The 56,953-nt window shown below is 57.1% G+C and carries 55 protein-coding genes and 2 pseudogenes (1 of these 57 cut by a window edge); 39 read left to right on the forward strand and 18 right to left on the reverse strand.

The genetic code is table 11. From position 1 onward, the window contains the following. Positions 1 to 252: 252 nt before the first annotated feature. Entirely contained in the window at positions 253 to 498 is a 246-nt protein-coding gene (locus Q0X47_RS04375; protein WP_297723286.1) for a hypothetical protein, read from the reverse strand. A gap of 331 nt (positions 499 to 829) precedes the next feature. Between Q0X47_RS04375 and clpX the strand changes: the two genes are divergently transcribed. From clpX to Q0X47_RS04445, 14 genes are all read left to right on the forward strand, one after another. Next, positions 830 to 2,092, forward strand: coding sequence for an ATP-dependent Clp protease ATP-binding subunit ClpX (clpX, locus tag Q0X47_RS04380; RefSeq protein ID WP_297723288.1), 1,263 nt, complete (start codon positions 830 to 832; stop codon positions 2,090 to 2,092). 144 nt (positions 2,093 to 2,236) lie between these two features. Further along, a complete protein-coding gene (locus Q0X47_RS04385) occupies positions 2,237 to 2,572 on the forward strand; it encodes a chorismate mutase (protein WP_297723290.1) in 336 nt (111 codons plus the stop codon). Between the two features lie 124 nt (positions 2,573 to 2,696). After that, on the forward strand, positions 2,697 to 3,224 hold the full coding sequence (locus Q0X47_RS04390) for a DUF4418 family protein (protein WP_297723292.1): 528 nt from the start codon (positions 2,697 to 2,699) through the stop codon (positions 3,222 to 3,224). A 90-nt stretch (positions 3,225 to 3,314) separates the two neighbouring features. After that, positions 3,315 to 4,451 (forward strand): ABC transporter permease, encoded by a 1,137-nt coding sequence (locus Q0X47_RS04395; RefSeq protein ID WP_297723437.1) that lies wholly within the window; start codon positions 3,315 to 3,317, stop codon positions 4,449 to 4,451. After that, a complete protein-coding gene (locus Q0X47_RS04400) occupies positions 4,452 to 5,156 on the forward strand; it encodes an ABC transporter ATP-binding protein (protein ID WP_297723293.1) in 705 nt (234 codons plus the stop codon). A 137-nt stretch (positions 5,157 to 5,293) separates the two neighbouring features. Next, positions 5,294 to 7,003 (forward strand): FTR1 family protein, encoded by a 1,710-nt coding sequence (locus Q0X47_RS04405; RefSeq protein ID WP_297723295.1) that lies wholly within the window; start codon positions 5,294 to 5,296, stop codon positions 7,001 to 7,003. Continuing rightward, on the forward strand, positions 7,003 to 7,647 hold the full coding sequence (locus Q0X47_RS04410) for an iron transporter (RefSeq protein WP_297723297.1): 645 nt from the start codon (positions 7,003 to 7,005) through the stop codon (positions 7,645 to 7,647). Before Q0X47_RS04405 ends, Q0X47_RS04410 begins: the two co-directional genes overlap by 1 nt. 10 nt (positions 7,648 to 7,657) lie before the next feature. Continuing rightward, the gene (locus tag Q0X47_RS04415; protein WP_297723299.1) at positions 7,658 to 8,932 is read left to right on the forward strand and encodes a DUF2318 domain-containing protein; all 1,275 of its coding nucleotides are present in this window, start codon (positions 7,658 to 7,660) and stop codon (positions 8,930 to 8,932) included. Positions 8,933 to 8,953: 21 nt separating this feature from the next. Continuing rightward, entirely contained in the window at positions 8,954 to 10,255 is a 1,302-nt protein-coding gene (locus Q0X47_RS04420; protein ID WP_297723301.1) for an ABC transporter permease, read from the forward strand. A 6-nt stretch (positions 10,256 to 10,261) separates the two neighbouring features. After that, positions 10,262 to 11,425, forward strand: coding sequence for an ABC transporter permease (locus tag Q0X47_RS04425; RefSeq protein WP_297723302.1), 1,164 nt, complete (start codon positions 10,262 to 10,264; stop codon positions 11,423 to 11,425). Between the two features lie 7 nt (positions 11,426 to 11,432). Next, positions 11,433 to 12,173, forward strand: coding sequence for an ABC transporter ATP-binding protein (locus Q0X47_RS04430; RefSeq protein ID WP_297723304.1), 741 nt, complete (start codon positions 11,433 to 11,435; stop codon positions 12,171 to 12,173). Next, complete coding sequence (locus Q0X47_RS04435; RefSeq protein WP_297723306.1) at positions 12,166 to 12,594, forward strand: FMN-binding protein; 429 nt, start codon at positions 12,166 to 12,168, stop codon at positions 12,592 to 12,594. Before Q0X47_RS04430 ends, Q0X47_RS04435 begins: the two co-directional genes overlap by 8 nt. Positions 12,595 to 12,599: 5 nt before the next feature. Next, on the forward strand, positions 12,600 to 13,496 hold the full coding sequence (locus tag Q0X47_RS04440) for an FAD:protein FMN transferase (protein WP_297723308.1): 897 nt from the start codon (positions 12,600 to 12,602) through the stop codon (positions 13,494 to 13,496). Between the two features lie 134 nt (positions 13,497 to 13,630). After that, positions 13,631 to 14,266 carry a molybdenum cofactor guanylyltransferase gene (locus Q0X47_RS04445; protein ID WP_297723310.1) on the forward strand — a complete coding sequence of 212 codons (636 nt, stop codon included), beginning with the start codon at positions 13,631 to 13,633 and terminating at the stop codon, positions 14,264 to 14,266. Here the strand turns inward: Q0X47_RS04445 and Q0X47_RS04450 are convergent. Continuing rightward, entirely contained in the window at positions 14,228 to 15,466 is a 1,239-nt protein-coding gene (locus Q0X47_RS04450) for an ATP-binding protein (protein ID WP_297723312.1), read from the reverse strand. The two genes, Q0X47_RS04445 and Q0X47_RS04450, sit on opposite strands and share 39 nt — an antisense overlap. Positions 15,467 to 15,562: 96 nt before the next feature. On the opposite strand from Q0X47_RS04450, the pseudogene Q0X47_RS04455 reads away from it, so the two are divergent. The 5 genes and pseudogenes from Q0X47_RS04455 to Q0X47_RS04475 form a co-directional block, all read left to right on the forward strand. Beyond that, a pseudogene (locus Q0X47_RS04455) lies at positions 15,563 to 15,883 on the forward strand (respiratory nitrate reductase subunit gamma); the annotation flags it as partial. 64 nt (positions 15,884 to 15,947) lie between these two features. Further along, positions 15,948 to 16,244, forward strand: a complete 297-nt coding sequence (locus Q0X47_RS04460; RefSeq protein WP_297723314.1) for a hypothetical protein — start codon at positions 15,948 to 15,950, stop codon at positions 16,242 to 16,244. 57 nt (positions 16,245 to 16,301) lie between these two features. Continuing rightward, positions 16,302 to 16,628 (forward strand): annotated as a pseudogene (locus Q0X47_RS04465) (type IIL restriction-modification enzyme MmeI); the annotation flags it as partial. A gap of 85 nt (positions 16,629 to 16,713) precedes the next feature. Further along, positions 16,714 to 17,724 carry a serine protease gene (locus tag Q0X47_RS04470; protein WP_297723319.1) on the forward strand — a complete coding sequence of 337 codons (1,011 nt, stop codon included), beginning with the start codon at positions 16,714 to 16,716 and terminating at the stop codon, positions 17,722 to 17,724. A gap of 565 nt (positions 17,725 to 18,289) precedes the next feature. After that, positions 18,290 to 19,105 (forward strand): type IIL restriction-modification enzyme MmeI, encoded by an 816-nt coding sequence (locus Q0X47_RS04475; RefSeq protein WP_297723321.1) that lies wholly within the window; start codon positions 18,290 to 18,292, stop codon positions 19,103 to 19,105. A 76-nt stretch (positions 19,106 to 19,181) separates the two neighbouring features. Here Q0X47_RS04475 and Q0X47_RS04480 read toward each other — a convergent pair whose 3' ends face one another. The 3 genes from Q0X47_RS04480 to proC all read right to left on the reverse strand — a co-directional run bounded on the left by Q0X47_RS04480 (position 19,182) and on the right by proC (position 24,753). Continuing rightward, positions 19,182 to 21,137, reverse strand: coding sequence for a long-chain fatty acid--CoA ligase (locus Q0X47_RS04480; protein ID WP_297723323.1), 1,956 nt, complete (start codon positions 21,135 to 21,137; stop codon positions 19,182 to 19,184). A gap of 51 nt (positions 21,138 to 21,188) precedes the next feature. Beyond that, positions 21,189 to 23,855: a valine--tRNA ligase gene (valS, locus tag Q0X47_RS04485; RefSeq protein WP_297723324.1), complete on the reverse strand. Its 2,667-nt coding sequence runs from the start codon at positions 23,853 to 23,855 to the stop codon at positions 21,189 to 21,191. An 85-nt stretch (positions 23,856 to 23,940) separates the two neighbouring features. Then, entirely contained in the window at positions 23,941 to 24,753 is an 813-nt protein-coding gene (proC, locus tag Q0X47_RS04490) for a pyrroline-5-carboxylate reductase (RefSeq protein WP_297723326.1), read from the reverse strand. Between the two features lie 126 nt (positions 24,754 to 24,879). Between proC and Q0X47_RS04495 the strand changes: the two genes are divergently transcribed. Continuing rightward, on the forward strand, positions 24,880 to 25,731 hold the full coding sequence (locus Q0X47_RS04495; protein ID WP_297723328.1) for an SDR family oxidoreductase: 852 nt from the start codon (positions 24,880 to 24,882) through the stop codon (positions 25,729 to 25,731). Between the two features lie 151 nt (positions 25,732 to 25,882). After that, positions 25,883 to 27,313, forward strand: coding sequence for an FAD-dependent oxidoreductase (locus Q0X47_RS04500; RefSeq protein WP_297723330.1), 1,431 nt, complete (start codon positions 25,883 to 25,885; stop codon positions 27,311 to 27,313). A 4-nt stretch (positions 27,314 to 27,317) separates the two neighbouring features. On the opposite strand, the gene Q0X47_RS04505 is transcribed toward Q0X47_RS04500, so the two are convergent. After that, on the reverse strand, positions 27,318 to 27,836 hold the full coding sequence (locus Q0X47_RS04505; RefSeq protein WP_297723332.1) for a YbjN domain-containing protein: 519 nt from the start codon (positions 27,834 to 27,836) through the stop codon (positions 27,318 to 27,320). Between the two features lie 144 nt (positions 27,837 to 27,980). Here Q0X47_RS04505 and Q0X47_RS04510 point away from each other — a divergent pair, with 144 nt between their 5' ends. Beyond that, positions 27,981 to 29,276: a site-specific DNA-methyltransferase gene (locus tag Q0X47_RS04510; protein ID WP_297723334.1), complete on the forward strand. Its 1,296-nt coding sequence runs from the start codon at positions 27,981 to 27,983 to the stop codon at positions 29,274 to 29,276. Continuing rightward, complete coding sequence (locus Q0X47_RS04515) at positions 29,273 to 30,163, forward strand: HNH endonuclease family protein (RefSeq protein WP_297723336.1); 891 nt, start codon at positions 29,273 to 29,275, stop codon at positions 30,161 to 30,163. Before Q0X47_RS04510 ends, Q0X47_RS04515 begins: the two co-directional genes overlap by 4 nt. A 104-nt stretch (positions 30,164 to 30,267) precedes the next feature. Here the strand turns inward: Q0X47_RS04515 and Q0X47_RS04520 are convergent, their stop codons facing one another. From Q0X47_RS04520 to Q0X47_RS04540, 5 genes are all read right to left on the reverse strand, one after another. Further along, positions 30,268 to 31,410 (reverse strand): sulfate/molybdate ABC transporter ATP-binding protein, encoded by a 1,143-nt coding sequence (locus tag Q0X47_RS04520; RefSeq protein ID WP_297723337.1) that lies wholly within the window; start codon positions 31,408 to 31,410, stop codon positions 30,268 to 30,270. Then, complete coding sequence (locus tag Q0X47_RS04525) at positions 31,407 to 32,234, reverse strand: ABC transporter permease (RefSeq protein WP_297723339.1); 828 nt, start codon at positions 32,232 to 32,234, stop codon at positions 31,407 to 31,409. Before Q0X47_RS04525 ends, Q0X47_RS04520 begins: the two co-directional genes overlap by 4 nt. Before the next feature lie 9 nt (positions 32,235 to 32,243). Beyond that, the gene (gene modA, locus Q0X47_RS04530) at positions 32,244 to 33,053 is read right to left on the reverse strand and encodes a molybdate ABC transporter substrate-binding protein (RefSeq protein ID WP_297723341.1); all 810 of its coding nucleotides are present in this window, start codon (positions 33,051 to 33,053) and stop codon (positions 32,244 to 32,246) included. Between the two features lie 87 nt (positions 33,054 to 33,140). Then, a complete protein-coding gene (locus Q0X47_RS04535; protein ID WP_297723343.1) occupies positions 33,141 to 33,536 on the reverse strand; it encodes a molybdopterin-binding protein in 396 nt (131 codons plus the stop codon). 96 nt (positions 33,537 to 33,632) lie between these two features. Continuing rightward, positions 33,633 to 33,911: a DUF6457 domain-containing protein gene (locus Q0X47_RS04540; RefSeq protein WP_297723345.1), complete on the reverse strand. Its 279-nt coding sequence runs from the start codon at positions 33,909 to 33,911 to the stop codon at positions 33,633 to 33,635. Between the two features lie 175 nt (positions 33,912 to 34,086). Between Q0X47_RS04540 and moaA the strand changes: the two genes are divergently transcribed. Genes moaA through glp form a run of 4 tightly spaced genes read left to right on the forward strand, consistent with a single transcriptional unit; the run spans position 34,087 to position 37,987 of the window. Beyond that, entirely contained in the window at positions 34,087 to 35,175 is a 1,089-nt protein-coding gene (moaA, locus tag Q0X47_RS04545) for a GTP 3',8-cyclase MoaA (protein WP_297723347.1), read from the forward strand. Positions 35,176 to 35,177: 2 nt separating this feature from the next. Further along, on the forward strand, positions 35,178 to 35,462 hold the full coding sequence (locus tag Q0X47_RS04550) for a MoaD/ThiS family protein (protein WP_297723350.1): 285 nt from the start codon (positions 35,178 to 35,180) through the stop codon (positions 35,460 to 35,462). A 42-nt stretch (positions 35,463 to 35,504) separates the two neighbouring features. Next, positions 35,505 to 36,734: a ThiF family adenylyltransferase gene (locus tag Q0X47_RS04555; protein WP_297723352.1), complete on the forward strand. Its 1,230-nt coding sequence runs from the start codon at positions 35,505 to 35,507 to the stop codon at positions 36,732 to 36,734. Then, a complete protein-coding gene (glp, locus tag Q0X47_RS04560; RefSeq protein WP_297723354.1) occupies positions 36,731 to 37,987 on the forward strand; it encodes a gephyrin-like molybdotransferase Glp in 1,257 nt (418 codons plus the stop codon). The genes Q0X47_RS04555 and glp overlap by 4 nt, the downstream gene beginning before the upstream one ends. Before the next feature lie 26 nt (positions 37,988 to 38,013). Here the strand turns inward: glp and tatC are convergent, their stop codons facing one another. From tatC to Q0X47_RS04575, 3 genes are read right to left on the reverse strand one after another with little or no spacing between them, the layout of a single operon-like run. Then, positions 38,014 to 38,781, reverse strand: a complete 768-nt coding sequence (tatC, locus tag Q0X47_RS04565; RefSeq protein ID WP_308535284.1) for a twin-arginine translocase subunit TatC — start codon at positions 38,779 to 38,781, stop codon at positions 38,014 to 38,016. 8 nt (positions 38,782 to 38,789) lie between these two features. Next, a complete protein-coding gene (locus tag Q0X47_RS04570; protein ID WP_297723358.1) occupies positions 38,790 to 39,056 on the reverse strand; it encodes a twin-arginine translocase TatA/TatE family subunit in 267 nt (88 codons plus the stop codon). A 45-nt stretch (positions 39,057 to 39,101) separates the two neighbouring features. Continuing rightward, positions 39,102 to 39,539, reverse strand: a complete 438-nt coding sequence (locus tag Q0X47_RS04575; RefSeq protein WP_297723360.1) for a translocase — start codon at positions 39,537 to 39,539, stop codon at positions 39,102 to 39,104. 98 nt (positions 39,540 to 39,637) lie between these two features. Here Q0X47_RS04575 and moaC point away from each other — a divergent pair, with 98 nt between their 5' ends. The 5 genes from moaC (at position 39,638) to Q0X47_RS04600 (ending at position 44,317) form a co-directional block, all read left to right on the forward strand. Further along, positions 39,638 to 40,120 carry a cyclic pyranopterin monophosphate synthase MoaC gene (gene moaC / locus Q0X47_RS04580; protein ID WP_297723439.1) on the forward strand — a complete coding sequence of 161 codons (483 nt, stop codon included), beginning with the start codon at positions 39,638 to 39,640 and terminating at the stop codon, positions 40,118 to 40,120. Continuing rightward, complete coding sequence (locus Q0X47_RS04585; RefSeq protein ID WP_297723362.1) at positions 40,117 to 40,644, forward strand: MogA/MoaB family molybdenum cofactor biosynthesis protein; 528 nt, start codon at positions 40,117 to 40,119, stop codon at positions 40,642 to 40,644. The genes moaC and Q0X47_RS04585 overlap by 4 nt, the downstream gene beginning before the upstream one ends. A 123-nt stretch (positions 40,645 to 40,767) precedes the next feature. Next, positions 40,768 to 41,649: a transporter substrate-binding domain-containing protein gene (locus Q0X47_RS04590; RefSeq protein WP_297723364.1), complete on the forward strand. Its 882-nt coding sequence runs from the start codon at positions 40,768 to 40,770 to the stop codon at positions 41,647 to 41,649. A gap of 89 nt (positions 41,650 to 41,738) precedes the next feature. Beyond that, positions 41,739 to 42,635, forward strand: coding sequence for a transporter substrate-binding domain-containing protein (locus Q0X47_RS04595; RefSeq protein ID WP_297723366.1), 897 nt, complete (start codon positions 41,739 to 41,741; stop codon positions 42,633 to 42,635). Between the two features lie 38 nt (positions 42,636 to 42,673). After that, entirely contained in the window at positions 42,674 to 44,317 is a 1,644-nt protein-coding gene (locus Q0X47_RS04600) for a methyl-accepting chemotaxis protein (RefSeq protein ID WP_297723368.1), read from the forward strand. Positions 44,318 to 44,333: 16 nt separating this feature from the next. Here Q0X47_RS04600 and Q0X47_RS04605 read toward each other — a convergent pair whose 3' ends face one another. Then, positions 44,334 to 45,917: an aspartate:alanine exchanger family transporter gene (locus Q0X47_RS04605; RefSeq protein ID WP_297723370.1), complete on the reverse strand. Its 1,584-nt coding sequence runs from the start codon at positions 45,915 to 45,917 to the stop codon at positions 44,334 to 44,336. Positions 45,918 to 45,982: 65 nt separating this feature from the next. Then, entirely contained in the window at positions 45,983 to 47,461 is a 1,479-nt protein-coding gene (locus Q0X47_RS04610) for a threonine/serine exporter ThrE family protein (protein ID WP_297723372.1), read from the reverse strand. Between the two features lie 276 nt (positions 47,462 to 47,737). Here Q0X47_RS04610 and Q0X47_RS04615 point away from each other — a divergent pair, with 276 nt between their 5' ends. The 7 genes from Q0X47_RS04615 to Q0X47_RS04645 all read left to right on the forward strand — a co-directional run bounded on the left by Q0X47_RS04615 (position 47,738) and on the right by Q0X47_RS04645 (position 55,305). Beyond that, positions 47,738 to 49,579, forward strand: a complete 1,842-nt coding sequence (locus tag Q0X47_RS04615) for an acetolactate synthase large subunit (RefSeq protein ID WP_297723374.1) — start codon at positions 47,738 to 47,740, stop codon at positions 49,577 to 49,579. Between the two features lie 2 nt (positions 49,580 to 49,581). Further along, positions 49,582 to 50,085 carry an acetolactate synthase small subunit gene (gene ilvN, locus Q0X47_RS04620; RefSeq protein ID WP_297723376.1) on the forward strand — a complete coding sequence of 168 codons (504 nt, stop codon included), beginning with the start codon at positions 49,582 to 49,584 and terminating at the stop codon, positions 50,083 to 50,085. A gap of 96 nt (positions 50,086 to 50,181) precedes the next feature. Next, on the forward strand, positions 50,182 to 51,210 hold the full coding sequence (gene ilvC, locus Q0X47_RS04625; RefSeq protein WP_297723379.1) for a ketol-acid reductoisomerase: 1,029 nt from the start codon (positions 50,182 to 50,184) through the stop codon (positions 51,208 to 51,210). Positions 51,211 to 51,240: 30 nt separating this feature from the next. Then, positions 51,241 to 52,206 carry a DMT family transporter gene (locus Q0X47_RS04630; protein WP_297723441.1) on the forward strand — a complete coding sequence of 322 codons (966 nt, stop codon included), beginning with the start codon at positions 51,241 to 51,243 and terminating at the stop codon, positions 52,204 to 52,206. After that, positions 52,203 to 53,255: a 3-isopropylmalate dehydrogenase gene (locus tag Q0X47_RS04635; RefSeq protein WP_297723381.1), complete on the forward strand. Its 1,053-nt coding sequence runs from the start codon at positions 52,203 to 52,205 to the stop codon at positions 53,253 to 53,255. The genes Q0X47_RS04630 and Q0X47_RS04635 overlap by 4 nt, the downstream gene beginning before the upstream one ends. Positions 53,256 to 53,353: 98 nt before the next feature. Then, on the forward strand, positions 53,354 to 54,481 hold the full coding sequence (locus Q0X47_RS04640; RefSeq protein WP_297723383.1) for a branched-chain amino acid aminotransferase: 1,128 nt from the start codon (positions 53,354 to 53,356) through the stop codon (positions 54,479 to 54,481). Positions 54,482 to 54,495: 14 nt separating this feature from the next. Continuing rightward, entirely contained in the window at positions 54,496 to 55,305 is an 810-nt protein-coding gene (locus tag Q0X47_RS04645) for a hypothetical protein (RefSeq protein ID WP_297723385.1), read from the forward strand. Positions 55,306 to 55,402: 97 nt separating this feature from the next. Here the strand turns inward: Q0X47_RS04645 and Q0X47_RS04650 are convergent, their stop codons facing one another. Next, positions 55,403 to 55,759, reverse strand: coding sequence for a DUF4870 domain-containing protein (locus tag Q0X47_RS04650; RefSeq protein ID WP_297723387.1), 357 nt, complete (start codon positions 55,757 to 55,759; stop codon positions 55,403 to 55,405). 155 nt (positions 55,760 to 55,914) lie between these two features. Further along, on the reverse strand, positions 55,915 to 56,953 hold the 3' portion of the coding sequence (locus Q0X47_RS04655; RefSeq protein ID WP_297723389.1) for an acyltransferase family protein. Its footprint extends 971 nt past the window's final position; only the last 1,039 of its 2,010 coding nucleotides appear in the window; the start codon falls outside the window, past its right edge; it ends in the stop codon at positions 55,915 to 55,917.

The raw sequence follows: 56,953 nt of genomic DNA on the forward strand, positions 1-56,953 counted from the left end.
CTGATTGACCAGGTGCTGGAGCCGCGTAAAGGCAGCTCGAGCTGATTGTGACTTGCCAGAAACGTGGCTTCACGCTTTGATAGCGTGGAGCCACGTGATTTTTTGGCTGTGGTTAGCCTTGGTTGGACTTGGTTAGTTTTGTTTGTACTGATGTGCCTTGAGGTGCCCACTGTTCAGAAGCGCGGGGCGGGCGTTGCTAATCGGTCGCTCGACTCGCCGCTAGGTCGGGTTCGCCGCCGCGCCACGGGTCTATCAGTTTGATGATTTCCTAGAGAAGACACTGACCACTGCCCCCAGGCTGATGCAGATTATGGCCACGTTGCTGATAGGAGGCAGAACTTGCATGACATTCAAGATTGCCAAGGCAATGATTATTACCCCGGCTAGCAGAACCGTCCAAGTCTGGGCGGTACCGTTGACTTTGTTGCGAAAAACTACCATGGACAGGCCGGACAGCACTCCCAGACCAATGAATAAGTAAGCAATTACGTCAGGCATCGCGCCCCCCTCATATTTATGACTTTCTGATGTCCCGGAAAGTTAATCCCGGAAACTGCTTAATACTAATAAGGCAGCCAGCACAAATATACCTACAAATGTGGGTATTTAACTACCGGCAATGGTAGGTGCGGCGCTACCCGTCCGGCACCAGAAGCCTCGCGCGGAGCCGACGCAAATTCCTTGCCCGAAACACTTTACAGAACACCATAAACCCGCCGAGCTGCACCGCGAAGTCGACGGATTGGCCCTCAAAGGCGTGTTAACGAGAATAAAAACCTCTAAAACCATAGAATCGTAATCAGCCTGAACTCGTCTATGAGAGGAACTCATGTCACGCACTGCCGAATCGGTCGACCTGCTGAAGTGTTCTTTCTGTGGAAAGTCCCAGCGTCAGGTTCGTAAGCTCATCGCCGGTCCTGGCGTGTACATCTGCGATGAGTGCATCGAGCTGTGCAACGACATTATCGCCGAGGAACTCGATGGCAGCCCCGCGGGTGGGCTGGACGTCCTGCCGACGCCCCATGAAATCTTTGATTTCCTGCAGGAATACGTGATTGGTCAGGAAAACGCGAAACGCGCCCTGTCCGTAGCGGTCTATAACCACTACAAGCGGGTGCGCGCCCAACGCCACGGCGAAGACACCGGCATGGAGCTGACGAAGTCGAATATCCTGCTACTTGGCCCCACCGGAACCGGAAAGACACACCTGGCGAGATCTTTGGCGCGATTGTTGAAAGTTCCGTTCTGTATCGTGGACGCCACCGCCCTGACCGAAGCCGGCTACGTGGGCGAGGACGTGGAAAACATCTTGTTGCGCTTGATTCAAGCCGCCGATGGGGACGTGAAAAAGGCGGAACGCGGCATTATCTATATTGACGAAATCGACAAGATTTCCCGCAAGGGCGAAAACGCCTCCATTACTCGTGACGTGTCCGGCGAGGGCGTGCAGCAGGCTCTGCTAAAGATTATCGAGGGCACCACCGCCTCCGTGCCGCCGCAGGGCGGGCGAAAACACCCGCATCAGGAATTTATCGAGATTGATACCTCCTCGATCCTGTTCATTGCCGCCGGGGCGTTTGCCGGTCTCGACGAAATTGTGAAAGCTCGGTTGGGGCAGCGCTCCACCGGGTTTGGCTCGGATCTCAAGTCCGTAAAGGAACACGGTGACCTGTTCGCCAAAGTGACCCCCGACGACCTGCACAAGTTCGGTTTGATTCCGGAGTTCATCGGCCGTTTGCCGGTCATTACCAATGTGTCGGCCCTGGACGTTGACGATTTGTCCCGCGTTTTGACCGAGCCCAAGAACGCCATCTTAAAGCAATACCAGCATCTGTTTGAGCTCGACGGGGTGAAACTGACTTTCACCGATGCGGCGATTCACGCGGTGGCCGAGCTGGCTGAGAAGCGCGGTACCGGGGCGCGTTCGCTGTCGACCCTGATGGAAAACACCCTCTCTCAAATCATGTTTGACCTGCCCTCACGCGACGATGTCGCAGAAGTCATCATCGAGGCGGAGTGCGTTTTTGAGGGCGCCGAGCCCACCTACGTGCTGCAGGACATCCACGGCGGTTCGGTCGCTAAGACCGCCTAACATTTACGTCACAAGGTTCCCCGAGCGGGTTCACGCCGAGGTTGCCATTTTTCTGGGGGCGGCTCCGTTTCACGTTTCGAGAAACTCTCCGCCGCGGCGCGGTGACCCGGTAAAGTGAGAGGGGAACCTAGTGAAGGGGCAACAATGAACACTGCGCACGCCGAAGAAGCTATCGCCGCGAACCCGCCGCAAACCCCTGCGGAACTCAAGGAATACCGCGCCACCATCGACAACATCGACGCCGCGCTGGTGCATCTGCTGGCGGAGCGGTTTCGTTGCACCCAAAAAGTCGGTCAGCTAAAGGCGCGCCTGGATTTGCCGCCGGCTGATCCCGAGCGTGAGGCGCAGCAGGTGGCGCGCCTCCAGGCTTTGGCTGTCTCATCAGGGCTCGACCCCGAGTTCGCCAAGAAGTTCCTGCGTTTCATCGTGGACGAGGTCATCCGCCACCACGAAGCGGTGCGCGAAACGCCCTGTCATTAACATTTGCGCGTTATTTTTCGCAGATGAAAGCAGATTTCTCGCTAATTAGGTAAGGCAAGCCTTGCCAATTGTTTTGCATTATGTCATGATTGGCAGCGTCGTTAAATCTTAAGGAGAAATTCGCATGAAAGATAGAATCATCGGTTCGCTGCCTACCATCGTGTTGGGCCTGCTCATTGCCATCGCGCCCCGGACTTTTGCGCCGGTTTGCGAGTTCGCTGCCAAACACAGCTCCGGCATGGAACATATGTCCGGGATGAAAGGCTCCGGCGGCATGGAAAATATGGATCATATGGATCATATGGGTCAGGCTGGTAAAGCGATGGGTGAAGCTCATCAGCACATGGCGTGCTACTGGACTGCTCAAGCCAGCTTGGGGATTGGAATCCTCCTGTTGGTCATCGGATTGATTGCGTTTTTCGTGAACGCTCAGATTCGTACCGGTTTGAACATCAGTGCAGCGCTCATTTATGTGCTGGAAATCTTGATTGTCACCGTGCTGATTGGCGTGTGCAAAAACGAGGAAATGTCTTGCAACGTGTATGCCATGCCCACGCTGTTAGCGCTGAGCTGTATAGGAATCCTGGCAGTCGGCGCGGCGATATTCCTGGATCAAAAGAAGCGCCCGGTGGCTCAGAAAGCGACGGCCTAATCCGTCATGCAAAGCAGCCAAATCACCTGGGGCAAACTCCCTTTTCGCAATCTTAAATATTACCGTTATCGCAGCTTAGGACTGTTCTTGGTGGCAGTCTTGCTCAGCGGGATAACGTTTGCGGCGGGGATGGTCTCGTTGAACCTCAGTCAGGGGCTGTCATCGGTCAAAGAACGCCTGGGGGCGGACATAATGGTCGTGCCCTCTCAGTTTGAGCAATCCGCAAAGGATATTTACCTTTGCGGGGGCAAGCCAAGCGGGTTCCTGCTGCAAGATGATGTGGCTGATTTGGTTGCTAACGTTGCCGGGGTGGAACGGGTCACCACGCAGACCTATATTGCTTCTCTGATGGCGAGTTGCTGCGAAGTGAGGCTGCAAATTATCGGCATCGATCCGGACACAGACTTCGTGATTAAGCCCTGGATTCAAGCCACTTATTCTCGTGGTTTGCAGGACGGGGAACTGGTCGCGGGGTCGAAAGTCCAAATCAACGCCCAGGGCAAGATTCGCCTGTTTAACTATGAGTTCCCCGTGAGTGCGCGACTGGCTCCGACCGGTACGAACCTGGATTCTTCCGTGTTTGCCAATCTGGCGACCACAAAGATTTTGGCACGCCAAGCTGAAAAGGTGGGACATCCGGTCTTGTCCGCAAATGAGATTGGACATCGGGTTTCCGCAGTAATGGTAAAGGTCAAGCCCGGTTACGCCCCGGAGGACGTGGCGCAGTATATTTCCAAATCTCCCCAGCTGGAGGGCTTGGGCTTTGTGTCCGCGAACGGGATTAGCTCCCGGCTCAAAGAGGGAGTTGGACATATTGTGAGCGCGCTGCAGATTTTTCTGATTATCTTTTGGGCAGTTTCCCTAGCTGTGCTGGTGACTGTCAACTGGGTTAGCGTCATGTCTCGGAGCAAAGAGTTGGGCTCGTTGCGGATAATGGGCGCCACCAAGCGGATGCTCACCACGATGTTGCTAAAGGAAAATCTGTTGATTAGCGTGGGCGGGAGCATACTGGGGTTGGGCTTCAGCGCAGTGCTGATGCACCCCTTCGGTAACGCTATCCAAAAGGCTTTGAAACAGCCCTATCTGCAAAGTGACCTGTGGAGCCAGTGTTCCCTGGCTGTCCTCATCCTGGTGACGGTGTGCCTGGGGGCGGTCCTGGCTAGCGCAGTTTCAGCGATTCGCATCTTGCAAAAAGAAACCTACAAGGCTGTGCGGGAGGGTCAATAGATGCTGCTGGAACTGTGTGAGGTGACGAAGAAGTTTTCACGGCGGGGCCGCTACTTTAACGCGGTAGACCAGGTCAGTCTGGAGATAGACGCCAATCAGTTTGTAGTAATTTCAGGTAAATCGGGTAACGGGAAAACAACCTTGCTGAACCTGATGATGGGTCTGCTGCGGCCCAGTTCAGGAACGGTTCAAGTGGCAGGGCAAGACTTGTCCCGCCTCTCGGATCGGGAGCTGTCCCAACTACGCCGGTTTCGTCTGGGAATGATTACGCAGCAGCAAACCCTGGTCAGTTCCCTCAATGTGTTGGATAACGTGGTGCTGCCCGCGACTTTGCCGGCACAAGGGCGTTCTTCGGGGCAATCGTCCCCGGCGGCGGTAGAGTCTTTGCCCGTTAATCGCGCGCTAGATTTGCTGGAAAAGCTCGACATTGTAGACCTAACACACGCTTGGCCCGCAGAGTTGTCCGGGGGAGAGATGCGTCGAGTCGCTATCGCCCGCGCGCTTATGACCCAACCGGAGGTTCTATTGGCAGACGAACCTACCGGGGATTTGGATGAGGCTTCCACCGCGGCGGTGCTGGGGTTATTCCGCGAACTGACGCAGCAGGGCTGTGCGGTCGTCATGGTCACGCACGACGTGGCCGCTTATGAATACTGCAACCGCAGATTCGACATGCTGAACGGTCGCTTGGAAGAGCTGCAGTAAGTCGAGTTTCTCCAAATTTGCGATGAACTCGGGCCGGAACAGCCCAAGGAAGCTATATTAATTAGGTGAGGCTTGCCTTAATAACTATTTTTCTGTAGCCTTATCGTGTTTTGATTTGGAAAGAAGTTGATGGAATCGTGAACGCAACCAGGAATCTGTTTTCCCTCGGGGCGCGAGGACTGCGGTTTATTGTAGGTTTTTCTGCGGTGGTGTTGGCTCTGGTCTTCGGGGGAGTGGTCTGGCCCAGCGCGGCCGCAACCCAAAACTCCGACCTTGGTGAATGGTCTGATGTTGTGGCAGTGATGCAGGAAAAGCTGAACGCGGTTCCCGAAGCTGGCGACCCGAGCGCGGTCCAGACTCTGATTCGTCAAGCCTACTATGAGAACTACCAGACGAGCGGCCTGGAGGACCAGGTCAAACACACTTTGGGGCGTGACGTTGACGATAAGTTTGTCACCGAACTATTGAACTTACGCAATCTCAGCCGTGACGGTGCGAGCCCGGAGGCACTTCGGGAAGCTTGTGACCAAGTCATGACTATGCTTACGGAAACGGTAACTCAGCTGGTCAAAGCCCCTAAGGTGGCGGATCAATGGAGCAGAGTTGCTGATACGATTGCGCAAAACATTACCGAGGCACAAAGCGCTTACGTTAAGGGGCAGGCCGACCGGGCGTTCACCCTGGCTACCGAAGCGTATCTGGGGCATTACGAAGCCGACGGGTTTGAAAATAACACCATTGTGCACAAAGGTTTCAGCCGGGTAACCGAGATTGAGGGTATGTTCAGCGACTTGCGCCAGGGCTACAAAGATGGTCGTGACCAGGCTCAACAGGAGAAACTTGGCAAGGACCTGATTGCAAAGCTCGTTGAGGACGCACAGTTCCTGGACTCGAAAACGCAGGATACCGGACCGTTAGGGATTTCCGGTTTCTTTGCCGCGTTGCTGATTCTGTTGCGTGAAGGCGCGGAGGCTCTGCTGGTGGTAGCGGCTCTGGTGACTTACGCGCTGAAAGCGGGACGGCGCGACCAGCTGCGGGGAATCCTGGTGGGCGTGGTTATCGCCGTGGTCATTTCCATCGGTCTGGCTATTCTGTTTGGCCAGCTCAGCGCCAGTGTCCAGAGCGGAATGGGTCAAGAACTGCTGGAGGGCATCACCGGTCTGGCGGCCGCCCTGATGCTGATTTATGTATCCAACTGGATCCTGAGCAAGTCCAGTGGCAAGCGTTGGGAAGAATACATTAAGGCCACCGCGGGCGAAAGAACCGCCTCGGGAGGTGTTTTTGCCCTGGCATTTGTGTCATTCCTCACCGTGGCTCGGGAAGGTGCCGAAACAATCCTGTTCTTTTATCCGATTGTTGCCGGGGCGAAAATCCGCAGCGATTATTGGTTTATCGTTGCGGGTGGCGTGACGGCGGCGGTTATCCTGGCGATTCTATTTGTGCTGGTCTGGCAGTTCGGGGTACGCCTGCCGCTCAAGCCGTTCTTTAAGTGGACTTCGATATTGCTGGCGTTGCTGGCGGTAGCCATCGTGGGAGGGGCGATTAAAGAGCTGCAAGAGGCTGCTTTGGTCGGGGCACATGTGGTGTCTTCCGTTCCTACCGTGGTATTCCTGGGAATCTATCCCACCGCAGAAACCCTCGGTGCCCAGCTTATTACCGCCGCGGTATTGGTCGGCTTGGCTCTGCTGCAACGCCGCCGGGCCAAAGCAGACCAGCCTAAGGCGAGCGGCTCCGAGACTCGTCCCGACACCTCTATCTCGGAAAGTAATGATAAAGCTCCCGAAGAACACTCTTCGAGGGAAAACACACAAGACGCTGTCGAAGCGTACAGCGGAAAGGAAGAATAATGAAGAAGAAGCTACTGGCTCTGGCAGCCGTCCTGGCGTTGGGCACGAGTCTCAGCGGTTGTGGCGAAAACCCGGACAACCAGGCGAAGCCGCAGGACTCTAAGCCGGCGACGACCGAGCAAGAACAGCCGGAAACCCCCAGCGATCCCAACGTTGTGGGTATCAATGAACTTCCGGTCGGGGATTCTGGCGAACAAACCAACGGGCCGCTGAATGTAAACGTTGTTTATTTCCAGGCTGTCGATATGGAGCACGGCTCGATGAAGATGCCTCCGGCTTCCGAGTCCGATATGCACTTCGAGATTGATGCTTCTACCAACAAGAAGGCAGAAGAATTCGGGTACCCGGCGGATACTTTCATGCCTTACCTGGACGATATGAAGGTTACAGTTAAGGATCAAAAGACCGGTGAGGAAACTGACCTGGGCACCATGATGCCGATGATTGCCTCTGACGGTCCTCACTACGGTAACAACATCAAGCTCAAGCCCGGTCTGTACGATGTGACCATCACCATCCCCTCTCCGGAGGACAAGTTCATGCTGCACACGGGTAAGGATTCCTCCGCGGTCAAGGGACGCTTCTGGAAAGAACCGCTGAAGTTCGAGTTCAAGAACTGGCAGTGGGACGGGCAGATTCTCTAAGAAGATTTCATTGCTCAAGTTATTTGTTGTCGCCCTCCGCTATGGGCTGCCGCTGTTCGTGCCGCTGGCAATCTTGCTGGCAACACGACCGCACACCCCGATGGAACGCCGAGTCGTAGCTCGGATTACCACCGTGGTGTTGGTGGTGGCAGCCCTAGCGGCGGCGACACTGGCATGGCTTCGGCTGAACACGAATCTGATAGATGTTCCGACCATGAACTTCTATCTGGTTCCAGTCATGCTGATTTGCTCGCTGGGCTTCCTGGGAATGTCTTGGTGGTTTGGTGCCGCCGACCTCTATGACATTAAACAGAGCGCTAAACATAGGGCGCTGCTGGTGGCCTCGCTGTTGACTGCCGTCAGTATCATCATCAATTTCGGCTTTGAATACGCATTTTCGACCGATGAAATTGTGCTGATGGGGTCCTCCCCGTTAGAAACGGAATCGCTGGCACGTTTTGCCGGATTTGCGTTCGGGACGTTGCTGGTGGTCGTCGCCGGCTGGGCCTACGTGCGCGCCACCAGGCTGGTTCCCGCGATGGTGCGTTTAGCAATTACTACCGCAGTATTTTTGGTAGTCATCGGTCCGCGCTCTATCCTGCTGTATCAGCAGCTCGCCGCACGTGGTTTCCTGCCGCGGTCGCGAACCATTTTTGAACTCGTGTTGTGGATTCAAAATGCCAACACGGTCATGCTGTTGGCCCTGGTGGTGCTGACCGCTATTCCTGGAATCATCGCCATTTGGTTCGGCTCCAAACCCGTCAACGTTTCCGGCCCGGAAGCGCGTTTAGTGAAAGCGGATCGGATTACCCGCCGTCACTTTTTGGAGCTGGCTTTGGGTGGCACGGTTGTTTTCGTTACTGCCCTAACCGTTGGCAAGCGCGTGGCGGAGGCCGTTCCGGAGTTATCCCCGATAGAGCCTTCCACCGTGAAAGGCAATGTGGTTTCTGTGAGCCGGGAGCTGGTGTCTGATGGACACCTGCATCGATTCGCCTACGTGACCGAGGACGGGACGCAAGTCCGTTTCATCGTCATTCAAAAGAACGCGGTGGCTTACGGTTGCGGTTTGGATGCGTGTGAGATTTGTGGTGAATCCGGTTATTACGAGGACGGCGGGAAAGTCATTTGCCGGCGTTGCGGGGTCATGATGAACATTCAAACTATTGGTTTCCCCGGTGGCTGTAACCCCATTCCGATTAAGTATGAAGTGGGCCCGAAAGAATTGCGGTTTTTTGCTGACGAGCTGAGTGGGCACGCCAAAATCTTTAAAACCAAAATAATCTAAGGCTCTAAGGTATAAGTTTCCATGTTCTTTTTCAGGATGATTTTCAAGGCGTTGCGCCGGCAGGTCGGCAAACGCCTCATGATTGCGCTAACGATTTTCTTAGGGGCGGGGCTCACGACTTCCATGCTCGCGGTCATGCTGGACGTCGGGGATAAAATCAAGCAGGAACTTGGCTCTTACGGTGCCAATATCCAAGTGCTACCGCAAGGGAAATCCGTAGTTTCCCAACTCTATGACTTCGAGGATACGGATAGCTCGGCGAATTCCCAGTCCGGAGCGTTGCAGGAATCCGAGCTGGCGAAACTGAAAACCATTTTTTGGGCCTACAACATCGAAAACTTCGCCCCGTTCCTGGAAACCAAGGCAGATTCCTCAGGTCGGGACGTTGACGTAGTCGGGACATGGTTTCGCAAGAAGCTAGCCATCCCCACCGGGGAAAAAGTCGATACCGGCATGGCAGATATGCGCGACTGGTGGGAAATTCAAGGCAACTGGCCGAAAGCCCCCGACGAAGTCATGGTCGGAACGAAACTGGCCCAGCAAAACGGTTGGCACCTGGGGGATTCTCTGACCTTGAAACCCCCGCACGGGGAAAACGGTTCCGCGCCCAGCCAATCTTTGACCATCAGCGGCATCCTTACTTCCGGTTCCAATGAAGACCGGCAACTGTTTGCGGATTTGAGCGTAGCTCAGAGCCTCTCGGGTCGTCCGGGCCAGGTCGACCGGGTAGAGGTGCGTGCTATCACCACGCCGGAAAATGACTTGTCCCGCCGCGCTGCCCGCGATCCCAGCTCACTATCTCTGGAGGACTGGGAAACCTGGTACTGCACCGCTTACACGTCCTCAATCGCCTATCAGATTGAGGAAGTCATGAGCAACGCCGTGGCCACCCCCGTGCATCAAATCGCCGACAGTGAGGGCACGATTCTGGAAAAAACCCAGCTCATTATGACTTTGGTGGCGATTTTGGCCATGGCGGGTTCCGCTCTGGGTATTGCTAACCTGGTGACTGCCTCGGTGATGGAACGTTCCGCCGAAATCGGACTGATGAAAGCTTTGGGGGCGCGTAATCTGTTTGTGGTGCTGATGATTTTGACGGAAACCTTCATCGTGAGCCTGGTCGGGGCCGCGTTCGGATGTGTGGGCGGCATCGGTCTGGCCCAACTGGTCGGACACCTGGTATTTGGGGTCAGTATCAATATCCGCCCAGTGGTTTTCCCCTTGATGGCGGTCATCGTGGGGCTGACGGTTTTGCTGGGCTGTTTACCTTCAATCCGGGCGCTGGTGACTTTACAGCCGGCGCGGGTCCTGCACAGAAAGTAGGCGGGAATGAACTCACACAAACGCATGTTCGTGCGCATCATTTGGAAAGCCTTTGCGCACCGTTTCTCCCGGGTTATGATTGCTTCCCTGGCAATCGCAATGGGTGCCTCCATCCTGTCCGGGTTGGGGCTGGTGGCGGTGACAGTTCCCGATTACATCGCTAAGGAACTGCGTTCGTTTGGGGCAAACCTGGTGGTGTTGCCGCAAGGTTCCAATGTAATTACTCGGGAAACGGTGTCTGCCATCGACCGGCAGTGCGGCGAGAGTCTGATGGGGCGGGCCGGCTACAGTTACGGTAACCTGCTCTACGGTCAGCAGCCCGTCCCCCTCATGGTGACGAAATTTGCCGACGCCCGGTCAGTCCGACCCTACTGGTCAATCGACGGGAAAGTGCCGCAGGGCAGCGAACAGATCCTGTTAGGGGTGAACCTCGCAGAAAAATTCCGTCTGCACGTCGGCGACCTGATTGGCCTCAAGGTGGCGCAGCTGCGGGAAAACACCGGCGGGGACGACTCGGGGGATGCCAACCGGGCTGGCAAACAGTTGGAAATTTCCGGGCTGCTGCGCACCGGCGGCCCCGAGGACGACCTGGCGGTGTTGAGCCCGGACAGTTACACCGCTATGGGTGGGGTTGCCGACCACTATAGTTTGGTGGAATATTCCCTGAAAGGTGATACTTCCCAATTGAGCGCCTTAGCGAAAACTATCGGAAAAAAGGTCAACGGGGTTGACGCTGAAGTGGTGCGTCGGACTACCCAAAATGAGACGCGCATCGCTCACACGCTGAGCAACCTAATCTGGGTAGTTAGTATTATTATTTCCGCCCTAATGCTGATTGCGGTATCCGCAACACTCAGTTCGATTGTTTCGGAACGTGCTCGTGAGATTGGATTGAAAAAGGCCTTAGGGGCTTTGAGTAAGGACGTATTCACGGAGCTGATTGGAGAGTCGATGCTGTTAGGGCTGTTCGGAGGCTTATTAGGGGTGCTGCTGGGAATTGGGCTGGCTGATTACATATTGCAAAAAGTTTTCCTGGCACGAGTAGAAATCAACTGGATAATTATAGTCCTCACAATTGTGTTTTCGGTAGCGGTAGCGGTTATCGGTTCTCTGTGGCCGGCTAAACGTATTGCCCGGATTAATCCTATAAACGTTCTTGGTGGAGAGTGAGAATGCTATGGCAGATAATAATGATGAACAATTGATTTATCGAGTCGAGAATGTGTCTAGAAAATACGGCGAGTTGGCGGCGCTGGATAATGTCAGCCTAGACGTGACTCGCGGCGAGTGGCTCTCGGTAGTGGGTCCGTCCGGTTCGGGCAAGTCGACCTTGATGAACATTTTGGGCTGCCTGGATTCTCCCACCGAAGGACTGGTTTACCTGGAGGGGGAGCGTCTGGACAAGATGGGTGAGTTGGAATTGGCCGCGGTGCGCCGCCGCAAGATTGGCCTCATCTTTCAACAGTTCCACCTGGTTAAGCACCTTTCCGCGGTGGAAAACGTGATGATGGCCCAGTACTACCATTCCCTCCCTGATGAAGCCGAGGCGATGGAGGCACTAGACCGGGTGGGCATGTCTGCTCGCGCCACCCACCTCCCTCATGAACTATCCGGAGGAGAGCAGCAGCGCGTGTGCGTGGCTCGTGCCCTCATCAACCACCCTTCTGTCATTCTGGCGGACGAACCGACCGGAAACCTCGACGAGGCAAACGAAAACATCGTTATCGACTTCTTTTCGCAGCTGCATCGGGAGGGCACCACCCTGCTGGTCGTCACCCACGATGCCAACGTCGCTCGGCAAGGTCAGCGTCAAATCATTTTGGAACACGGAAAAATCGTCAGCGAAGTAAAAAATCAGCCGCAAAATTCCACGACAGGAGCGCCGGAAACGTCGGAAACAGGAGGGAAAGATGCGTAAAACGACCGCGGGGGCATTGCTCGCTATCGGCATGGTCGCCCTCAGCGGCTGCGCGACTTACCCGGCGGCCTCAACGTTGCCCGATGGGCAATATGCGGGCAGCTCGCAGCCCGAAGAGGACGGTACGGTCGGCAAAGTTCGCTTCACAATTAAGAACGGTCAGGTGGTTGACGCTGAATTTCGTCTCTATGACAAAGACGGGACTGTACACGACGAAAATTACGGGAAAACCTCCAGCGGCGGGATAGACACGGAGTTCTACCAGCGCGCCCAAGACGCTATCAGCGCCGAACAGCGTTATGTGCAGCAGTTCCAGAGGACCGGGGATCAAAATCAGGTCGATAGGGTGGCCGGGGCGTCCTTGTCACATCGGTTGTTTCTCGACGCGGTGCAGGCGGCTATGGACACCGCGCAAAAGTAGGCGTTGTGCACCTCGCGCAGACTTTGCACGGAGAAACCACGATGACCTTTGCCGCGATGGGGACGCTGGTGACGGTCTCGTGGCGCAGTGCTCCCCAGGTCGCGGAAGTCCTCCGGGTGAGCCTGCCGCAAAGGGTGGAGCAGTTGGAGGACGACTTGTCGCGGTTTCGGGCGGATTCACCCGTGAGCCGCTTGAACACCGAGTGGATCAATGTCGGACCGCATTGTGCTGCGGTGTTTCGGGCTGCTCAGGATTGGTCGCAGCGTACCGGGGGGTTCTTTAAACTATTCCCGTGCTTGGTCTTGGGAGCCGAAACGCTCCAACTGCGGGGCGAACAGGCTCGTCTCACCGACGGAGCGGGGGCTGGGGGCCTGGATTTGGGAGGTATCGCGAAAGGTTACGCGGCCGCGCACCTGGCTTCCCTCATTGCACAATCGGGCGGCAGCGACGTCTTGGTTTCGTTCGGAGGTTCGTCGATTGTGGCACCGGATCGCCGGGCCATCATCAGAGTGCAATCTCCCTGGACAGGCCGGGAATTCCTAGGAAACCTGCAAATAGAAAATGAGTCCCTCTCCTTTTCCGCACTACCGCAAACGGATATTGTCCCCAGTCTGGTGCGCAGCCACATTCGCGGTCTGGACGGGCAGCTCGCGTTTACCGATATTTGCGCGGCACTTGTGGTGGGACCTGACGCGATGGGTTGCGAGGCTCTCTCTACCGCGCTGATTGCGGGGGGCACGCCCCTGCTGCACGATTTGACTCAGAAGGGCGTTCTGGGTGGGGCGAATCGCGCCCTCGCCATGACTTCCAACGGGAGGGTATTTGCCGACCCCGAGCTACAGTTGAGCATCACCTTTGATTTGCCCGAACCGCTGCCACTGAGCCCCGTGTTGGCGGACTGACGCCGCAACGGGCTGGTGCAGCCCGCCGGCTTTTGCCCAGCCGGTAGCCAAACCAAAGCTCGGCACAGAGCCTACAATTTACCTAAACGCTCCCGAGGGGTGAGCGCGAACCCCAGGAGGCGGACTGAACGTAAATGTGTAACTGTGCAGGAAACCTCGCGGCCGTGCCCGACGCGGTGGTGATTTTGGCAGGAGGGACCGCGAAACGTTTGGGCGGGGTGTCCAAACCGGATTATCGGGTGGGAGGCATCAGGCTCATTGACTGGGTTTTTGCCGAAATCGAGCGCACCAGGTTCTCCGGTCGGCTGGTCGTGGTCGCGCCCGAACGCCTGTCCGTTCCCTCCGGGGTAGTACTGACGTTGGAAAATCCCCCTCTGGGCGGGCCGCTGGCGGGCCTCAATGCCGGGGTGTCTCAGTTGGGGGACCTGCCAGATTCCGCGGTGGTGGCGGTCATGCCTTGTGACGCTCCGCTGACCCCAAGATTGTGGGGGAACCTGTGTACACAGTTCGAGGACTGCGTTGGGGCGGCGCCGCTGGCGGACGATGGTGATACGCGACTCCAGTACCTGCATGGTTGCTACCGGCTGGGCGCCTTGCGGGGACTGGATCAGGTGCGTAACCGGTCAATCCGCAGCGGTTTTTCCCGCTTGGAGGTGGCCGCGGTGGCGGACCCGCAACATTATTGCATGGACGTCGACACGCCCGAAGACGCGCGAAAACTGGCGGCGCGCCTAGAAATTCCCCCCGCCGTTGAGCGGGGCGCCCGCTAGGAAGTCAGCGGCGTTGAGATGTTGCACAGCTCCGGTGTTGAGCGGGAGACGGTCCATGGTCAAGAGTGTGCAGCTGGAGCCGGGGGGCAAGGCTTCGAACGGTCGCAGTTCCCGAGCCAAAGTTGCGGAATCCAAGACGGTCAAAGCAACTTGAATGTAGCGGTTTTCACCTTCGTGTGTGGCGAAGAAATCGATTTCCCCTTTCGGGGTGTCCGCGCTGGAGACTTGGTAACCGCGTCGGAGCAATTCTAGGAACACCATGTTTTCCAAGTCATGACCGGTGTTTGACTGTTTGTGCCCCAACAGAACATCGCGTAACCCCGGATCTATGAAATAGTATTTTCCGCCGGTGCGGAGCCATTGTCCTCCGCGCGTTTGGTAGCGGCGGCACGGGTAAAACATATGAGCATCGACCATCAGACCTAAAAAGCGGTCCACGCTTTGCGGTGAAACTTTGATACCTTGCGATTCCAGGCGGGTCGCAATCCGCCCTGGTGATATCGGCGAGCCGGCGTTGTCAAACACGAAACGCGCCACTTTCATGAAAGTATCGGTATCACGCAGCTGTCCCCGAGTTACGATGTCGCGCGCGAAAATAGAGTCGAACACGCTGTTCATGGCTTGGTTGCGGACTTTGGAGTTAGTCATCAGGGCGGGTGCCGGCAGGGTAGCGCGCATCCACCGTGCATAGGCCTGCTCAGGCGGGGTGGAGTCTGGAATTTGGGCGAAATTACGGTATTCCCCTAAAGAGAGCGGCAAGACGTCCACGGCGATATAGCGACCTGCCAAATAGGTGAGGCCCTCTCCTGCAAACAGAGAAGCGTTCGAGCCTGTCACCGTAATTCTGAGATTGTACTTTTCCCTCAGAGAGTTCAACACTCGCGCCCAATCATCGAGTTCTTGGGCTTCGTCAATATGCAAAAAGCGGATACCCTGCTCCTCGATCGCGCGCTGCACGGAGCTGTGGAACGTCCTCGCGTCGCGCAACCGGTCTTGTGAAAGATCTTCAAAATTCACGCTCATTATCTGAGCCGGCTTGATTCCTTGCTTGACCAGATAATCTTCGTAAAGCGCCAGCAGAGAGGACTTTCCGCTACGGCGCACTCCCGTCAGGATACGCACTAAATTCTGAGCGGAATCCTCCGCGTCTATGGCCCGCAACTGATGCAGGTAGGAATCCCGAGGAATCAGTTTATTCATATTTATGAAGTATAGTTCATTTTTTGCCCAATTTCTATGGATTTATGAACTATAGTTCATTTTTCTGACGGTGACCTCCACCACGGCTCGCTCCCAGGCGGGGCGAATGGCTACGATTACCGGGAAACCATCAGCCCTTGGTTGCGGTCAATCCTGACTTTCCAACCCCAGCCGGAGCTGCTTGCGGGGGTACCTGGCTCTTTCAAAATGCACATTATCGCCGGACTTCTGCTGTTTGCGATTTGGCCGTTCACCAGGCTGGTTCACGTAGTTTCCGCTCCGGTTATGTACCCAACGCGTCCCTACGTGGTCTATCGTTCCCGCACGGAAGGGATACGTGGAGCAAAGACTCCGCGCGGCTGGAAGCCCGTGACGACTCGCCCGCAACCGCGAGATTCACACTCTTACGGAGCTTAACCTTTGGCTGTCCAGGCGCATTGCGGTTGAGGTCAGCCGGGAGGGTCAATAGCGCCGCCGCGTCGTGATTTCATCAGCGGGGTCGGGCCTCAATCACTTTGCTGGTTTCGCCGGTTTTGCCGGGGGATTACTCAGTTCGCTGGCGGTTACGGCCGCGCGCCGAGGATCCGACCTTGGCGAAGGGTCTAAAGTTGTGGCAGCGCACCGCGAAAACGACCGCGCGGTCGAGGCAACCTACGGTCTGCCGACCGATAGCGATGAGGCAGACATCGTCTCGTACCTCTTTGCTCTCTATGCCGCCAAAATGTCGGCGTCTACTCCCCGCGCGGGAAACTCAACAGGTTCTTCAAATACCCCGTGACCTTAGACAAGTCCGTGAGTTCCCTGGAGGAGTGCGGCTCCAGATCGGGCTGGCAAGGGCTACGAAAAGGGCGAGTGCCAAAAGTTCTGGACGCTGCTGTTGCGTGACGTGCTGGGCTACGTGCGCATGGACTCGGTGTTGTTTGAACATCGCGTCGCTGGCGGTGGTTTCATCGATGTGTGGATTCGCGATGCCTCCGTGATGGTGGAGCAAAAATCCCTGGGGGTGGACTTTGACGCTCCCGAGATGCGGCAGGGGGTTTTAAAGACCCCGTTGGCGCAGGTGTGGGATTATGCCGCGGATTCTGCACGTGCCGAACCGCCAACAAGGTGTGGTACACAATCGTCCACGAGACGAAAAGTTAATCTTATTTACCAGAAATAATGACAATATGTCAATTTAGACTCTTGCAAATTAGTTAAAACCCACCTAGGGTAGAGGTGAATAAAGAAAAAAATTGGAGGTTATTATGAAAATTCGACGTCAAACTTTACCTGTTACTGCTCTGTTCGCTATCTTAGCGTTGTTTGCAGGCTTCATGATGCCAACTGCCCAAGCATCTCCGATTGCAGATGACGGCACGGGTGACCAGCCAGTATCAACCAGTGCACCCTCAGTCAATTCACCAAGATCATCTACTCAGGAATTAGATCCCACAGGCTACTGGACGGAAGAAAAGATGCAATCTGCAATTCCTGCAGACGAATTAGCTTCCGAGTTTTATCAAACCGACACCAAACCATCCAGTCAACAATCTAAAGGTGTTAGTTTGGGAGAGGATTTGTCTCATCCTGTGTACCCCGAATTGCCGACAGTAACACGAACCCGGAACACGGCCGTCCCATCAACTGCTGGAAAAGTGTTTTTCACTTATAAAGGTAAAAACTATGTGTGCTCGGGCTCGGCAATTAACGGTTCGACGAAAAACGTAGTGTCCACCGCAGGACACTGCGTACATGGGGGAAAGGGAGAAGGATGGCATTCAAACATTGCATTCGCGCCTGGATACTACAACGGCGTGTCAGGATACGGCCTGTGGAATTGGAAGACGGCACACACCTTTAAAGGATGGATTGACTCATCAGATTTTTCTCGCGACCAAGCATTCTTCACCGTGTATCCTCGCAACGGAAGATCCTTAGTGGCTACAGTTGGTGGTAATGGGCTTTCTTATAACTATGGACACAATCAGACTGGAGTGAGAATATGGGGTTGGCCTGCAGAAAAACCATACCATGGTACAACTCCTTACTACTGTGACGGGAATACCAGGAAGCGGGGTTTTTGGTCCAGCGACATGGTAATGCCCTGCGGTATGACCGGTGGGGCAAGTGGAGGTCCTTGGCTACTAACAAGAATCAATGCGAATCTGGGATACGTTTACGGTGTAACATCTCGCCGAACAACTTCAGGGGATAAGTTGCTTATTTCTACACCTTTCGATAACGCGGTAAAGGATCTTTTCCTAGGTATTAAATGAGCCTGATAAGGAGGCGTTGGCTGCCTATATTGGTCGCAATAATTATTATCTGCCTTGTGATTGGGCTAGTTCTGCTTGCTTTGCATTCACGGCAAGCTACTCCAGTGCAGGACTCTCCAACCTCAACGCAAGCACCTGTAGGTGATAGTAATTACTGGACCAAGAAGCGAATGGAGTCAGCTACTCCTGCTCCCATGCCATCGCCGTAAAACAGCGTTATTTCACAGTAACGTTTCCCCAGTTCAAGCTCGCTCACTTTATCTTTTATGCGCATACTGAGGCGGGGCTTGCCCCAGCGTCCGTCCAGGCGCACGTGTACTGCGTGATTATCGGGTTTTCCTACACGGAGCGGAAAGTGAAATACGTGTGGGATTATGCGTCAAGGCAGGCTGTTTTGCCGGGTGACGCCGCCGGGGGCACCGCGTCTCGGGGCTTGGTGGGGTCCTGCTCTGTTTCTCTAAGCAACGTAGTTGCTAAGAGAAACTACGAGCACCCACAGGCTCCTTCGTCGGGTGCCCTCCCGCCGGCGCAGCGTACCAGGCGGGGAGGCGTCGGGGTGCGACGTGTGGTGAGTCGCTTGAACGGATACCTCGCGGACGCGCCGGATGTGTTCTTGGAGCGCCAGATGAAGCCGCTGTGTGATGTGCCGGAAATGTCAAAGGGATTTCAGCCCACTGACAATGGATTTCTGCTGCTGTCACCCGAAGAACGTGCGGAGCTGCTGGCGGTCGAGCCTGGAGCCGAGCGCTGGGTGCGGAAGTTTTCTATGGGGGCGGAGTTCATTAGGGGAGAGGATCGTTACTGTTTGTGGCTGGAAGGTATTACCCCTAACGAGCTGGCTGCCTTACCGAAACTGCGCTCACGGGTGGAGGCTTGCCGTGCTTGGCGTCTGGCGCAGGTAAAGACTGGAGACGCCTACAAACTTGCCGACCGACCGCACCTCTTGCGCCCGTGCGGAAAATTCCAGGATGGCATATATATCGGGGTGCCCCCAGTGTCCTCGGAGCGCCGTGATTATATTCCGATGGGTTTTGTTACGGACGGTATGATTCCAGGAAATCAACTGTATTTCGTGCCGACCGATTCGCGCTATGTTTTCGGGGTTTTAGTCTCGCGGGCGCATAATGCCTGGATGCGCGTGGTTGCTGGCAGGTTGGAGATGCGTTACCGCTACGGCAACACGACGGTGTACAACAACTTGGTGTGGCCCGATGCCACCCCTGCCGAGCGTGAGCGCATTGAACACAGCGCGCTGGGAATTTTGGAGGCGCGTGCGCTTTATCCGGACGCTTCCCTCGCCACGCTCTATGACCCGGACTTGATGCCGGCTGAGTTGCGGGAGGCACACCTCGAAAATGACCGCGCGGTCGAGGCAGCCTAGGGTCTGTCGACCGATTGCAGCGAAGCGGACATTGTCTCGCACCTCTTTGCTCTCTATACCGCAAAAATGCCGGCGGTTACTCCCCGCGCGGGAAACTCAACAGGTTCTTCAAATACCCCGTGACCTTGGACAAGTCCGTGTGTCCAGCGGAGGAATTCGTTTCCAAATTGGGTTGGGACACCCCTGCGTAAATATCCGCAATGGCGTCGGCGCATTTTTCCATCACGACCTGACGGCGCACCTTCATGGAAGGCGTCAGCATTCGGTTCGCCTCGGTGAAATCGAAAGGCAGAATGCGAAACTCGCGGATAGATTCCGCCCGCGAAACTCCGGCGTTGGCTTTTGCGATGGCGCGAGAAATGGAGGCGTGCACCGCTGGGTGACGTGCCGCAGCCGTCACGTCCATCGGGTCCAGGCCCTTCTTCTTCAGCCAGCTCGGCAGCATTTCCCCGTCGAGCGTCACCAGGGCGCCAACGAAGGGCTTGCCTTCTCCCACCACCATAATCTGCGAAATCAGGGGGTGGGATTGCAGCGGCTCCTCCAAGGTTGCCGGGGCAACGTTCTTGCCCCCGGCCGTAACCAGAATTTCCTTGGCTCTGCCGGTTATCTTCAGCAGTCCGTCTGGGTTCATCTGCCCCAAATCCCCCGAGTGCAGCCAGCCTTCCGCGTCGAACACTCCGTCGTTGCTCTCGGGCTTGAGATATCCGGGACTGATGGTCGGGCCTCTCATCAGGATTTCTCCCTCCGGGGTGACGCGTATCCGCGCGCTGCGCACCGGCGGTCCCACGGTGCCAATGCGATGCAGTTGCAGGGTGTTCACGGTGACTGCGGCGCAGGATTCCGTCATGCCGTAGCCCTCCAGCACGTCGACGCCGACTCCGCGATAGAAATGTCCCAGGCGCTCGCCCAGGGCGCCTCCACCGGAAACTACGAACTCGCATCTGCCGCCCAGCAGTCCCATGAGTTTACGGTAAACGAGCTGTTCATAAAGGGTATGACGTGCCCTAAGGGCGCGTGAGGGACCCTCGGTGGTGTCCAGGGCGCGAGAATACTCAATCGCCGTGTTCACAGCACGATTGAAGATAATGTGCTTTGGTTTGGAACGGCTGGCTTGGTTTTGAGCCGAGTTGTAGATTTTCTCCAACACTCGGGGCACCACCAGCAGGTAGGTTGGCCGAAAAGAGGCGATATCGGGCAGCAGGTTCTTGATGTTCGGGGAGTGGGCAATCACGCCGGAACCGCTAATCATGAAGATTTGAAGCAACCTGGCGTAGACGTGAGCCAGGGGAAGGAACAGCAGCAGCCGGGCGCGCGGATCCTTCGAGAAATCCGGCATCCAATCCATGTTGAACCACACTAGGGAGGTGAAGTTTCCGTGCGTCAGCAGGGTGCCTTTCGGATCTCCAGAGGTTCCGGAGGTGTAGATAATGGTGGCAAGCGTGTCCATATTCAAGCGTTTGCGCGCCTCATCCACTTCCACCTGCGCGACGCTGCGGCCTGCCTCGTGCAAAGCCGCTATCGCCCCAAGATCCAGGGACAGCACCTTCACCTCGCGATTTACCTTATCTGCGGCGGCGGAGATGGCCTCCGCCAAGCGCGCGTCCTCCGCGAAGGCAATCTTGATTTCCGCCTGGCTCAGGACCGTTCCAATCTGGGCGATGGAGGAAGTCTCGTACAGCGGCACGTTCACCGCGCCCAAGCTCCAGCACGCGTAATCCAGCAGCGTCCACTCGTAAGATGTGTGCGCCATCAGCGCCATACGATCCCCGGCTTGCAATCCCAGCGCCAGCAAGCCGCGCGCCACCGAATCTACCTCGTCAAGGAATCCGCGTGCCGTAATCTTTTGCCACTCGCGGCCCAGGCCCGCCTTTCGCTCGATGATGGTGCCGTCCGGGTCGCGCTTTACCCTGTTGAGCAGCATCTTCACAATATTCCACGAGTGGGGTATGTTGCCGGGAGCGGGGTTGAAGGCCTCTATCGTGCCATCCGGAAGGGTTTTGACCTCTATGGGCGAGACGTATTCTTCGGTCATTGGGGGAGATTCTTCCTTGATAAATTCTGCGGAACAAAAACGCTAGCGGACCTACTTTGTAGGTTTTTCGGGTTTCGCCGGTTTTGCCGGGGGCTCACCCAGCTCGGCGGCGCTGACCTGGGGGTATTCGACCTCGCCAGCGACAAACTCCAGCTTGCCCTCCACGTGGTTGGCGGCCACCAAGTCGACGCGTGCCGCCTCGGCACACGCCACGTCGGGCTCGGGGAAAGTCACGGTGGCGTGCAAGAATGGGGTGCGCTGGGACACTTTGGCATCCGACTTGACCTTACGGAGGGCCGACAGTGCTCCGCCGGCCGCCCGCAACACCTGGGGATTGCCGCTCACGCTATCCAAACCGTCGGTGCTGGGCCAAGCCGTCCGGTGCACCGACCCGGTGCGATACCAGGACCACACTTCCTCGGTGGTGAAAGGCAAGAACGGTGCGAGTAGGCGCACCACGTTATCAATCGCCAGCGCCAGGGTCGTGCGCGCGGAAGCGACCGCGGCGCTATCGGCCGCCGGATCCTTGCCGTAAGCTCGGTCCTTGACCAGCTCCAAGTAATCATCACACAGCGTCCAGAAGAAGCTCTCGGTCACTTCCAGGGCGCGAGCATGGTTCATTTCCTCGAAAGCCTTGGTTGCGGAGGTAATGACTTCCGCTAGGGTGGCAATCAAAGACCGGTCTACCTCGACTGTTACCAGCGCCGGATCCAAGACCAGGTCGGCGTCCCCGCCCATCGAGAGCGCGAACTTCGACGCGTTCAACAGTTTGATAGCCAAACGCCGCCCGACCTTCATCTCGCCTTCGTCAAAGGCCGCGTCCGTCCCCAACCGGGCCGAGGCCGCCCAGTAGCGCACCGCGTCGGAAGAGTGCTTTTCCAGCAGTCCCATCGGGGTCACCACGTTGCCTTTGGACTTCGACATCTTTTTGTGGTCAGGATCCAAAATCCAGCCCGAAATCGCGGCCTGGCGCCACGGCAGGGCGTCAAACTCCAGGTGGGACCGCACCACGGTCGAGAACAGCCAAGTACGGATAATGTCTTGACCTTGGGGACGCAAGTCCATCGGGAAAGTCGCCGCAAACAGCTTTTCGTCCCGCCCAAAACCCGAATAGATTTCGGGGGTCAGGCTGGAGGTCGCCCAGGTGTCCATAATGTCGACTTCCGCCACGAAACCGCCCGGCACGCCACGCTGAGATTCATCGAATCCGGCGGGTGTGTCCGTGGTCGGATCGATAGGCAGCACGTCCTCGCTGGGCAAAATCGGGTGGTCAAAGTCCGTTTCACCAGAGTCCTTGACCGGATACCACAGGGGCAGCGGCACCCCAAAGAAACGCTGACGGGAAATGAGCCAGTCAGTGTTCAAACCGTTGACCCAGTTCTCGTAGCGAACCCGCATAAAGTCAGGCACAAAGTCCAGCTCACGCCCGCGCGCCAACAGTTCCTCGCGCAAATCCGTGCCTCCTGCGGTGCGGGCATAAGGCTGGCCGCCGTTGCGGATGTACCACTGGCGTGAAGTCACGATTTCCAGGGGCTTGTCGCCTTTTTCATAAAAGTTCGTCATACGCTGGGTCGGTTTCGGATCCCCCAGCATTTCCCCGGATTCCCGCAATGCCTCGACGATAGCTTTCCGGGCGGAGAACGCCGTTTTCCCGGCGGTTTCCTGGTACAGTGCCCGGCCGCGCTCGGAAGTAATCCAATCCGGCACGTCAGGAATAATCCGACCGTCCTTGCGCAGGATGACGCGGGTCGGCAGCTGCAAATCCCGCCACCAATCCACGTCCACCAGGTCGCCGAAAGTACAGCACATGGCGATACCTGAACCCTTGTCTATCTCGGCCTCGGGGTGAGCCAACACGGGAACCCGCACGTCAAACCCTGGTGACGTGACATAGGTACCGAACATATCGGCGTAACGTTCATCGTCGGGGTGGGCAATCAGCGCGCAGCACGCCCCCAGCAGTTCCGGACGGGTCGTCTCGATAACGATGTCGCCTTTGCCGTCCTCGCGGTGGAACGCGAAAGAATGGTAGGAGCCGGGATAGTCGCGCGCCTCCAACTCGGCTTGTGCCACCGCGGTCTGGAACGTGACGTCCCACAGACCCGGCGCTTCGGCAGCGTACACCTCGCCTCGAGCAAAGTTACGCAGGAAAAACGTCTGGGCCACCTTTTGCGCAGGCTTACCGATAGTCTGCATCGTGTAGGACCAGTCGATAGACAGACCCAGCGTCCGCCAGAGTTCCTCGAACTGTTTTTCGTCTTGCGCGGTCAAGCGTTCGCACAGCTCCACGAAGTTTTTGCGGCTGATCGGCACCTGGTCAGCGTTTTTGATGGACTTGCCTTCCCCGCCCTCATACGGAGGAGTGAAGTCGGGCACGTAAGGGAGGGACGGGTCGCAACGCACCCCGAAATAGTTTTGCACCCGGCGCTCGGTCGGCAGACCGTTGTCGTCCCAACCCATCGGGTAAAACACGTTCTTGCCGCGCATCCGCTGGTAACGCGCCACCAAATCCGTGTGGGTATAGGAAAACACGTGACCGACGTGCAGTGATCCAGACACGGTGGGCGGCGGGGTATCGATAGAGTAAACGGCTTCCCGGGTAGTGTCGGGGTCAAAAGCGTAAATCTGTGTGTCCGCCCACACCTTGCGCCATTTGTCCTCAATCCCGTCCAGGGTCGTCTTTGCCGGTACGCTCGGAGCGTTCAGTCTCTCGGTCATCGTTTTCCTTTTATTGTTGTGATTTACCTGCAATAGTCTACCCGCTCGCGTTCCCGCTACCCTAACGGGTTCGGTGGGGCGGGGGTTATTTCTGGGTCGCTTTGGCGTCCCCGGCCATGGCGCCCTCAACCATGTGTACTACGGCTCGCGAGAATCCCGCGTCCTCGCCCGCCAGCAAACCGGCGATGGTGGAGCCGCCGGGGGAACACACCCGATCGACCAGTTGGCCGGGGTGAGCGCCCTTTTCCAAACCGTTTTGCAGCATGAGGGCGGAGCCCAGCAGCATCTGGGTCGCGGACTCGATGGCCGCAGTCTTCGTCAGGCCCGCAGCCACGCCGGCTTTTGCCAAGGCTTCCACGTAGGTATAAGTCCAGGCGGGGGCACACCCGGCAATGGCGGTAAACGCGGGGAACAAGGATTCCTCCAGCTCGACCGTGCGCCCCACCGCGTTGAACAGTCCCAGGGCGTACTGCTTTTGTTCCGGGGTTACCGCCGGGTTCGCGCACAAGGCCGACATGGCGGCGTTGACCTGGGCGTTCAGGTTTGGCATGACCCGCACGATGGGGGTCTCCGGGGACAACCAGCCCTCCAGATGGTTCAGCCCGACCCCTCCGGCGATAGAAATGACCAGCTTTCCTCCCAGTTCCGGGGCAATTTCGGTGAGGACTGCGCCGATATGTTTCGGTTTCACGGCGACGACTACCGCGTCAACCGCCGCGATCAGTTCCCGGTTAGAAGCCACCTGCTGGGCTCCGAACTCTTTGGTCAGCGGGTGTTCCCCCGGGGTCACACCGAAGTCAGAAAAACTCAGGTCACTGGCCTTGACGAAGTCGTGCTTCAGGGCTCCCGCCGCGATTGCCGAACCCATGGCACCCATTCCAATAAAACCGAGTTTCATCTTGCCTCTTTTCCTGATTTGCGCAGTTTTCCCTGGCGCTCAGAGCAAACCGCCGGAGTCGTTTTCCTATAGGCTAAGTCTATAGCGTGGCTCTGCAGCCAAAAATTTTGGAAAGGTAACCAAAAGATGAGCGTCACACCCGGACCCGTAAAGCCGTCCTCACACCCTCTTGACCCCCAAAGTTTCGGAATTACCGTTCCCGAAACGCGCCCGGCCCGCCAGCCGGGACGAGTGCTGGTGACCGGGGCTTCTACCGGCATCGGCTGGGAAACCGTGAAACAGCTGTGTGCCTGCGGATGGGAGGTTCTAGCGACCGCCCGGCGCGCCGAAAGGCTGGCCGCACTGGCTTATGAGACGGGCTGTGCGGCTTTTGCCGCTGACCTGACCATTCCTGAGCACGTGCAGGCGCTGTTTGAGTGGGCGACCGCCGAGGGACAGGTCGTGGACGCGGTGGTCAATAATGCCGGGGGAGCGCGCGGCACCGACACCGTAAGGGAGGCAAAGCTGGAGCGGTGGAAAACCATGTACAGCATCAACGTTTTGTCCTCCCTGCAGGTCACTCAGGCTTTCCTGCCGCAAATGTTGGCTCACGGGGGTGGGGATTTGGTGTTCGTCACTTCGACTGCCGGTCACGAGACGTATCCGGGCGGGGCGGGTTATACCGCCGCCAAGCACGCCGAGGCGATGCTGCCCGAGACGTTGCGCCTGGAGCTGGTGGGTAAACCGATTCGGATTATCGAGATTATGCCCGGTTTGGTGCAAACCCCGGAATTTTCCTTGGCCCGCCTAGAGGACAAGGCTGCGGCGGAGGGCGTTTATGTCGGGGTGGACTATCCGCTGGTGGGGGCCGATGTCGCCCAAGCTATTGTGTGGACCTTGAACTTGCCGGCGCACGTGAATATCGACCAGCTGAAAATCAAGCCGGTGGAACAAGCCACCAGCACCATCAAAGTCCGCCTGGACAATTCAGCCAGGTGAACCATGGCGCGGATTGTTGTTATAGGAGCCGGTTGGCGTGCCGACAGGGAGCGTAGCGAGTGTGTGTCGGCGCGTGGTGGTGTGGAGCCGGTGAAAAAACGTTGCGGGGCAACGTTTTCGGCGGAACTCCTGAAGAGAAACGGATATTAAGATGGCCCGGATTGTTGTTATAGGGGCTGGTATGGCCGGCCATTCGACAGCCCTCGGCTTAAAACACCGCCTAAAAGACGACCACGATGTCATCGTTATCAGCCCCGGCTCAGCGTGGACGAATCCCGACGTCATGGCCCAGATTGCCTCCGGCCTGCAGTCGGTGCAGCGCCAAATCGTTCCGCTCGGTCCTCTCTATCGGCGCAAAGGAATTATTTTTCACCAGGGCGTGGCCACCGCGGTTTACCCCAAGGGCTACCGGGACGACCCGCGTCCCCAGGTCCAGATGACTTTTACCGGCTCACATCTGGAGGGGGAAGTCGCGCGGGTGCCTTACGATTACCTGGTCATCGCCACCGGGCACGACATTGATCGGGTCGCGGGCATTCCCGCGGAAGCGACCACGGTGCCGACCTGTGTCCTGGACCGCCTGGACAGCGCCATCGCGGGGGAGGCGGAACTGCGCAGACTGCTGTTTGAACTGCAGGATTCCCCGGTGGACGACAAGCCGAAAGTCATCGCCATCGGTCGGTCCGCCCGCGGCATGGGTGGTTTCTACGGGGCGCTGGAATATGCCTTGTGCGTGGACGAGGTGCTGCGGGCCGCTTTCCTGCGCTCCCGGGTGGAACTGCACTTTTTCGACGCGGGACGACCGTGGATGTACGGCCACACCGACGACCCGAAGATGGAAGAGGACATGCAGACCGCCCTCGTGCATCTCATTGATCGGCACCGCCTGATTCTGCACAAAGATATGCGCCTGGCCTCGATCAATGGGCGCAGAGTCAGGTTTGTCCCGGTACACGGCGAGAGCCAGCCCGAAGAAATGGAATGCGATTTGGTGGCGGTGGAAGCGGCGCGGGTCCTCACTCCCTTGGCGGTGCATGACGCGAACGGAGCGGATTTGCGCGAGGACTTGTACGACGGCTGGGGGCGGCTGCGGGTGGACGCGAAAACCCAGCAAAACGGCTCCGGCCAAGTGGTGACAGTCTTGCCGCGCACTTTCCGCAATCCCACGTATCGCAATATTTTTGGGATTGGTTCGGCTATCGCGATGGACACGCGCGAACTTACCGCGGATAGCGATTCTGTCCCGGCACCCGTCCCGATGCAGACTCGTGACATGGCTCACTTGATGAGCCGCCAGGTTACGGATTTGATTATTGAGGAACTGACCGACCAGAAAAACAAAGTTTTGCCTGAAACCTTGGAAGAGATTGAATCAGTGTTGAGTTTGTGTTGGGATTACGGGCTGATTTCCTCGCGGGGTTTCTATGCAGAGCTGACCTACCCAAAGAAAGGTAAAGACGCCGCGCGGCAGGTGCTGCGGGTACGTCACGGTTTGGGACCCTATTGGGCAGTGCGGATGGAGCGTTTCTTGGAACGCTACCGTGCCAAAGGCCGCGCCCTGTGGTGGATGCTGCCCACGTAAGAGCCTATTCGGAATCTTCGTCCGGTTCCGGCACCGCGTCGGGAAGCTGCTCGGCCAAATGCTCAAAGAAATCCTCGCTGGATTCCAAGGCGCAGCGTACCTGTTCGTCCAGCTGCGCGTCCGTCAAGCCGGTACGCCAGCTGATGGGCAGTTCCGTATGCACGTAGACTTCGCGATCCTCGGTCACTCGCGCGTAGGCTTTCGGCCAGTAGTAATCCGTGTTCCAGCGGTTACAAATCGAGTTAATCAGGATGAAATCGTCTAGTTCCGGTTCTCCGCGCCAAGTGCCGCGCACACAGAGGATAGTGTCCTTTTCTCCGGTTACCTGGAAGTAATAGATGCCGTTTTGCCAGGCCCCGCCTACATCGCCGTCGTGGTTGACCTGGTAACTCCAGTTGTGGCCTTCCAGGACTTTCTTAACTCGGTCACGAGTCAGGTTGGGCAGCCTATTGACGGAAAAAGGCGCGTTGTCGAATGGCAACTCGAAAGGATTATCGAAAAAATCCCCGCTGTCCTCACTCATGGCCCGTCTCCTCCCGACTGGTGGTAGGTTTCATTTTAGCCGATTTCACCAGGCCCTGCCGCGGAATTTCTCTGGGGGTGAAAGCGCGGGTTTCCGCTGGGAATTGCGGGTTATTGCTCGCTGACCCGCCCACAGTAGGATGGGATGGTGCAGGAAAAACCTCCGGAACTGGCTTTCACGTGGCGCGGAAAACACGAAGTGGTGTTGCCCGAAACTCGACCCTACGTCCCCGCCGAACGCTACCGCGAAATGCTCGGGGATGAAGTGGCGACATCGCAGTGCGAAAACCGCCTCTATATCGGGGAAAACTTGCAGGTCATGAGCGGATTGCTGCCCCAATACGAGGGCAGCGTCGACTGTATCTATATCGATCCGCCGTTTAACTCCGGGGCTGACTATGTGCAACAGATTCGCACGCACCACCGCGGTGCCTCGAAACGCACTATTGCCGTGAAACAGTATGGCGACCGCTGGAAAACCGCTGATTATCTGCAACATCTGTACGAGAGGCTGACGGTGCTACGGCGATTTTTGTCGCCAACGGGAACGATTTTTGTGCACTGCGATTGGCATTCCTCCGCCGCTTTGCGCCTGGTTATGGACGAGGTGTTTGGGGCAAGTAACCTGGTCAACGAGATTGTGTGGGCTTACGCTTCGGGCGGGGGGTCGAGGCGGGCTTTTGGCCACAAACACGACACCATCCTGTTTTACGCCCGCGACCGGCACCGCCACTACTTCGACCCCGATGCGGTGCGGGTGGCGTATAACGCGGCCATTGCCCCGAAACGCCGCGAAATGTTTAACCCGCTGGGTATGGTCGCCCCCGATGTTTGGCAGATTTCCCGGCCGCCGAATCATTCCGAAACCTGGGTGGGGTATCCGACTCAAAAACCGGTGGAAGTCATGCAACGCGCCATCGCCGCGGCGTGCCCGCCGGGGGGACTGGTGATGGACTGCTTTGCCGGGTCCGGTTCCACTTTGGTGGCGGCAGCCCAGCTGGGACGGCGTTTCCTGGGGATAGAGCGCAATAGTTTGGGGGTGCATCTGGCTCGGCGGCGCCTGGTGCAGGACGGGGTCGGCTTTGAGGTGTGGCGAGATTCCGCCTCCTGGGGAGCCAACCAAATCGTGCCGGGCTTGGAGTTGTTGGGCCGAGAGGTCGAGACCCGCATCGCGAAGTTGGGTGCCGCCGGGGCGAAATGTGCCGCTGGGGACGATACGACCGACAAATCCGACAAACCGGACTGGACGGAGCTGGTGGATTGGGTGGCTCTGGATCCGGATTTTGCCGGTTTTTCCGCCGGAGTTTTCACGCCTCAGTCCGTGGTGGCGCCGTCACGAGACACGGTCGTTGATTTTGCCGCCTTCGGGGAGAACCCTCGTGGGGTGGGACTGGTGGCAGATGTGACCGGGCAAGATTACTTCGTTAGGCTGGACGCATGAGCAAACAGAATAAAACTGGTCAGGGTGCTGGGCCGGAGGAAAACCGCGGTCTGGAACCGGAAACTCCGCAGGTGGCACCCTGGGATGGGTGGTTCGGCAAGAGTTCAAACCGTAACCAGCGCGGACGCAATCTGGCTTTGGTGGCTTTCGCTGTGGTGGCTGTGACCGGTTTGGGCACTCAGTTCGTCGGGGACGACGGCTGGTTGTTCGGGCTCATCGGCGGTGACCAGACTCATTCCGCCAGTCAATCAGGGAACGCCGGGGAACAGACTCGTGACGCCGCTGCTGGAAAAACTGCGGGGAGCCGCGCTAGTGACGTGTTGGGCACTTTGGAAGTGCGCGACAAAGATCCTTTCCACGGCTTCGACCGCGAGCAATTGTTCGGCAAGGGGTGGCTGGATCTCGACGGTGACAATTGCAATACGCGCAACGAAGTGCTGGCTCGCGACCTAGAGAACATCCAATATCGAACGGCTACGAACACCACTCCCGCTCACTGCGTGGTGCAAAGCGGGGTTTTGCACGATAAATACACCGGGGAAACCGTTGATTTCAAGCGGTCGCAGGAAACCTCTGACGCGGTCCAGATTGACCACGTGGTGGCGTTGGGTAACGTGTGGCGTACTGGCGGCCAGCAGCTCAGCCAGCGGCAACGGGAAGCCATCGCTAACGATCCGCTGAACTTGGAAGCGGTGAAAGGCCAGGCCAATCAGGATAAACAATCCCAGGATGCGTCCGAATGGCTGCCGCCCGCACGCGATTACCGCTGCGCTTACGTGGCGCGTCAGATTGCGGTGAAAGCGAAATACGGGCTGTGGGTGACCCTGGCAGAGAAACAGGCCATGATGGGGGTGCTGAAAGGGTGTCCGGAAGAGCCAATTCCATAGGTATCAAACTGGAATTGGTGATTATAAGGTGGGATTTGGGCTGTAGCTGCCAATAATGGCAGCTACCGCGCTATTTTCACCTTATATATACGGTTTATAAAAACCTAACGCGGATACACCGTAATCTGAGTGGCTTTAACCTCGGCGAAAATGGGTGAACCGGGTTCCAGCTGCAGGGCGCTGACGGCTTGCGGGGTCAGGACGGCTTGAATGCTTTGCCCCCCGTCCAGCTCCAAACTGATCCACTGCACCGCGCCGCGCGGCGTGATATCCGTGACGCGGGCCTGCCAGGTGTTGCGCGGAGAGCCGGAAACAGCCGTCTCGAACAGAGCCACGGACTGGGGAGCAAAAGCAGTGAGAGCTGGGGTTTGAGGGCCGGGATGATGCTGGCCTTGCCAGAGTCCCGTCAGTTTCACCCCGCCGGCATCAATGGTGGCGACTTCGCCGGATTCCTCAATGACCCCGGCCAACAGGTTCATGCCGGACAGGTTTTCCAGAAACTTCGTGGCAGGCTGGCCCAGCATTTCCACCACTGTGCCTTCCCCGATCAAATGGCCGTTCTCGACGGCGACCACGTGATCAGCCAGCATCCACACGTCGAGCGGATCGTGGGTGACAAAAATCACGGTCGGCCGCGGCTCTTGACGTAGCCGTTTCGACAGCACTTCCCGCAGTTTGGCGGCAGTTTCGACGTCAAGGGCGGAAAATGGTTCGTCCAACAGCACGACTTGCGGGTGCGTCGCTAGGGCTCGAGCCAACGCCACGCGCTGCGACTGCCCGCCGGACAGCGCCGTAGCGGGGCGATCCGCCAGTTCCAAAGCGCCCACGGCCGCTAGCTCCTGGCGCGCGATACGCCGAGCCTCCGCCCGTGACCGGTGGCGGGCTCGCGGCCCAAACGCCACGTTTTCCAGCACGCTCAAGTGTGGAAACAGCAGGGGTTTTTGGGTCAGCATAGCGACTGGACGTTGATGGGGCGGCAGGAACCGGGTGGCATCAGCAAACACCGTTTCCCCGCTGCGAACCTCTCCTGAATCGGGAGCCAGCAGCCCGGAAATCATCCCCAAAATCGTAGACTTCCCGGCCCCGTTCGGTCCGACGATAGCAGTAATCAGTCCCGCCGGAAAAGCGCACTGCACCGTGACGTCGCGTTCCTCGATGCCTGCCTTCACCAGGACTTCGCTCCCAGCCGCGGTGGTGGCGGACCGGAATTCTGCGGGGTTTGCCGCGGTTTCAGGGCGAGTTTTCACTGGTCGTCACCACTTTCCGGCTGCGTCGTGAGCTGCTTGGTGCGGCGGGTGGTAAAGATGGCCGACAATCCCATCATGGTGGCTGCCAGCAGCACCAAGACTACGGACAGCGCCAAAGCCAGGTCAGAGTCGTCCTCGCGCAACAGATAGATTGCCTGGGGGAGGGTGCGGGTCACCCCTTGCAGAGAACCCGCGAAAGTCAGCGTCGCCCCGAATTCGCCCAAGGCGCGGGCAAAAGCCATGGTGGCGCCCCCGACTATGGCAGGGCTCAGCAAGGGTAGCGTGACGCGGCGCAACACATAGGTTGGAGACGCCCCCAAGGTCGCCGCAATCCGCTCGTAACCGGAATCAAAAGTGCGCAACGCGGACTCCAGGGACACCACGTAGTAAGGCATGGCCACGAAGGTTTGCCCCAGCACCACGGCTATGGTGGTGAACCCAATCTCGATACCGGCCAAGGACAGGTACTGCCCCACTACGCCGCGGCGCCCCAGCGTCACCAAGAGCGCTAAACCGGCCACGACCGGTGGCAACACCATGGGCAGGACCGCGAAAGTGCGCCACACGTACGCCCAAAATCCCTCGGTGCGCGAGATGAGCAGCGCCAGGGGCGTACCCAGAATCAACACCAGCACCAGCGACACCAAGCAGGTACGCAGGCTCAACAGCAAAGCGTCGCGGGATTCGTCGCGAGTCAGGATCTCCGCCAGACGGGTCCACGGCACTCGCACCATCAGCCCGACAATAGGCAAAACGACCAACAGCAAGGCTATCCCCGCTGGCAGATACAGCCAGCGGGGAAAACCGTGGTTATTAGCGTTCAACGCGAACCCTTACTTAGTGGGACTCATAAACCCGTACTTGGCAAAGACCTTTTGCGCCGCAGCGGACAACACATAGTCCACGAACGCTTTTGCGGCCGCGTCGTTGCCGTTGTCGGCAGCCATCTTGGTGACCACAATCGGGTAGGCGTTGACCACGGTGTCAGAGCCGGGAATATCGATGGTGTCCACCGCGTCCTTTTCCACCAACGCGTCAGTCTGGTACACCACGCCCGCGTCAGCTTCACCGCTCACGACCTTGCCCATCACGTCCTTGACCGAAGTCTCTTCGGACACAGCCTGACCCGTGAAACCGACCTTTTGCGCCAAGTCACGATAAGCGTTGCCGCAGGGAACCCCCTCGGCGCAAATGACCAGTTTCTTGCCAGTGAGGGAATTGTCCAGACCGGTGACCCCGGCCGGGTTACCTTTCGGCACTGCCAAGGTCAGGGTATTGTTCACAAAAATGCTCGGTTCGCCGGAGTTCAGACCCGCGTCGGTCGCTTTCTTCATGTTCTTTTCGTCAGCGGAGGCGAACACGTCAGCTTTGGCGCCTCCTTGCATCTGATCGAACAGGGAGGAGGAACCGTCAAAGTTGAACTTCACGGCAATGTCGGGGTTTTCCTTCTGGAAAGATTCGCCCAGCTCAGAGAAACTCGCCTTGAGAGAGGCGGCGGCGAATACTTGAATGGTCTTGGCTTCAGCGGTTTTGCTCGGTTCTGAGTTCGCGGTGTTGGCGTTGTCCGGTGCACAAGCGGTGAGGCCGGTGGCTGCCAGGGCGAGGCCGGCCAAGCCCGCGCCGAGACGTGCGAGTGTTTTCATGAGTTTTCCTTTCGCGAAAGCCAGGTCGGCGGTTTTCCGTTGCCGACCGTTTCATTGGGGCAACACTAGGGTGTCGTCAGGTTTTCCCTAAGATGCATCAACTACGACGTTCGTGGCTTTGACTCGGGCGGTGGCGACCGCGCCGGGCGCCAGTCCGAGTTCTTTCACCGATTCGGTGGAGATGAGGGACACCACTCGGAAAGGGCCGCATTGCATTTCTACCTGGCTCATGACTTTGTCGGAAACGACTTTGGTGACCAAGCCGCGGAAATGGTTGCGGGCCGAAATAGAACCCGCGGAATCCGCGTCACCAAAATCTTTGGCTTTGTCTTGAGCTAGTTTCGCCAGTTCGGCCCCGTCCACGACTTTACGTCCCGCGCTGTCGGTTCCGGCGCTGAGCTGCCCGGCATCAATCCAGCGGCGTAGCGTATCATCGCTGACACCCAGCAAATTTGCTGCGTCCTTAATCCGTAATTGAGACATACCTGTCACCTTATCTTAACTTTTGCGGTTATTTTCTCGAATTTGACCGGTTTCTGCGGAACTAAGGTCGGCGGCACTCTGGGCGCGAGTAACCCCTCAGTTCGCGGGATACTGCGCGGCTAGGGCGCGAAGTTTTGCCACATTCGCGCCCGCCTGCTGGATATCCCCGTTCGCGGCAAACCCGACCAGGAAAGCCGTGAGGGGTGCTCCCGGGCGGGACGGCCCGTGTGCGACTTCGCTGATGAGGTTCAACAGTTCCTCCTGGACGGGGGCAATAGTCCCCTCCGGAAGCTGGAGTTCCTGACTGACGGCTTGTAGCCACGCCGCCATTTTCGCCATTTTTTCCGGATCGTCTTTGTGCTTTTCTGCTGCCATGTCTGTTCCTCAGTCAGTGGGGTCAAAAATTAAGTGAGCCGGCGGGCTCACTCCATTAGCATAATGGAAAGGCAACATCAGGCGAGGGTGAACCACAAATGCCTATTGAACTGGAATAATAATTGAGACACGATAGAATGGCAGGATATACCAATCGCTGAGGAAGTAGGCAGGTTTGACTGAGACGCTGACACGAGACAATCGTGTGGGGCAGGCGTCTTCACTTGCGTCTGCTTGGGCGATGCCACTGCGGGACAGCTGGGGCAGGACGGCCAGCGACTTGCGCTTGTCTCTGACAGATCGCTGCGATTTGCGCTGTTCGTATTGCCTACCGCGCGAGGGCGTCAAGTGGGTAGCGCGTAGGGAGTTGTTGGACTCCTCAGAAATCTTGCGTTTGGCCGGGATAGCGATTCACCGCCTGGGGATTACCCAGGTTCGCCTGACCGGTGGGGAGCCCCTGTTGCGGCCGGATTTGTTAGAGATAGCGGCGGGGATTTCCCAGACGTTTGTGGCCGCGGGGCGTGACCCACAGGTGGCTCTCACCACGAACGCCCGCAGTTTGGCGCCGCTGGCTCCGGCGTTGCGGGCGGCGGGAGTTCAGCGCATCAACATTTCCTTAGACACCCTCGACCCCGACCGTTTTGCACAGATTACCGGGCGCGATGAACTCGCCTCGGCTTTGGAGGGTATTGCCGCCGCGCTCTCCGCAGGTTTCCAGCCGGTGAAACTGAACACGGTGATGTTGGACGAGGCCAGTCTGCGCGAGGCTCCGGATTTGCTGCGGTTTTGTCTGGAGCGGGGCATCGAGTGGCGCGCCATAGAGTACATGCCTTTTGGCCCGCACACGGTTCGGGTTGGTTCCGCTGAGCAACTCGATTTTTCTAAACTGCGCCCCGTCTTGGAACAGGAGTTTCGCCTGTCTCCGGTGCGGGACAACATCGACATTCACGCCCCGGCGACCCGTTTTCAGGTGTTTAACTTAGCGGGCACGAAGCGCCTGGGGACGATGGGGATGATTGCTTCGGTTTCCACGCCTTTCTGCGCCAGCTGCAACCGGACCCGGCTTTCCCCGACCGGATTGGTGCGTCCCTGTCTGTTCTCTGACTTGAGCTGTGACCTGGGAGCGATGCTGCGTCGCGGTGCCACTGATGATGAGCTGGCCCAAGCGTGGGTCGGCGTGACTCAGGGGAAACCCTCCGGGCATGGTTTGGGACAGAGTGATTTTCAATCTCCCACGATTTCGATGGCACAGATTGGGGGGTAAAGATGCGAGATAGTGTCGATGCCACGGTAGGTGTGCAAGTGCGGTTTTTTGCGGCGGCTGCGGAAGCGGCGGGCACCGATACGGCGACCGCACAAGTGGCGCGGGATTCGAGTTTGGCTCAGGCAGCGGCTCAAGCTGGTGGATGCGGTAATGATTTGAATCGAGTGCTTTCAGTTTCGTCATACCTGGTGGGGGGTCTGCGCGAATCGGGCGAGAAACGCCTCGCGGACTTCGCGGATCTCGACGACCTCACCATCGACGTTTTGCCGCCATTTGCCGGCGGCTAGTTAACATCCTCGCGTAGTTTTGGAATTATTTTAGGAGCATCTTTGGCAAATATACTGCAAGCGGACCTGACCGATGAGCCTTTGGACCCGGCGCGGTTTGAAGCGGGTTTCACCGCGCCCGAAGCCGGGTGTCAGCTTGTGTTCATCGGTCGCGTGCGCAATCATGACCAGGGGCGTGGGGTGGAGGCTATTACTTACAGCGCTCACCCGGACGCGGCCCGCGAACTGCAACAGATTGCCGATGAGGCCGGTACAGTTCCTGGCGTGCACGAGATTGCGTTGCGCCATCGGGTGGGGCATCTGCAGGTCGGTGAGGTCGCTATTTTGGTCGGAGTCTCTGCCGCCCATCGGCAAGCTGCGTTTTCTACGGTGTCTTGGCTGGTCGATGCCGTCAAGGATCGGGTTCCCATCTGGAAGAAACAGGTTTTTTCCGAGGGAGATGCCGCGTGGTCAAACCTCGACGCAGACTTCCAACCGGAGAGCCGCTATGCGGCCCACAGTGCGATTCCGGGGTTTGGGGCGTCCGGTCAGGAACGTGTCACGAGTGCAAAAGTCTTGGTGGTGGGCGCTGGAGGGCTAGGCTCGCCCATTATCGCGTACCTTGCCGCCGCCGGGGTCGGCCTGTCAGCAGCTGGGGGAGTCCTGGGCATTGCCGATGGCGACACGGTGAGCCTGAGCAACTTGGGCCGCCAAGTCATTCACCCGTTTAACCGCCAAGGCGAGCCAAAAACCGCTTCTGCCGCCGCCACCGTCCGCGCGCTGAACCCCGAGGTGAATGTCAGCGAGGAGCCGCCCTTGGACCCTCAGAACGCCGCCGCAATCATCGCTCAATACGACCTGGTGGTGGATGCCACCGACACGTTCGCCTCGAAATACCTGATTTCAGACACCTGCGCGAAGTTGGCGCGACCCCTGGTTTGGGGTTCCGCGGTCGGGGCAAACTTCGAGGTCAGCGTGTTTTCTCCGGAGGTCGGGACGTGTTTACGCACGCTTTATCCGACCCCGCCCCCGCCCGCAAGTACCCCAGACTCCACCACCGCGGGAATTCTCGGCCCGGTTTGCGGACAAGCCGGGTCGTTGATGGCTACCGAAGTCCTCAAGATGGTTTCCGGCTGGGGTGAACCCCTCATCGGGCGCCTGGTCATTGGGGATGCCCGAATGGGCAAATGGAACGTGGTGGATTATTCGGCCCGCGCCGCCGCACCCCAAAACTCATCCTGTTACGAAAACCTGCACGGCAAAACTGGTGAACTCAAAGGAGAACAATCGTGAGTGAGACAGAAAAACTGCTTGATTACCAGGAATTTTTGGCGCGTCTCTTGGCGGAAATCACCCCACTGGCCCCGCGGGAGCTTCCGGTAGGCGACACTCTGGGATTGACCCTGGCAGAACCGGTCATTTCGCGCCTGTCGGTGCCGCCCTTTACGAACTCCGCGATGGACGGTTTTGCTTTCAATAGCGCGGGGCTACCGGTTGGTGGTTCCGTAACGTTGCCGGTGGCGGGCGATATTCCGGCGGGCGCGGATCCGAGCGCCGAGTGCCAGCCGGGCCAGGCGTGGCGCATTATGACCGGCGCGAAAATGCCCGCCGGGGCGGACACCGTGGTGAAAGTGGAGGACACGGATCAAAAGCCCGGTCCCGTTGAGCTACCGGAAAAGGTCACCATTCGTCGTGTTCCCCGAGCCGGAGCGAACGTGCGCCAGGCAGGAGAGGATCTGCCGGTCGGCTCCGAAGTCTTGGCTGCCGGCGAGGTCATGAGCCCCGGGGCGATCGCTTCGGCAATTTCGGGGGGCTACGCGAAAGTAACGGCCTTCCCGCGAGTTCGGGTGGGAATTATCGCCACCGGTTCCGAACTAGCGGGGGCAGGCGCATCGCTGGAAGGGTCGATGATTCCAGATTCAAACTCGTCTCTGGCGGCGGCCTTGGCACGAGTGGCTCAGGCGGAGGTTAGTTTTGCGGGCCAATGCGGGGACGACGTGGCCCAGTTCCGAGAAACCTTGCGCCAGGTAGCAGACACGAGTGACTTGGTTGTGACTTCGGGCGGAGTTTCGGCTGGTGCTTATGAGGTGGTGAAACAGGGCGTTAGCGACTGGGGATTCCATTTCGCCCGTGTCGCCCTGCAGCCGGGTAAGCCGCAAGGTTACGGTTTCGTGCAGGCGAGCGGGGGGCGTCGGGTACCGGTGCTGACCCTGCCGGGAAACCCGGTTTCGGTTTTCGTCTCGTGGTACCTGTTTGCCCTGCCGGTGCTGGCGAAACTCGCCGGGCGCAATCCCGACCAGGCGCACGTGTGCCGGGAGGCGACCGTGGTGGAGGCGTGGACTTCTCCGCGGGGTAAAGTCCAGGTCGTGCCTGTCCGTTTGACGCCGGGACAGCCGGGAGAAACCCCCACGGTGCAGCGCACCCACCCCTTGGGATCGAAGTCGCACCTGGTGGCCTCGCTGCATAAAGCGAATGCCTTGATGCTGATTGACCGAGACGTTGAGACCGTGGCCCCTTGGTCGATTGTGAAAGTCCTCGAGATCTGAGCCCGGGAGGCGTGGCACCGCTGGGGCTACGAATTTTTCCGGGACCGACGCCAATCGTGGAGAGCCGCGATGCCGACCGCCAGGAAGTACAGTGCCAGCAGGGCGGAAGCCTGCAAAATGACGGGCCACGGGGTTGGCAGTGGGTTGGCGATAGCCGAGAAAATAAACGCCACCATCGTCGCCCAGCGCCAACCTTTTAGCATGGTGCGGGCGCTGAGCACCCCCAGGAAGTTCAGCATGACCAAAATTTCGGGAATCAGGAAAGAAATCCCGAACGCCAATACCAGGCGAATATAGAACTTGATGTAGGCATCGGCCTGCAGCAACATCGCCGAATCCGGGGGAGTAAAAGAGGACAAAATCGACACGGCCCGCGGTGCGGTCCAGTCGCCGAAAACCGCACCAGCCGCGAACAAAACGACTCCGGCCACGCCAAAAATCAGCAACCACAAACGTTCTCGCCGGCGCAGACCGGGCCAGATGAAAGCCATAATTTGAAAAATCCACCACGGCGAAGCAATCAGCACCCCCAACCAGAGGGACACGCGGATTTTCAGGTCAAAGGCCGCGCCGATAGTTTGGAAGTTCAGGTTAGCCCCGGCGATGTCTTTCATGGGGGCGGTGATGTGCGCCAGCGCGATTTCATAGAGAAACCAGCCGCCAATCGCCGCCGCAGTGATGCCCACAAATGACCAGATGATACGTTTCCGCAGCTCAGCTAGGTGAGCAGTCACTGTCATGACACCTTCAGAGTGGGCATCACGATTCTGGTAAGAGGACTTCTCAGTGGGCACTTGAGCGGTTACTTAGCGGCATCGTTGCCTGAGGCAGAGTCAGTTTTCGAGGAATCGCCGGTAGCAGCGTCGTCCTTGCCTTCGATAGCCTTGCCGTCAGCCTTGGTGTCCTCGGTCAAATCGTTGAGTTCTTCCTTCAAGACTTTTGCGGATTTGCCCACGTTGCGAGCAATCTCCGGCAGTTTCGAGGCACCGAAAACCACGACCAAAATAATGATGACAGTAATCCACACTACGGGGCTTACGCTGAACAACATCACATGCGCCGGAACCATTAATCTCTCCTCTGTATAGGGCTAAATCAACACAAGTTTATCAGTTTACGCGGGTTTCTCTTGACGGGGAGTGGCCGGAGGAGCGTCTGGAGGCTCGGCCGGAGGGTTAGCAGGGGAATCGTCAGGTTTAGGGCCGGCCTGCGGTTTGGGATTGCCCGGGGTTTTTTCCGGCACAAGGCCCTGGGTGGCGGCTTTCTCGATACTGGTGGCTTGCTCCATCCACAACTGCATTTCTTCGGCGACCGCGTCTTTAATCATCTTGCGCGGGTCGTATTCGCGCGGGTCAAAGTTTTTTAAATCAACATTCAAGCCGGACTTGGTGAAATTTGCCTCTTCGCGCAGCCGGGCGGACCACGCCCGCAGCCACTCAATCACTCCTTTGAACCACAGCAGAGCTTGGGCGGCGTGCTTCGGGCCGATGACGATGACGCCCACGACCAAAATGAGCAGCAGCTCCGAACCGCTGATTCCAAAAAATTCCACCTGACAATTCTAGTAAGGGAAACAATTTCCTGCATATATTAGAAGGGTCAGTTCAGAAAACTTGCCCCAAAACGGGGACGTTCCCAGAAAGACTTGTGATGGAAAATACCCTACCCATGAACCACCTGAACGAACGCGGCGAAGCCCGCATGGTGGACGTGTCAGCGAAAAGTGAGACGTTACGCGAAGCGCGGGCGCAAGCCACAGTCAGCGTATCACCCCAGGTGGCTGCCGCTTTACGCGATAATCGTGTCCCGAAAGGAGACGCCCTGGCAGTAGCGCGCATCGCCGGGATTCAGGCCGTGAAACGCACCCCGGAGCTGCTCCCGCTGGCCCACCCCTTGGGAATCGACTACGTAGCCCTGGACATTACCCAGGAGGGCAACGAGGTCATTTTGCGCTCCACGGTGAAATGTGTGGAACGTACCGGAGTGGAGATGGAGGCGTTGACCGCGGTCACGGTGGGGGCGTTAGCGCTGGTAGATATGCTGAAAGGGGTGGACCGCCAGATTACCTTGCGTGAGGCTTTCGTGACCTATAAATCCGGAGGCCGTTCGGGCACGTGGGAGCGGGAATCATGAGCCACGTCGAACAGTCTTTGCCGCCACAGACACCGGCTTGTGTCATCACAGTTTCGGATTCCGTTTCTGCGGGCGTGAACCCGGATCGGTCCGGTCCGCTGGCGGTGGAATTGCTGACGGAACTGGGATTTGCGGTGACTGGACCGGTGGTGGTTCCCGACGGGGTGGACTCCGTTCACAAGGCCGTGGCGGCGGCGTGTCGCAGTGGGGCGCGGTTGGTCTTTACGACAGGAGGGACGGGGGTCAGTCCCCGAGACCTCACGCCCGAAGCTGTTGAGGGACTGGTAACAGCCCGTTTGAGCGGAGTGGAAGCCGCGTTGCTGGAACGTAACCGACAGGCTGGGCCCCTGGGCATGCTGTCTCGTCCCGTGGTGGGGATTTCCACGCGGGCAGCGGGGGCCGCCCTAGTGGTGTGTTCCCCCGGTTCTCCGGGCGCGGTGCGTGATACAGTAGAAGTTCTCACCCCGGTGCTGGGCCATGTCCTGGCAGTTTTGGATCGGAACGATACCGCGTTGGCAGAGTGAATCTTTCAGTAAATCTTCAGCCAGGTAGGGGTAAAATTTTGGGTACTTCAGTTAGTGTTAACTCTGTAAATGTTGGGGGGGTCAGCCTAGAACAGGAGGTTGTTGGCTGATATGAAATTCACGATGAGGTTGGTTGCAGCAGCGTGTGTAGCAATGACGGCAGTGGCGCTTTCGTCATGTGCGTTAGCAGGAAAATCGGGGGCGATGCAGTCTTACGATTTTAATTCCATCAAACCCGATCCGGTTATCGCGGCGATGGTGCCGCAGGAAAATCGGGAAACGTTGCGGGTTGCTATGGAACTGCATTATTCCCCGGCGGAATTTCTCGATGACGCCAATCAGCCGGTGGGCTATGAGGTCGACGTCTTAAAAGCTCTCGCTAAGGTAATGGGCATCAAAGAAGTGCAATTCATCGACGAAGATTTTGACTCCATCATTCCCAAGGTAAACGAGGGCACCGATGATTTGGGCATGGCCGCTTTGACGTTGAATAAAGAGCGGCTCCGCCAGGGAAATATGGTGTCCTATGTTGAGGCAGGTTACAGCTATGCAACCCAGCGAGATAACCCGAAGGAATTTGACCCGGTCTCGCCTTGTGGATTTAGCGTGGCGGCACAGTCGGACACCACGCAGGCCGACACCTTGCAGGCGGCCAGCGATGAGTGTGTGTCAATAGGTAAGCCGCCGGTCACTATCATTACTGAGCCAGATCAGGACAAATTGATTTCCCAGGTCGACCAGGGAAGCATTGATGCCATCATCGGAGAAACACCCATTTTGGCCTATAACCAGGCAAAATACCAGAATTTTGAGATGTTCGGGGAGTCCTTCGGGAATGCTCCGCAGGGTCCTTTCATCGCGAAAGACAATCCTGAGCTGGCCAAAGCCATTCAAGCCGGTCTGCAAAAGATGATGGATACGGGAATGCTTGCGGATGTGCTGTCTCCCTGGGGTGAAGAGACTATAGCGTTGCACTATGCCACGCTAAACCCGCCGATTGCCTGAAATCCCTTTCAAATTTTTCTCTCTGGGATACTATGGAACGGTAGAGTTGTTGGCGATGCCCCTTTTCCGAGGGGAGGAAAGCAAAGGCAATGAAACTCATAGTGAAGATGATCTCGGCAGCAGCGGGTGCAGCTTTGTTGGGAGCAACGCTTACTTCTTGTTCCGGCTCGACCAGTTCAGCAGGGGTGAAATCCTATAACTTCGATTCCATCAAACCGGATGCTGAAATCGTGGCGATGGTACCGCAGGCGAACCGGGATACCCTGCGGGTCGCGATGGATATTCCCTATTCTCCCGCCGAGTTCTTCGATGACAACAATCAGCCGGTCGGCTACGAAGTCGATGTCTTAAAAGCCTTGTCGAAGCTGATGGGCGTGTCGGAACTGAAAATTGCCGATGAAGAATTTGACGCAATTATTCCCAAGGTTAACGATGGCACCTATGACATCGTCATGGCATCCATGACTCTCAACAAGACCCGGATGGACCAGACCAATATGGTTGCCTACATTAAGGCGGGTTACATCTATGGCACCCAGGCGGGCAACCCCAATAATTTCGATCCCGCCAACTCTTGCGGATTGAAAGTCGCCACCCAGGCAGACACCACGCAGGCCGAAATTTTGCAGGCGGCCAGCGATTCTTGTGTGAAAGCTGGAAAACCGGCGATACAGATTGTCTCTGATGCCGACCAAGATAAGTTGGTGCAACAGGTTGCGGAAGGAACCTTGGATGCCGTCATCGGGGAGAGCCCGATTATGGCTTACGCCGAGTCGAGGAATCCGAAGTTCGCCACTATCGGTGAGGCTTTCCAGGTGACGCCGCAGGGCCCGGTCACTGCGAAAGACAATCCTGAGCTGGCCAAAGCCATTCAAGCCGGTCTCCAAAAGATGATGGATACGGGAATGCTGAAAGATGTACTTGCGCCCTGGGGCGAGGAATTCATCGCGCTCAACTACGCAACCTTAAATCCGCCGATTGCTTAATTTTCTTCAGGGAGGAAATGAAAATGCGTTTTTCATCAATGATTAAATTCACTATGAGTGTTGTGCTGGCGCTGACTATTTTGGGCGTAGCCGCTCAAATTGGCACTATCATCGCGACAGGTCAGGTCAATCGGGCCCAAGACGAATCTAACCGGCGTAATAACGGGATTGCCTACATAGAGAATGCCCGGACGAATATGGCGGATAATGCGCGAGTCTTTGTAATTTCCGGCCTGGAAGAAGCCATGATGGATTACTTCAATCAGGTCTATGTGAATCGCGACGTAGAGTACGGGGCTAGCCTCATCGCCGACAACGGTGGTACGGAAGATGAAAGCAAGCTGGTGCAGCAGTCTTCGGAAGCAGGAAAAATCACTCAAGAAACTGAGACTCACGCTATGGCTTTGGCTGCTTTGAGTCGCGGAGCTGACTTTAGCGCTCTGCCCAACGATTTGGAAAACTTCCAATTCTCGCCTGAGGAATTGGCTATGGATGCGGAGGCACAGCTGCAAACAGCCTCAGACCTGGTGTTTGGAGAAACCTACTCCAACTCGTACAAGTCCGTGATGTCTCCTTTGAATATGTTGAATCAGCTGGAAACCGGGGCTGCCAATGCGGCCGATACGCAAATGGGTCGAGCCGCCTCCTTGCAAAAGGTCACCATCTATATTTTGATTGGGATATTTATCGTTTTGGCGGTAGCGGTGCTGCTGTTCCTGATTGCAGCGCTGCGTACCGTACGCCTGCCCCTCTCTCGGCATACTGTGGCTTTGCAGAATCATGATCAGTATGATTTGGGCTTTCGGTTGCGTGATGATACCGGGGTGCCGGAGATTCGGGATTTGGCTAAGGCTTTTAATGGGCAGAATGATCAGGTTAATGAGCTGATTGGGGAAGTCAGTGGTACTTCTCAGGGGTTGCAGGAACATGCTGGTAATTTGGCGGATACGGCGGCTCAGTTGGATCAGACTGCTCAGGATACTCGTACTCGTGCGGCGGGGGCTGCTGAGCAGGCGCAGTTGTTGGCTACGAATATGGATACTTTGAGTGCGGCTATGGAGGAGATGCAGGCTGCGATTCGTCAGATTTCTGAGTCGGCTACGTCGGCTTCGCAGATTTCTGAGGAGGCGGTTGAGTCTGTGGGTTCGGCGACGAAGGTTATTGATACGTTGGGTGAGTCTTCGCAGTCTATTGGGGAGATTACTAATTCGATTACTTCGATTGCAGAGCAGACGAATCTTTTGGCGCTCAATGCGACGATTGAGGCGGCTCGGGCGGGGGACGCTGGTAAGGGTTTTGCGGTGGTTGCTGGTGAGGTTAAGGATTTGGCTGCGCAGACGGCTGCGGCTACGGCGGATATTTCTGAGCGGGTGAGTTCTATTCAGGAAGACTCCACCAAGGCGGCTGAGGCTATTACTCAGATTAGTGAGATTATTGCGCGGATTAATGATTCTCAGCAGACGATTGCTTCGGCGGTTGAGGAGCAGACGGCGACGACGAATGAGATGTTTGGGGTGGTTCGTGGGGCTGCGCAGACGACTCAGGATATTGTGGGTTCGATTGAGACGGTTTCGGCTACGGCTGAGAAATCTGCGGACGGTGCGCGTACGACTTTGGAGGCCGGTCAGGCGGTTGCTGATTCCTCCAGCCAACTAAGCAAACTCGTCTCCCGCTACCACTAGGGCGGGCTACAGCTATTTAGATCATCCCGACAAAGGTTCCGCACAAAATCTTGGTAATCATCGCCACGGGGTAAGCCATAGCGTAGCCCAAAGATACCCGAGGGTCAGTGTTGGTTTGGTCATTGGCAAATCCCAGTACCGCCGGCTGGGTTTGGGCTCCGCCCATGAATCCCGCTAGCTTGGTTCCTCCCATCTTGCCAATAAGACGCATGAGGATAAATAGTGCCAGACCAAAGATGTTGGTGACGATGAAGCCCAGCAGCAAAATCCTCCACCAGTCTCCGCCGGTAAAGGCAGTTTGGATGGATCCGCCGGCGTTTACCCCTGCTTGCGCCAGGAACAACAGTAGTCCGATTTCACCCAAGACTTGACTGGTTGTGTAGGGCAGGGTCGTGACGAATGGACCAATACGTCCGATGCGTCCCATAATCAGCCCCATGATGATGGTTCCAGCGGCATACCCGACACTGAAATATCCGCCTCCGGGATTGGGGATGGGAATTTCGCCGATGAGGAACCCTAGGGTCATCCCAATTCCCAGGGCCACCGGGTTAAGGGAAGTGAGTCCGCGGGTGGAATCACCCAAGTATTTGGTGATGGTAGCGATATTAGATTTTGGTGCTACCACGCGCAACCGGTCGCCTAACTGCAAGGTCAAATCCGGGTAAGCCACCATATCCACATCGCCGCGACGGACGCGGGAGACAGTGGCACCGAAACGGTCGCCCATGTTTAGCTCTGCGATAGTCTTGCCGGCTTTGGTAGCATCGGAGAGGGTAATGCGTCGATAGTCCAGGTAGGTGCGGTCGGTCTGTAGCGAATGGGAGGACGAATGCCCCAATTCTTCAATGATGGTGTGGACCGCTGAGGCTTCACCCACAATGGTAATCAGGTCACCGGGGTTGAGCGTATCCGACATGTTGGGACGGGTGATGGGTCCCTGTTCGCCCCGGCGCAGACGCGAAAAAGCCAATTTTTCGTTGAAACGCTCGAAGATTTCTCCCAAGCGAGGTTGGGTGTCGATTTCCACCCGGATTGTTTTGGACACGACAGGGCTAGGCGCATCGCGGTCATTTTTGCCTTTTTTCAGTGCCAGCGAGGCAAAAAAGATCATTCCCAGGACGCCGTACAGGTAAGCAATAGAATAACCGACCGTGGCGGTGGCGATGTCTCCAGAAGTTTCCCCTCCTGCTTCGAGCATCGGAGTGTTAGTCAGTGCCCCCGAGAGAGTACCCACAATTTGGCTGACAGGCATTCCCAGTAGGGTACCGATACCCACCGCGACAGCGCTGACTCCCACATAGACTCCGACCAGCAGGAGGATGGATTTCCAGGCGGTCTGGAGGGTCGCAAAAAAGTTCGAACCGGAGTTTGAACCAATACAAAACGCAAACAGCGAGAGCCCTAATACCGCGATTTCTTTGGGAATCATGAGCTTTATGCCCGAGGCACTGGCCCACGCCGAGACGGCAATCGCGAGGAACAGTACCGCTGCGGCGCCCAAGGAAACACCTTTGACTTTGATATGTCCAAACGCCATGCCTATACCCAATAAAGCAGCTAAAAGGACAATTGGGTGAGCTGCGAAAAATTCGAACAAAATGCCCTCCAGAGACGTCGTGATAAATCAACCTCGTGGTCGGGAAAACCAACAAAGTCAGTCTATCAACGCATACTGAAAGAATCGTCAGTGTCGGCGTGGAGGACGGGATGGGTATCAACAATTTCCTTGTCTTGCAGCCAGTTTCGATCAGTGAGCATCCGAGCTGTGGAAAGCCCGATACCAATTGCCAAAATGACCACGGACACTTCGGTGAGGGAGGCCATCGCCCCCACGGAATTTCCTTCGTTGAGGTGTACCAAAGCTGAATAGAGGGGAACCCCCGGAACCATCAGTACCGCTGCCGGCACGGACAGCGAGACTCGTGAGTAGTTAAAGTTTGACAGGCGGGAAATAAAGTCTGCCAGCAGACCGATTGCCAGCGCCTCCAGTCCTACGGAAAACTGCCAATTTAGCCCTGATTCCACGACGAAAAACCGCAGCGGATTGACCAGGGCGCATATCAGACCGGCATAAACGCACAAGCGCCGGTTCGAGTTAAACAGCATGGCGAACCCGGCAGAAGCCACAAATGAACAGACCGTGCGGGTCAGGTAGAGCCAGTTTCCCTCCAGAGGCGGGTTCACCGCGGGATCAACTGCCCAATGGAAGGTGAGGGACATGATCCACACGCTCACGCCGGCAGAAATTATCAGCATCAAGGTGTATATCAGGCGGGGTATCCCGGCGGAAAGGTCCATGCGCACCAAATCGAGCATTGAGGTAATGAGCGGGAAACCCGGAACTAAAAATAGGACCGCAGACACCACTCCCACCCGGAATCCGAGAGGATCAGCTGTAATCCAAGGCGGTATGGTTGCTAGGGTCGCGGATGAATAGACTCGCCTCAAGCACGTTTCCAGAAGTTCGGCGCAGCAAATATAGACCACTGAGGCGGCAAAACCAGCGGTCATCCAGACCGCAAAATGGTTCGTTTTCTTTGACATCATCATCCGGCGCACGCTTTGCCCGAATCCTGCCGCTAAACCTGCCAATACGCACTCGATGAGACCGCCACGGTTCAGGAAACAGAAGCAGGCGCAGGCAAATCCTGCTGCCAAAGTATTAGCAATCTTATTAAATTCAGGTTTGTAGGACTCAATGCGATCCATGAGACGGTTTGCTTCGCTGACGGGGGTGTCCGGTTTGATGTTTTGAATAAATAGCCGCAGCCGATCGAGTTTCGCAGCGTTGGTTCCAAAGTCCCTCTGCTCTGAGATTTCGGTCCGGGAAAAGGGGCGCAGATAGACGGTGGAACTGATTTCGCCAAAGGTGACTTGAACATGGTGCTCATCGGCGCCCAACGCGGTAGCCAAGCGGGCCATGGAAATCTTAATCCGGTAGGCAGAAGCCCCACAGGACTGCAGCATGTGACCTAAGCGCATGATTGTGCGGGACACTTCCGTGAGCTGGATACGAATCTTTTCGTACTCCACCACACTTTGAGTACTGACCTCAATAGGGGTGTCGGTCGATTTTGGCTTGGGTGTAAAAGCGTGGTCACGCTCGCCACGCAGTCGTTCCAAGTGCTTTGACAGAAACATTGCGGTCCGCTCTCTCACACGTCGGGGAAAATTTAGAATCAATGACACAAAAAGATTTAACCATCTGGTGGACGCCATTAATCAGGACTAAGGGCACGGCCGGAGAAAATAATTTGGTTTTCCCCAGTTTTAGAACCGCAGAGAAGCTATATTTTTGGGTTGGAACCGGGATTTTCCTCGACTTCCTTCATCTCAATATTCAGTCGAAAATCCACATAGTGAGATTTTACCCTTGCGAGTTTCGCTCTCATTTGACCCAGAGTTACAGTTGAGTGCATGAGCGAACCAGAAACAAAATCCATGGGAGCCTATGGCCCCGAGGAGACCCCCAATGAAATTGATCCCGCAGCGCGCGGCGAAGTCATGACTGGTGCGAAAGCTGTCATTCGTACTCTGGAGGAACTGGGCGTAACCGATATTTTCGGGATTCCCGGTGGGGCGATTCTCTCCACTTTCGATCCGCTGTATGACTCCCAGAAACTGAACTTCGTGCTGACCCGCCACGAGCAGGGCGCCGCTCACGCTGCCGAGGGCTACGCGAAATCCACCGGGAAAACCGGGGTAGCGCTGGTGACTTCCGGACCGGCCGCCACGAACCTTCTGACCGGTCTGGCTGACGCCATGATGGATTCGGTCCCGATGGTTGCGATAACCGGCCAGGTCGGAGCGGAATCAATCGGCACCGATGCCTTCCAGGAATCCGACATCGTGGGCGCGTCCATGCCCCTGACGAAACACAGTTTCCTGGTGACGCGCCCCCAGGACATTCCCTCCCGCCTAGCGGAGGCCTTCTTCATCGCTTCCTCCGGGCGACCCGGACCAGTTTTGGTGGACATCACGAAAACAGCCCAGAACAAAAAAATGGCCTTTACCTGGCCTCCGCCGGTGGAGCTACCCGGATACAAACTGCCTGGCAAGCCTTCCAAACAGCAGGTCGCGGCGGCAGCCACCGAAATCGCGGGGGCGCGTCGACCGGTGCTATATATCGGCGGCGGGATAATTGCCGCCGACGCGACCTCGGAGCTGAAAGAATTAGCTGATGCCACTGGGGCTCCCGTAGTCACCACCCTGACTGCGCGCGGAGCCTTCCCCGATGATTCACCGCAGCACATGGGAATGCCGGGGATGCACGGTTGCGTGTCTGCAGTGCTGTCGATGCAGCAGGCGGACCTGCTGATTGCGCTCGGTACGCGTTTCGATGACCGGGTCACCGGGGACGTGAAATCCTTTGCTCCTCACGCCAAGGTTATCCATGTTGATATCGATGCGGCCGAAATCTCAAAGATTCGTCAAGCCGATGTCCCTATTGTGGGGGATTTGAAAGAAGTCGTCGCGGCGCTGCTGCGGGCACTGCCCCAAGCCTACAAACAGTATGGCCGGCCGGACTTGACCCCGTGGATGAAGTCCTTGACCAAACTGAAAGATAAGTACCCCGCGTACTTCGACGATACGTTGGACGGACTGGTCAGCCCGCAAAAGGCTATCAAGGTGCTGGACGAGGTCAGCGACGACGACGCGATTGTGGTCACCGGGGTCGGTCAGCATCAGATGTGGGCGTCCCAGTTCATGACCTACCGTTACCCGCGCACCTACATTTCGTCGTGCGGCTTGGGAACAATGGGATTCGGCGTCCCTGCCGCGATGGGTGCAAAAGTCGCCAATCCAGATCGGGAAGTCTGGCTCATTGACGGAGACGGCTCGTTCCAGATGACGAACCAGGAACTGGCCACCTGCACCCAAATGCATATCCCGATAAAGGTGCTGCTCATCAACAACTCCTCGCTGGGGATGGTGCGCCAATGGCAGACCTTGTTCTATAACGAACGCTATTCTCAGACCGACCTGCATGACGGAGCTCGTAACCTCGACGAGGCTAACCGGGTGGGGATCCCCGATTTCATGTTCTTGGCGAAAGCCTACGGAGCTGAGGGAATCCGGGTAACCGACCCGAAAGACTTGCGAAAAGCCCTAGAGAAAGCTCACCAGATTGACGACCGTCCGGTCGTGGTCGAGGTGCTGGTCAGCCCCGATGCCATGGTGTTCCCGATGGTTCCCGCCGGGCAGACCAACGACAAAGTCATTTACGCCCCTGACAAGACTGTGACCTGGGAGGACTAAAAATGAATATGACGCATACCCTGTCGGTGCTTGTCGAAAACAAGCCTGGCGTTTTGACCCGCGTGGCGGCGCTGTTTGCCCGCCGTGCCTTTAACATTCAATCCCTCGCGGTGGGAGAAACTGAGAAACCGGAGATTTCGCGCATCACCATCGTGGTCGATGTTTCTGAAGTGTCCCTGGAACAGGTCACGAAACAGCTGAACAAGCTGGTGAACGTGCTGAAAATCGTGGAGTTAGATCCCGAACGAGCCGTCGAGAGAGAACTCATGCTCATCAAAGTTTCGGCTGACGACACGAATCGAACCGCGGTACTCCAGATTGTGGACCTGTTCCGCGCGCATGTCGTGGACGTGTCGCGAGGCACCCTGGTCATCGAATCCATTGGTTCCCCAGCGAAACACGCGGCTTTGTTGCGCGAGTTGGAGCCGTACGGAGTTCGGGAAATCGTCCAATCGGGCAACGTCGCGATTGGCCGCGGCTCGAAGTCCATCACCGATCAAATTTAGGGGCAAATTAACCGGATTTTGCCTACTCTTTGCACGGAAAAACACCCTATATCTTTTTCAACGAAACACCTCTACAATTAATTAAGGAGAAAAATCATGGCGGAAGTTTATTACGAAGACGACGCTGACCTGTCGCTCATTCAGTCTCAGAAGGTGGCCGTAATTGGTTACGGCTCGCAGGGGCATGCCCATGCACTAAACCTGCGCGATTCTGGGGTCGACGTGGTCGTGGGCTTGCGCGAAAGCTCTTCCTCCCGGGCGAAAGCCGAGGAACAGGGCTTGACGGTGAAAACCGTGGCAGATGCCGTGAAAGAAGCCGACGTAGTCATGATTCTGTTGCCCGACCAGGTGCAGAGCAAGGTCTATTCCGCCGAAATCGAGCCGAACCTGAAGCCGAACGCCGCTCTGTTCTTTGCCCACGGGTTCAACATCCGTTTCGGATACATCAAGCCCGGCCCCGGCCACGACGTGTGCATGGTGGCTCCCAAGGGTCCGGGGCACGTGGTGCGCCGTACTTTCGTTGCCGGTCAGGGCGTCCCCGACGTTATCGCGGTGGAATGTGACGCATCCGGACGCGCTTGGGAACTGACAAAGTCCTACGCGAAAGGCATCGGTGGGACCCGCGCTGGTGTCATCAAGACGACCTTCACCGAAGAAACGGAAACCGACCTTTTCGGCGAACAAAACGTGCTGTGCGGCGGTCTGTCCAAACTGATTCAATACGGTTTTGAAACCCTGGTTGAGGCCGGATATCAGCCCGAAATCGCCTATTTCGAGGTGTGCCACGAGATGAAGTTGATTGTGGACCTCATCAACGAAGGCGGTCTGTCCAAGATGCGCTGGTCGATTTCCGACACCGCCGAATACGGCGACTACGTCTCTGGGCCGCGCGTCATCACCCCCGACGTGAAGGAACACATGAAGGGCGTCCTAGCGGACATTCAAAACGGCAGCTTTGCCAAGCGCTTCATGGACGACCAGAACTCCGGTGCCGCCGAGTTCAAGCGCCTGCGCGCCGAGGGCGAAGGCCACCAAATCGAGAAGGTCGGCCTGGAACTGCGCAAGATGTTTACCTGGAACACCAACAACGACACCGATTATGTGGAGGGCCACGCCGCTCGCTAATCACCTAGCACAGAAGATAAGGACATCATGATGAAAAAGTTAATCCCCATTTTAGCGTTGGCTTCAGTTTGCGCTGCGTGGGGGTCAACTTTTTTCATGATAAAGGATCATGTTTTGGATGAAATTCCGGCTTCTGACTTCCTGACCGTGCGCTTTATTCTTGCGGCTCTGATTGCTTGCGCGTTGTGGTTTCGGGAACTGCGCACGGCGGGATGGAAGACGCTGGCTCTCGGCTTCGGGGCGGGGGTCCTCTACGGTTTGGGTCAACTCGCGCAAACGTGGGGATTAAACCTGACCTCTCCGGCTACCTCGGGATTCATCACCGCCATGTCCATAGTCTTTGTGCCTTTCGTGGCGTTGATTCTGTTCCAGGAACGTTTCAAGCCAATTACCTGGCTGTGGATGCTACTGGCCGCTCTCGGCTTGGCAGCACTGTCCCTGCAAGGGTGGTCCTTTGGCCTTGGCGAGTTGATAACCCTGCTGGGAGCGCTATTCTTTGCCATCCAGGTGGCCTCTCTCGGCGTAATCGCGCCGGGACGTCCCGCGGGAGCGCTGGCAGCCATGCAGATGGTGGGAACCGCGGCGGTGAACGCTGTTCCGGCGCTTTCGGATGGGGAACTCACCCTGCCGTCCAACGGTGCTGTCTGGGCCAGCCTCATCTATATGGTTCTGGTTTGTGCCGTGGGCGCTCTGTTTGTCCAGACCTGGGCACAAGCGCGGATGTCCTCCACCGAGGCGGCCTTGATTATGGCCTGTGAACCGCTCTTTGCCACCCTTTTTTCGGTAGTGTTCAGCGGGGAAGCCCTGACGTGGCGGCTCCTGGTGGGCGGGACTCTCATCATGGTGGCGATTGTGGCGGCGCAACTGGTCGGGGTCCATCCCGATGCAGAGAAGCCAGTTCCGGACGACAGCCGCAAAACTGTCCCTTTACCCGAGAACCAGACCAGGAAAACTGCCGATTTTAGACATAAAAAGAAAGTAGGAGTTACGTTATGACGAGCATTGATTTGGCCTTGATTCCCGGGGATGGCATCGGTCACGAGGTCGTTCCCGAGGCCGTGAAGGTCCTCAAAAAGGTCCTGGAGGGTGCGGGCGTTGGCTTGAAAACCACCCTCTACGATTTGGGGGCGGCTCGTTACCATCGCGACGGAGTCATTTTGGATGAAGCCACGGAACAAGCCCTACGCTACCACGATGCAATCTTGCTGGGGGCGGTAGGCGATCCCTCGGTGCAGTCTGGAGTGCTGGAACGCGGGCTACTGTTGAAACTGCGATTTGACTTTGACCACTACGTGAATCTGCGCCCTTCCAAGTACTATCCGGGCGTGCCGACCCCGCTGGCGAATCCCGGCAACATCGATTTTGTGGTGGTGCGCGAAGGCACGGAAGGCCTGTACTGCGGTAACGGCGGGGTGTTGCGTCAGGGCACACCGCACGAGATTGCCACCGAAGTGTCCGTGAACACGCGTCTCGGCGTGGAGCGGGTCGTGCGTTACGCTTTTGCGCAGGCTCAGGCGCGGCGCCAGCATCTGACTTACGTGCACAAGCACAATGTGCTGGTCAACGCCGGGCACCTGTGGCGCCGTTGCGTGGAGGAAGTCGGGGAGGAATTTCCAGAAGTCAAAGTCGATTATTTGCACGTCGATGCGGCCACGATTTTCCTGGTCACGAACCCGGCCCGGTTTGACGTAATCGTGACTGATAACCTGTTTGGCGACATCTTGACCGATGAAGCCGGGGCAATCACCGGCGGTATCGGCTTGGCGGCGTCGGGAAACATCAACCCGGAAAAAACCTTCCCCTCCATGTTTGAACCCGTCCACGGCTCCGCCCCAGACATCGCTGGCCAGGGCAAAGCCGACCCGACCGCCACTATTGCGAGTCTGGTGCTGATGCTCAACCACCTGGAATATCCCCAGTTGGCGGCGAACATCCAACGCGCTATCGATGCGGATATGGCCGACCGCGCCGCCGCGTCTGCGACCGGGACACCCCTGGTACGCACCACCAGCGAAATCGGCGACGCGATAGCCGCCGCTCTCTAGGGCTGGTGACCACGAATCCTCGAAAACCCCGAAAATCCTCGGCACCACGTGCCTCGAACCACTCTTACCTATCAACAACCCAATGAAAGAAGAACAACATGAGTAACCTCGAAGAACTCGCGAAACAGCCGCTGCCTAACGCCAATGAACTGGCGGGGCGATTCCCGCACCAGCCTCATGCCCATAGGGCCGACGAAGCCACCTACCGTGAGGTGATGGAAAAACTCGCTTTCGGCCAATCCTTTAGCGATTACATGGCACACGCCCTGTGGACCAAGGACGGCGGCTGGCAGGAAAAGGATTTGCGTCCCTATGGGCCACTGCCGGTGTATCCGGGAACCTCGGTACTGCATTACGGTCAGGAGGTTTTTGAGGGATTAAAGGCGTACCGCCGGGCAGACAACACGATTTGGCTGTTCCGTCCCGCTTTCAACGCAAACCGTTTCAATCAGTCCGCACGCCGCATGGCGCTACCGGAAATCCCGGTAGAGGACTTCGTGGGATCTTGCGTGGATTTGGTGCGTGCCGATGCCCGCTGGGTGCCCGTCAAAGATGGCGCCACCCTGTATCTGCGCCCCTTTATGTATGCCTCGGAGTCTTTCCTGGGGGTGCATCCGGCTCACGAGGTGACCTACCTCAATATCGGTTCGCCGTCAGGGCCCTACTTCGACAACGGTTTTTCACCAGTTTCGATTTATGTGTCTGAGGATTACCACCGCGCCGGACCGGGCGGTACCGGTGAAGCCAAGACTTCCGGTAACTACGCGGCGTCTTTGCAGCCCCAAGAGATTGCGGCGGAAAAGGGCTACGCGCAGGTGTGCTTCCTGGACGGCGAAACGAACACCTATATCGACGAACTGGGCGGCATGAACGTCTTTGTAGTGTATCGCGACGGCAAAGTGGCGACCCCGCAGCTCACGGGGTGCATCTTAGAGGGCGGCACCCGCGGTGCGATTATTCAGGTTCTGGCTGACGAGGGTATTACCGTCAGCGAGGAACGCATCGCCCTGCACCAGCTGTTGGACGACATTCGCTCCGGTAAAGTCGCCGAGTTCCTGGCTTGCGGGACGGCCGCAGTCGTGACCCCGATTGGCAAACTCGGCGGGAAAGACTTTGAGCTGGAGGTTCCCACCGGCCCGATGACCAAGCACATCCACGACATCATCACCGGCATTCAGTGGGGACGCCGCGAGGATCCCCACGGCTGGTGCTACCGGGTGCTGTAGTCTAAACGGTTAATATGGACGATACCTTAGAGGTCGCATTTATTTCGCATTCTGACGCCAGCCAGGGAAATATCCTTTCCGATTCCGAGAGACAGGAATTTGTCGGGCTATTTGCTGGCTGGAGTGAAGAATGCTTGGATTACGAAGAGAACCGGTGCGCTCCTTGGTATTACCATCCGGAGGAACCTTGGTCACGAGACATTCCTAACTTGCTTTCGTGGGTTTACGTAACTTTCCCGGAATCGCAAAAGCCTCCGTTCGCACTGCTGTTTGCGGCGATGTCGCATTGTGTGCGGCTGGTGAAGTCTGCCACCGTCGATGGAGTATTCATAAGGGTTGGTTCGTTTGAGTTTTCCCTCGGCAAGCAAACCGTGTCCTATGGACAATTACCGACAGAGACGAGTTCAGCTATGTCGCGGCTGCAGCGGTTCGTCGGTGCGGTTATCCCGCGGGTGATTTTTCCAGATGTCAGGGGAGAATCGTATCTCGAAATCATTGCAGAGAACTTCCGCAAGCCGCAACAAGCGACGGTAACCATCGAATATGCCGACCAAACTGTTGAACCGTTTTGGGATATATTTTCCGAACTTGTCCAACACCAGGAAAAGCACATATTTTATTGTTCCGAAACCGCCTCGTGCAATCAGGCGGCGTCGAGCACGCCACGTCAGGCTAGCCCGAGTTCGAGACAATCTGATTCACGACAGGTCAAAGTGGACGTTTGGGATCCCATAGTAATCGGGAGGCTGACGCGGATTATTTTCCAAGCTCTGCATTTAGCTAACATCTCGTATCCTCTAGCCATAACTATTGAAAAATGCTAGCCTCCTAGGCCGCAAATAATGTTTTCGCGCCTGCGTCTACGACAACGAAGTGTTTCCAGATAGAACGACGTCTATCTGGAAACACCAAAATCAGCAATCAACTCAGAATGGGCAGCTGGAAGGGGTAGATGTAGACCTGCTGGTTGGAGGCAGCGATGGCTCCGCGGATGCTGTGCCACAAGGTCAGGGCGAACACTGCCAGCCACAGAACCAGAGCCAGCGGAATTAACAGGATGGTAAAGAAAGCAATCCACCCGGCGATACCAGCAATCCACATGGCGACGTTAAAGTTAAACGCTCCAGCCGCAGCGACGCGCACTGCCGGGGAACTGTCCTTTTTCACCAACCAGACGATGAGCGGTCCCAGGAATGACAGCCAGCCGGCGGAAACGGCCATAGCAATGAGGACTGAAAGATGAGCGAACATCGCCCACAAACGTTCATTTTCATTCACTCGAATATTTTTTCATACCACTGGATACAGCTGCAACCGGAAACATAATTCCCCAAATTTGGAACCTTTCCTTCCACCACCGACCCCTTAAAAATAATTCAGAGATGGGGCCTAAGCGCCAGGAAAAATCCGCTAGTGGTGAGACTTAGCTGAGCCTATTGAGGAGGCATCCCCGTCACGACACGCTGTTTCGGGGCGAGCCGTTTCTTGGGTAGCAGCGGAGCTTTGTCCCCTTCCAAGGTCAGCGGCCAGGCGTTGACCACGGCTTGGGCGAAACGACGGGAACGTTCCGAGTTTCCGATCGTGTTGCAGTGTACCCCGTCACCGGTGATGAACCATTCCGGACGCATATCCTTGTCCCACGGGTAAACCCACATATTCGGGTAGCGTTTCTGCTGGTGGTAGAGTTCTGCGTTCCAAGCGTCCATAACATCTTTGGTGTACCACCTGGGTGATCCGTTCGGGTTCACCACGGTCGTAATCCACAGCACCGGGTACTTCGGGCCAATAATGTCCATAGTGGCGCGAATATGGGTGTCATAGTCGGTGCCGCCATAGACATTCATGTTCGCGGCATCGTTCGTTCCCAAGGCAATCACGAAGCACGAGTCCTTATCAATCCCACCGGCGAGGATTTCGCGGATGGAATCGTTTCCGGATGGATATTCCTGGAAGCCCTGATTGGTGGCACGAGCCCCGAAACTTGAGTTGGTAACTTTCGTGGCGCCGGTAGCCGTGTAGGTCTTGGTGGCATTGTCTGCCGGATTGAGTACCCCTGCATCGGTAAACATTGCTAGGGAGGTGGAATCTCCCACATGGATGATTTGGTGGCATCGGGTGTGGCTCGCCGCGAGGGCGCGTGCCTGAGCCGCTTTGCGCTCCCGTTCCGCTTGGGCCTTCGCTAGGGCGGCCTTTTTCGCTTCGAGTTGGTCGTGATAGCTCGTGGCAGCTTCAGTTGGTATTCCGACCAGGGCAAAGATGAGGAAGAAAGCGAGGGGGAAAGACAACAGGGCGTGAGGTAGGGAGGCTTTGCGAGTCAACCACCGCCACAGCGGGACAAAGAATCCATTGCGGCGAATGGGATCTTCGACCAGGATCCAAGATAATGCGGCCAAGCCAATGGTTGCCCCAATGATGACCAGGGCCCTGACAATAGCCGGCACCACCTGCAGAGGAGTGTAAAGGAAAGCGATG

Origin of the sequence: uncultured Mobiluncus sp., from assembly GCF_947254095.1 — a bacterium.
GTDB lineage: Bacteria > Actinomycetota > Actinomycetes > Actinomycetales > Actinomycetaceae > Mobiluncus.

Excerpts from the sequence above, each read along its gene's own strand:
- moaC (WP_297723439.1), top strand. The coding sequence starts at position 39,638 with ATGGAAAATACCCTACCCATGAACCACCTGAACGAACGCGGCGAAGCC.
- Q0X47_RS04635 (WP_297723381.1), top strand. The coding sequence starts at position 52,203 with ATGACGAGCATTGATTTGGCCTTGATTCCCGGGGATGGCATCGGTCAC.
- modA (WP_297723341.1), bottom strand. The coding sequence starts at position 33,053 with ATGAAAACACTCGCACGTCTCGGCGCGGGCTTGGCCGGCCTCGCCCTG.
- Q0X47_RS04500 (WP_297723330.1), top strand. The coding sequence starts at position 25,883 with ATGGCCCGGATTGTTGTTATAGGGGCTGGTATGGCCGGCCATTCGACA.
- Q0X47_RS04470 (WP_297723319.1), top strand. The coding sequence starts at position 16,714 with ATGAAAATTCGACGTCAAACTTTACCTGTTACTGCTCTGTTCGCTATC.
- Q0X47_RS04630 (WP_297723441.1), top strand. The coding sequence starts at position 51,241 with ATGAAAAAGTTAATCCCCATTTTAGCGTTGGCTTCAGTTTGCGCTGCG.
- Q0X47_RS04390 (WP_297723292.1), top strand. The coding sequence starts at position 2,697 with ATGAAAGATAGAATCATCGGTTCGCTGCCTACCATCGTGTTGGGCCTG.
- ilvC (WP_297723379.1), top strand. The coding sequence starts at position 50,182 with ATGGCGGAAGTTTATTACGAAGACGACGCTGACCTGTCGCTCATTCAG.
- Q0X47_RS04375 (WP_297723286.1), bottom strand. The coding sequence starts at position 498 with ATGCCTGACGTAATTGCTTACTTATTCATTGGTCTGGGAGTGCTGTCC.
- Q0X47_RS04600 (WP_297723368.1), top strand. The coding sequence starts at position 42,674 with ATGATTAAATTCACTATGAGTGTTGTGCTGGCGCTGACTATTTTGGGC.
- Q0X47_RS04385 (WP_297723290.1), top strand. The coding sequence starts at position 2,237 with ATGAACACTGCGCACGCCGAAGAAGCTATCGCCGCGAACCCGCCGCAA.
- Q0X47_RS04510 (WP_297723334.1), top strand. The coding sequence starts at position 27,981 with ATGGTGCAGGAAAAACCTCCGGAACTGGCTTTCACGTGGCGCGGAAAA.
- clpX (WP_297723288.1), top strand. The coding sequence starts at position 830 with ATGTCACGCACTGCCGAATCGGTCGACCTGCTGAAGTGTTCTTTCTGT.
- Q0X47_RS04425 (WP_297723302.1), top strand. The coding sequence starts at position 10,262 with ATGAACTCACACAAACGCATGTTCGTGCGCATCATTTGGAAAGCCTTT.
- Q0X47_RS04445 (WP_297723310.1), top strand. The coding sequence starts at position 13,631 with ATGTGTAACTGTGCAGGAAACCTCGCGGCCGTGCCCGACGCGGTGGTG.
- valS (WP_297723324.1), bottom strand. The coding sequence starts at position 23,855 with ATGACCGAGAGACTGAACGCTCCGAGCGTACCGGCAAAGACGACCCTG.
- Q0X47_RS04645 (WP_297723385.1), top strand. The coding sequence starts at position 54,496 with ATGGACGATACCTTAGAGGTCGCATTTATTTCGCATTCTGACGCCAGC.
- Q0X47_RS04480 (WP_297723323.1), bottom strand. The coding sequence starts at position 21,137 with ATGACCGAAGAATACGTCTCGCCCATAGAGGTCAAAACCCTTCCGGAT.
- Q0X47_RS04515 (WP_297723336.1), top strand. The coding sequence starts at position 29,273 with ATGAGCAAACAGAATAAAACTGGTCAGGGTGCTGGGCCGGAGGAAAAC.
- Q0X47_RS04535 (WP_297723343.1), bottom strand. The coding sequence starts at position 33,536 with ATGTCTCAATTACGGATTAAGGACGCAGCAAATTTGCTGGGTGTCAGC.
- Q0X47_RS04495 (WP_297723328.1), top strand. The coding sequence starts at position 24,880 with ATGAGCGTCACACCCGGACCCGTAAAGCCGTCCTCACACCCTCTTGAC.
- Q0X47_RS04610 (WP_297723372.1), bottom strand. The coding sequence starts at position 47,461 with ATGTTTCTGTCAAAGCACTTGGAACGACTGCGTGGCGAGCGTGACCAC.
- Q0X47_RS04595 (WP_297723366.1), top strand. The coding sequence starts at position 41,739 with ATGAAACTCATAGTGAAGATGATCTCGGCAGCAGCGGGTGCAGCTTTG.
- Q0X47_RS04410 (WP_297723297.1), top strand. The coding sequence starts at position 7,003 with ATGAAGAAGAAGCTACTGGCTCTGGCAGCCGTCCTGGCGTTGGGCACG.
- proC (WP_297723326.1), bottom strand. The coding sequence starts at position 24,753 with ATGAAACTCGGTTTTATTGGAATGGGTGCCATGGGTTCGGCAATCGCG.
- Q0X47_RS04540 (WP_297723345.1), bottom strand. The coding sequence starts at position 33,911 with ATGGCAGCAGAAAAGCACAAAGACGATCCGGAAAAAATGGCGAAAATG.
- Q0X47_RS04550 (WP_297723350.1), top strand. The coding sequence starts at position 35,178 with ATGCGAGATAGTGTCGATGCCACGGTAGGTGTGCAAGTGCGGTTTTTT.
- Q0X47_RS04400 (WP_297723293.1), top strand. The coding sequence starts at position 4,452 with ATGCTGCTGGAACTGTGTGAGGTGACGAAGAAGTTTTCACGGCGGGGC.
- Q0X47_RS04505 (WP_297723332.1), bottom strand. The coding sequence starts at position 27,836 with ATGAGTGAGGACAGCGGGGATTTTTTCGATAATCCTTTCGAGTTGCCA.
- Q0X47_RS04430 (WP_297723304.1), top strand. The coding sequence starts at position 11,433 with ATGGCAGATAATAATGATGAACAATTGATTTATCGAGTCGAGAATGTG.
- Q0X47_RS04570 (WP_297723358.1), bottom strand. The coding sequence starts at position 39,056 with ATGGTTCCGGCGCATGTGATGTTGTTCAGCGTAAGCCCCGTAGTGTGG.
- Q0X47_RS04590 (WP_297723364.1), top strand. The coding sequence starts at position 40,768 with ATGAGGTTGGTTGCAGCAGCGTGTGTAGCAATGACGGCAGTGGCGCTT.
- Q0X47_RS04640 (WP_297723383.1), top strand. The coding sequence starts at position 53,354 with ATGAGTAACCTCGAAGAACTCGCGAAACAGCCGCTGCCTAACGCCAAT.
- Q0X47_RS04450 (WP_297723312.1), bottom strand. The coding sequence starts at position 15,466 with ATGAATAAACTGATTCCTCGGGATTCCTACCTGCATCAGTTGCGGGCC.
- Q0X47_RS04585 (WP_297723362.1), top strand. The coding sequence starts at position 40,117 with ATGAGCCACGTCGAACAGTCTTTGCCGCCACAGACACCGGCTTGTGTC.
- Q0X47_RS04435 (WP_297723306.1), top strand. The coding sequence starts at position 12,166 with ATGCGTAAAACGACCGCGGGGGCATTGCTCGCTATCGGCATGGTCGCC.
- Q0X47_RS04615 (WP_297723374.1), top strand. The coding sequence starts at position 47,738 with ATGAGCGAACCAGAAACAAAATCCATGGGAGCCTATGGCCCCGAGGAG.
- ilvN (WP_297723376.1), top strand. The coding sequence starts at position 49,582 with ATGAATATGACGCATACCCTGTCGGTGCTTGTCGAAAACAAGCCTGGC.
- Q0X47_RS04420 (WP_297723301.1), top strand. The coding sequence starts at position 8,954 with ATGTTCTTTTTCAGGATGATTTTCAAGGCGTTGCGCCGGCAGGTCGGC.